Source organism: Synechococcus sp. OH20, from assembly GCF_047502685.1.
Lineage (GTDB): Bacteria > Cyanobacteriota > Cyanobacteriia > Thermostichales > Thermostichaceae > Thermostichus.
This window is the reverse complement of the sequence record NZ_JANSIQ010000011.1, coordinates 206,724-262,892: the sequence shown is the minus strand read 5'-3', so window position 1 is coordinate 262,892 and position 56,169 is coordinate 206,724. Positions and strand designations below refer to the sequence as shown.

General features: G+C 60.5%; 51 protein-coding genes, 2 tRNA genes, 1 other RNA gene and 1 riboswitch (1 of these 55 cut by a window edge). Of the genes, 34 read left to right on the top strand and 20 right to left on the bottom strand.

What is annotated here, in order from left to right:
• Nucleotides 1–80: 80 nt before the first annotated feature.
• The 3 genes from NW826_RS03220 (at nt 81) to NW826_RS03210 (ending at nt 1,384) form a co-directional block, all read left to right on the top strand.
• Entirely contained in the window at nt 81–626 is a 546-nt protein-coding gene (locus NW826_RS03220) for a Photosystem I reaction center subunit III (protein ID WP_414332988.1), read from the top strand.
• Between the two features lie 69 nt (nt 627–695).
• Entirely contained in the window at nt 696–815 is a 120-nt protein-coding gene (locus NW826_RS03215) for a photosystem I reaction center subunit IX (RefSeq protein ID WP_011434365.1), read from the top strand.
• A gap of 98 nt (nt 816–913) precedes the next feature.
• Nucleotides 914–1,384 (top strand): photosystem I reaction center protein subunit XI, encoded by a 471-nt coding sequence (locus NW826_RS03210; protein ID WP_414332986.1) that lies wholly within the window; start codon nt 914–916, stop codon nt 1,382–1,384.
• 12 nt (nt 1,385–1,396) lie between these two features.
• Here NW826_RS03210 and NW826_RS03205 read toward each other — a convergent pair whose 3' ends face one another.
• Nucleotides 1,397–1,576, bottom strand: coding sequence for a hypothetical protein (locus NW826_RS03205; RefSeq protein ID WP_414509415.1), 180 nt, complete (start codon nt 1,574–1,576; stop codon nt 1,397–1,399).
• Between the two features lie 376 nt (nt 1,577–1,952).
• On the opposite strand from NW826_RS03205, the gene NW826_RS03200 reads away from it, so the two are divergent.
• The 9 genes from NW826_RS03200 (at nt 1,953) to NW826_RS03160 (ending at nt 9,688) form a co-directional block, all read left to right on the top strand.
• Complete coding sequence (locus NW826_RS03200) at nt 1,953–2,342, top strand: ribonuclease III domain-containing protein (RefSeq protein ID WP_414332983.1); 390 nt, start codon at nt 1,953–1,955, stop codon at nt 2,340–2,342.
• Between the two features lie 32 nt (nt 2,343–2,374).
• Nucleotides 2,375–3,460: a 23S rRNA (guanosine(2251)-2'-O)-methyltransferase RlmB gene (gene rlmB, locus NW826_RS03195; RefSeq protein WP_414509414.1), complete on the top strand. Its 1,086-nt coding sequence runs from the start codon at nt 2,375–2,377 to the stop codon at nt 3,458–3,460.
• Nucleotides 3,461–3,509: 49 nt separating this feature from the next.
• Nucleotides 3,510–3,767 (top strand): DUF1816 domain-containing protein, encoded by a 258-nt coding sequence (locus NW826_RS03190; RefSeq protein ID WP_414509413.1) that lies wholly within the window; start codon nt 3,510–3,512, stop codon nt 3,765–3,767.
• Nucleotides 3,767–4,084 carry a 2Fe-2S iron-sulfur cluster-binding protein gene (locus NW826_RS03185; RefSeq protein ID WP_414332977.1) on the top strand — a complete coding sequence of 106 codons (318 nt, stop codon included), beginning with the start codon at nt 3,767–3,769 and terminating at the stop codon, nt 4,082–4,084. The genes NW826_RS03190 and NW826_RS03185 overlap by 1 nt, the downstream gene beginning before the upstream one ends.
• 61 nt (nt 4,085–4,145) lie before the next feature.
• Nucleotides 4,146–4,352 carry a hypothetical protein gene (locus NW826_RS03180; protein ID WP_414332976.1) on the top strand — a complete coding sequence of 69 codons (207 nt, stop codon included), beginning with the start codon at nt 4,146–4,148 and terminating at the stop codon, nt 4,350–4,352.
• Nucleotides 4,353–4,703: 351 nt separating this feature from the next.
• Nucleotides 4,704–5,534, top strand: coding sequence for a bifunctional hydroxymethylpyrimidine kinase/phosphomethylpyrimidine kinase (gene thiD, locus NW826_RS03175; protein ID WP_414332974.1), 831 nt, complete (start codon nt 4,704–4,706; stop codon nt 5,532–5,534).
• A gap of 23 nt (nt 5,535–5,557) precedes the next feature.
• A complete protein-coding gene (locus tag NW826_RS03170; protein ID WP_414332972.1) occupies nt 5,558–6,115 on the top strand; it encodes a GDYXXLXY domain-containing protein in 558 nt (185 codons plus the stop codon).
• A 52-nt stretch (nt 6,116–6,167) separates the two neighbouring features.
• Complete coding sequence (locus NW826_RS03165; protein WP_414509412.1) at nt 6,168–7,439, top strand: peptidase C39 family protein; 1,272 nt, start codon at nt 6,168–6,170, stop codon at nt 7,437–7,439.
• A 353-nt stretch (nt 7,440–7,792) separates the two neighbouring features.
• Nucleotides 7,793–9,688 (top strand): hypothetical protein, encoded by a 1,896-nt coding sequence (locus tag NW826_RS03160; RefSeq protein WP_414509411.1) that lies wholly within the window; start codon nt 7,793–7,795, stop codon nt 9,686–9,688.
• Nucleotides 9,689–9,715: 27 nt separating this feature from the next.
• On the opposite strand, the gene NW826_RS03155 is transcribed toward NW826_RS03160, so the two are convergent.
• Complete coding sequence (locus NW826_RS03155; protein WP_414509410.1) at nt 9,716–10,153, bottom strand: hypothetical protein; 438 nt, start codon at nt 10,151–10,153, stop codon at nt 9,716–9,718.
• Nucleotides 10,154–10,332: 179 nt separating this feature from the next.
• On the opposite strand from NW826_RS03155, the gene NW826_RS03150 reads away from it, so the two are divergent.
• Nucleotides 10,333–10,860: an adenine phosphoribosyltransferase gene (locus tag NW826_RS03150; protein WP_414427025.1), complete on the top strand. Its 528-nt coding sequence runs from the start codon at nt 10,333–10,335 to the stop codon at nt 10,858–10,860.
• A 189-nt stretch (nt 10,861–11,049) separates the two neighbouring features.
• Here NW826_RS03150 and NW826_RS03145 read toward each other — a convergent pair whose 3' ends face one another.
• Genes NW826_RS03145 through glyA form a run of 3 tightly spaced genes read right to left on the bottom strand, consistent with a single transcriptional unit; the run spans nt 11,050 to nt 14,134 of the window.
• Nucleotides 11,050–11,673, bottom strand: a complete 624-nt coding sequence (locus NW826_RS03145; RefSeq protein ID WP_414509409.1) for a hypothetical protein — start codon at nt 11,671–11,673, stop codon at nt 11,050–11,052.
• Nucleotides 11,674–11,680: 7 nt separating this feature from the next.
• Complete coding sequence (locus NW826_RS03140) at nt 11,681–12,784, bottom strand: glycosyltransferase family 4 protein (protein WP_414509408.1); 1,104 nt, start codon at nt 12,782–12,784, stop codon at nt 11,681–11,683.
• A 24-nt stretch (nt 12,785–12,808) separates the two neighbouring features.
• Complete coding sequence (gene glyA / locus NW826_RS03135; RefSeq protein ID WP_414509407.1) at nt 12,809–14,134, bottom strand: serine hydroxymethyltransferase; 1,326 nt, start codon at nt 14,132–14,134, stop codon at nt 12,809–12,811.
• Nucleotides 14,135–14,358: 224 nt separating this feature from the next.
• Here glyA and psaM point away from each other — a divergent pair, with 224 nt between their 5' ends.
• The 3 genes from psaM to purL all read left to right on the top strand — a co-directional run bounded on the left by psaM (nt 14,359) and on the right by purL (nt 19,334).
• Entirely contained in the window at nt 14,359–14,451 is a 93-nt protein-coding gene (psaM, locus tag NW826_RS03130; RefSeq protein WP_414332959.1) for a photosystem I reaction center subunit XII, read from the top strand.
• A 162-nt stretch (nt 14,452–14,613) separates the two neighbouring features.
• Nucleotides 14,614–17,037 (top strand): ATP-dependent DNA helicase RecG, encoded by a 2,424-nt coding sequence (gene recG / locus NW826_RS03125; RefSeq protein ID WP_414509436.1) that lies wholly within the window; start codon nt 14,614–14,616, stop codon nt 17,035–17,037.
• An 11-nt stretch (nt 17,038–17,048) separates the two neighbouring features.
• A complete protein-coding gene (gene purL, locus NW826_RS03120) occupies nt 17,049–19,334 on the top strand; it encodes a phosphoribosylformylglycinamidine synthase subunit PurL (protein WP_414509406.1) in 2,286 nt (761 codons plus the stop codon).
• Between the two features lie 132 nt (nt 19,335–19,466).
• On the opposite strand, the gene trxB is transcribed toward purL, so the two are convergent.
• Nucleotides 19,467–20,900: a thioredoxin-disulfide reductase gene (gene trxB, locus NW826_RS03115; RefSeq protein WP_414509405.1), complete on the bottom strand. Its 1,434-nt coding sequence runs from the start codon at nt 20,898–20,900 to the stop codon at nt 19,467–19,469.
• A 409-nt stretch (nt 20,901–21,309) separates the two neighbouring features.
• On the opposite strand from trxB, the gene glnA reads away from it, so the two are divergent.
• From glnA to NW826_RS03095, 4 genes are all read left to right on the top strand, one after another.
• Nucleotides 21,310–22,734: a type I glutamate--ammonia ligase gene (glnA, locus tag NW826_RS03110; protein ID WP_414332953.1), complete on the top strand. Its 1,425-nt coding sequence runs from the start codon at nt 21,310–21,312 to the stop codon at nt 22,732–22,734.
• A 275-nt stretch (nt 22,735–23,009) separates the two neighbouring features.
• A complete protein-coding gene (locus tag NW826_RS03105; protein ID WP_414509404.1) occupies nt 23,010–23,573 on the top strand; it encodes a hypothetical protein in 564 nt (187 codons plus the stop codon).
• Between the two features lie 66 nt (nt 23,574–23,639).
• On the top strand, nt 23,640–24,368 hold the full coding sequence (locus NW826_RS03100; protein ID WP_414509403.1) for an SDR family oxidoreductase: 729 nt from the start codon (nt 23,640–23,642) through the stop codon (nt 24,366–24,368).
• 191 nt (nt 24,369–24,559) lie between these two features.
• Nucleotides 24,560–26,596, top strand: a complete 2,037-nt coding sequence (locus NW826_RS03095; protein ID WP_414509402.1) for a cation:proton antiporter — start codon at nt 24,560–24,562, stop codon at nt 26,594–26,596.
• Between the two features lie 210 nt (nt 26,597–26,806).
• On the opposite strand, the gene NW826_RS03090 is transcribed toward NW826_RS03095, so the two are convergent.
• Nucleotides 26,807–27,250, bottom strand: coding sequence for a DUF4278 domain-containing protein (locus NW826_RS03090; RefSeq protein ID WP_414348340.1), 444 nt, complete (start codon nt 27,248–27,250; stop codon nt 26,807–26,809).
• A gap of 93 nt (nt 27,251–27,343) precedes the next feature.
• Nucleotides 27,344–27,435, bottom strand: a riboswitch (Glutamine riboswitch).
• A gap of 247 nt (nt 27,436–27,682) precedes the next feature.
• On the opposite strand from NW826_RS03090, the gene NW826_RS03085 reads away from it, so the two are divergent.
• Nucleotides 27,683–29,563 carry a cation:proton antiporter gene (locus tag NW826_RS03085; RefSeq protein WP_414509401.1) on the top strand — a complete coding sequence of 627 codons (1,881 nt, stop codon included), beginning with the start codon at nt 27,683–27,685 and terminating at the stop codon, nt 29,561–29,563.
• A gap of 14 nt (nt 29,564–29,577) precedes the next feature.
• Here the strand turns inward: NW826_RS03085 and NW826_RS03080 are convergent, their stop codons facing one another.
• Nucleotides 29,578–30,942, bottom strand: coding sequence for a CRTAC1 family protein (locus NW826_RS03080; RefSeq protein ID WP_414509400.1), 1,365 nt, complete (start codon nt 30,940–30,942; stop codon nt 29,578–29,580).
• A gap of 88 nt (nt 30,943–31,030) precedes the next feature.
• On the opposite strand from NW826_RS03080, the gene rpsT reads away from it, so the two are divergent.
• Nucleotides 31,031–31,333, top strand: a complete 303-nt coding sequence (gene rpsT / locus NW826_RS03075; RefSeq protein WP_414334928.1) for a 30S ribosomal protein S20 — start codon at nt 31,031–31,033, stop codon at nt 31,331–31,333.
• A 184-nt stretch (nt 31,334–31,517) separates the two neighbouring features.
• Here the strand turns inward: rpsT and NW826_RS03070 are convergent, their stop codons facing one another.
• Together NW826_RS03070 and NW826_RS03065 are read right to left on the bottom strand one after the other, a co-directional pair.
• Complete coding sequence (locus NW826_RS03070) at nt 31,518–31,952, bottom strand: hypothetical protein (RefSeq protein ID WP_414509399.1); 435 nt, start codon at nt 31,950–31,952, stop codon at nt 31,518–31,520.
• A gap of 55 nt (nt 31,953–32,007) precedes the next feature.
• Nucleotides 32,008–32,280, bottom strand: a complete 273-nt coding sequence (locus NW826_RS03065) for a hypothetical protein (RefSeq protein ID WP_414338726.1) — start codon at nt 32,278–32,280, stop codon at nt 32,008–32,010.
• Nucleotides 32,281–32,443: 163 nt separating this feature from the next.
• Here NW826_RS03065 and NW826_RS03060 point away from each other — a divergent pair.
• Nucleotides 32,444–32,516, top strand: a tRNA-Arg gene (locus tag NW826_RS03060).
• Here the strand turns inward: NW826_RS03060 and NW826_RS03055 are convergent.
• A complete protein-coding gene (locus tag NW826_RS03055) occupies nt 32,517–34,835 on the bottom strand; it encodes a GAF domain-containing protein (protein ID WP_414509398.1) in 2,319 nt (772 codons plus the stop codon).
• A 649-nt stretch (nt 34,836–35,484) separates the two neighbouring features.
• Here NW826_RS03055 and NW826_RS03050 point away from each other — a divergent pair.
• Nucleotides 35,485–37,599 (top strand): primary-amine oxidase, encoded by a 2,115-nt coding sequence (locus NW826_RS03050; RefSeq protein WP_414509397.1) that lies wholly within the window; start codon nt 35,485–35,487, stop codon nt 37,597–37,599.
• A gap of 104 nt (nt 37,600–37,703) precedes the next feature.
• On the opposite strand, the gene ssrA is transcribed toward NW826_RS03050, so the two are convergent.
• Nucleotides 37,704–38,105: a transfer-messenger RNA gene (ssrA, locus tag NW826_RS03045) on the bottom strand.
• 100 nt (nt 38,106–38,205) lie between these two features.
• Between ssrA and NW826_RS03040 the strand changes: the two genes are divergently transcribed.
• Nucleotides 38,206–38,277, top strand: a tRNA-Lys gene (locus NW826_RS03040).
• A 107-nt stretch (nt 38,278–38,384) separates the two neighbouring features.
• On the opposite strand, the gene NW826_RS03035 is transcribed toward NW826_RS03040, so the two are convergent.
• Complete coding sequence (locus tag NW826_RS03035) at nt 38,385–38,867, bottom strand: pyridoxamine 5'-phosphate oxidase family protein (protein WP_414334924.1); 483 nt, start codon at nt 38,865–38,867, stop codon at nt 38,385–38,387.
• 126 nt (nt 38,868–38,993) lie between these two features.
• Between NW826_RS03035 and ilvA the strand changes: the two genes are divergently transcribed.
• Together ilvA and NW826_RS03025 are read left to right on the top strand one after the other, a co-directional pair.
• Nucleotides 38,994–40,505 (top strand): threonine ammonia-lyase, biosynthetic, encoded by a 1,512-nt coding sequence (gene ilvA / locus NW826_RS03030; RefSeq protein ID WP_414334923.1) that lies wholly within the window; start codon nt 38,994–38,996, stop codon nt 40,503–40,505.
• 113 nt (nt 40,506–40,618) lie between these two features.
• Nucleotides 40,619–40,840 carry a high light inducible protein gene (locus NW826_RS03025; protein ID WP_414334922.1) on the top strand — a complete coding sequence of 74 codons (222 nt, stop codon included), beginning with the start codon at nt 40,619–40,621 and terminating at the stop codon, nt 40,838–40,840.
• A gap of 283 nt (nt 40,841–41,123) precedes the next feature.
• Here NW826_RS03025 and NW826_RS03020 read toward each other — a convergent pair whose 3' ends face one another.
• Nucleotides 41,124–43,142 (bottom strand): CHASE2 domain-containing protein, encoded by a 2,019-nt coding sequence (locus tag NW826_RS03020; protein WP_414509396.1) that lies wholly within the window; start codon nt 43,140–43,142, stop codon nt 41,124–41,126.
• A gap of 171 nt (nt 43,143–43,313) precedes the next feature.
• Nucleotides 43,314–45,452, bottom strand: coding sequence for a polyribonucleotide nucleotidyltransferase (locus NW826_RS03015; RefSeq protein ID WP_414335142.1), 2,139 nt, complete (start codon nt 45,450–45,452; stop codon nt 43,314–43,316).
• Nucleotides 45,453–45,723: 271 nt separating this feature from the next.
• On the opposite strand from NW826_RS03015, the gene NW826_RS03010 reads away from it, so the two are divergent.
• The gene (locus tag NW826_RS03010; protein WP_414509395.1) at nt 45,724–46,653 is read left to right on the top strand and encodes an arylamine N-acetyltransferase family protein; all 930 of its coding nucleotides are present in this window, start codon (nt 45,724–45,726) and stop codon (nt 46,651–46,653) included.
• 45 nt (nt 46,654–46,698) lie between these two features.
• A complete protein-coding gene (locus NW826_RS03005) occupies nt 46,699–48,339 on the top strand; it encodes a 2-isopropylmalate synthase (RefSeq protein WP_414335140.1) in 1,641 nt (546 codons plus the stop codon).
• Nucleotides 48,340–48,424: 85 nt separating this feature from the next.
• On the opposite strand, the gene NW826_RS03000 is transcribed toward NW826_RS03005, so the two are convergent.
• The 4 genes from NW826_RS03000 to NW826_RS02985 form a co-directional block, all read right to left on the bottom strand.
• Nucleotides 48,425–49,453, bottom strand: coding sequence for an ABC transporter ATP-binding protein (locus NW826_RS03000; RefSeq protein ID WP_414335139.1), 1,029 nt, complete (start codon nt 49,451–49,453; stop codon nt 48,425–48,427).
• Nucleotides 49,454–49,582: 129 nt separating this feature from the next.
• The gene (locus NW826_RS02995) at nt 49,583–49,786 is read right to left on the bottom strand and encodes a phycobilisome linker polypeptide (RefSeq protein WP_011433055.1); all 204 of its coding nucleotides are present in this window, start codon (nt 49,784–49,786) and stop codon (nt 49,583–49,585) included.
• A gap of 167 nt (nt 49,787–49,953) precedes the next feature.
• Nucleotides 49,954–50,439 (bottom strand): allophycocyanin subunit beta, encoded by a 486-nt coding sequence (apcB, locus tag NW826_RS02990; RefSeq protein WP_414335138.1) that lies wholly within the window; start codon nt 50,437–50,439, stop codon nt 49,954–49,956.
• Nucleotides 50,440–50,499: 60 nt separating this feature from the next.
• A complete protein-coding gene (locus tag NW826_RS02985) occupies nt 50,500–50,985 on the bottom strand; it encodes an allophycocyanin (RefSeq protein WP_414331342.1) in 486 nt (161 codons plus the stop codon).
• A gap of 336 nt (nt 50,986–51,321) precedes the next feature.
• Here NW826_RS02985 and hslO point away from each other — a divergent pair, with 336 nt between their 5' ends.
• Both hslO and NW826_RS02975 read left to right on the top strand, forming a co-directional pair.
• Nucleotides 51,322–52,212 carry an Hsp33 family molecular chaperone HslO gene (gene hslO, locus NW826_RS02980; protein WP_414335144.1) on the top strand — a complete coding sequence of 297 codons (891 nt, stop codon included), beginning with the start codon at nt 51,322–51,324 and terminating at the stop codon, nt 52,210–52,212.
• Nucleotides 52,213–52,261: 49 nt separating this feature from the next.
• A complete protein-coding gene (locus NW826_RS02975; RefSeq protein ID WP_414509394.1) occupies nt 52,262–53,260 on the top strand; it encodes a glycosyltransferase family 2 protein in 999 nt (332 codons plus the stop codon).
• Here the strand turns inward: NW826_RS02975 and NW826_RS02970 are convergent.
• The gene (locus NW826_RS02970; protein ID WP_414509393.1) at nt 53,253–54,476 is read right to left on the bottom strand and encodes a YcjF family protein; all 1,224 of its coding nucleotides are present in this window, start codon (nt 54,474–54,476) and stop codon (nt 53,253–53,255) included. The genes NW826_RS02975 and NW826_RS02970 overlap by 8 nt on opposite strands.
• Before the next feature lie 240 nt (nt 54,477–54,716).
• On the opposite strand from NW826_RS02970, the gene NW826_RS02965 reads away from it, so the two are divergent.
• The 3 genes from NW826_RS02965 to NW826_RS02955 all read left to right on the top strand — a co-directional run.
• Nucleotides 54,717–55,268, top strand: a complete 552-nt coding sequence (locus tag NW826_RS02965) for a Dps family protein (protein WP_414414841.1) — start codon at nt 54,717–54,719, stop codon at nt 55,266–55,268.
• Nucleotides 55,269–55,407: 139 nt separating this feature from the next.
• Nucleotides 55,408–55,680 carry an Asr1405/Asl0597 family protein gene (locus NW826_RS02960; RefSeq protein ID WP_414335134.1) on the top strand — a complete coding sequence of 91 codons (273 nt, stop codon included), beginning with the start codon at nt 55,408–55,410 and terminating at the stop codon, nt 55,678–55,680.
• On the top strand, nt 55,664–56,169 hold the 5' portion of the coding sequence (locus NW826_RS02955) for a (2Fe-2S) ferredoxin domain-containing protein (protein ID WP_414509392.1). Its footprint extends 100 nt past the window's final position; 506 of the gene's 606 nt are visible here — the first part of the coding sequence; its start codon is at nt 55,664–55,666; the stop codon falls past the right edge of the window. The genes NW826_RS02960 and NW826_RS02955 overlap by 17 nt, the downstream gene beginning before the upstream one ends.

Below are 56,169 nucleotides of genomic sequence, written 5' to 3'. Positions count from 1 at the left end.
GTTTAGTGCCTGTTTCTGCACTTAGCATTCCTGCACATTTAGACAGATCCTAGACCCCTAGCTCAAGGACACATCCTGCTATGCGAACCCTTTTGAGTTTCCTTTTGGCCCTCTGCATCGCGCTTGGCCTTGCCCAATCTGTGCAGGCAGAACCCTTGATCGGTCTGAAGCCTTGCAGCGAAGTTCCCGCTTTTCAGGCCCTGATGAACGAACGCCTGAGCAGCCTCGAAGAGAAGATCCTCAACGCCAGCCCTGACCTGGCTCCTCTCTACCAGCAAAAGCTGGCCCAAACTGAGAAGCGCTTTGAACGCTACAGCAAGCTGCTCTGCGGCGAAGAGGGCCTGCCCCACTTGGTTACAGATGGTCGATTGAATCATGCGGGCGAGTTTCTCATCCCCGGCCTGCTTTTCCTCTACATTGCCGGTTGGTTGGGCTGGGCCGGACGCTCCTACCTGATTGCAGTTCGAGATGAGGAGAGCCCGGAGATGAAAGAAAGCCTAATCGATGTAGCGCTGGCGCTGCGCTGTTTCCTCACGGCTCTGGTTTGGCCCGCGGCTGCTTTGAAGGAAATTGCCAGCGGCGAAATTCAGGAGCCAGAAGCTGCTGTGCCCATCTCGCCCCGCTGAAGAACCTCAGCCCGGCCTTCCTTAACTCGATTATCGGTTCATTATCTGTTCAACTCTTGAGAGGCATCTATGGCTGATTTCACCAAGTTTCTCACCACTGCTCCGGTGGCCTTTATCCTGTTTTCCAGCTTCGTTTTTGCCCTGTTTATCGAGATCAATCGCTTCTTCCCGGACATTTTGACGTTCTGAGTGGAAGCAGGGGATCCCCGCCACGACCCGTGCCCGGCGGGATCCCTGCTTTTTTGAGCTTTTTCCATCTCTTTTGAACCGGACACAGAGTTGCTGAAATGGTCGAACCCAATGCCGATCCCGCTCCGTTGAATATGAATAGGGGATACGTCACCGTCCCCGAAGGAGATCCGCAGATTGGCGATCTCTGGACGCCGATCAACCACGCGTCTGTTGTCCGTCTGTTGATAGACTGGTTGCCCATCAACCGACCGGGATTGAGCTCCATTTGGCGGGGCTTGGAAATCGGCATGGCCCACGGCTATTGGCTGGTCGGCCCCTTTACCAAGCTGGGGCCGCTGCGCAACGAGTCCATCGGTCTGCTGAGCGGCTTTCTGGGAGCCTGTGGCCTGATCTTAATCCTGACGGCAGCCCTCTCTCTCTACGGCACTGTCTCCTCGCAGCGCAACGGGGGATCCCAGTCTTGGAGCGAATTGGCGGCCGGCTTTTTGATAGGGGGGATGGGCGGGGCGATTGTCGCCTATCTGCTTTTGCTCAACGGAGATCTGTTATTCCCCAATTTCGGCTAAGCGGTTTCCTCTCTAGTCCATCCCCTCATCTGCGACGTCTTTGAGGGACTCTTCAGCCGTCTGTTGAGCAGCAGCTTCGGCCAGTTCGGCTTTACTTTCCAGCTTTTCGCGTTGATCGGCGGCCAGCTCGCCCACTGCTTCCTGGATTTGGCTCTTCTTGAGGGGGGGAGTCACTTGCTTGTCAAGGCTCATAGCGTCAGACCCTTGCCGGTACCGCTTGGTTTGTCATGGTTGTTCTAAGCACGATTAAGACACTTTGCCTCTCTCACAAGGGGAGAGGGGAGCTGGAGATCAACGGACAGGCTGTTTCATACCCTTTGCAATGACCATAACCAGCGCTTTTTCTTCCCCAGCTTCGTGATCCAAATCACTTACAGAAGCGGGGGTTCAGGGCGACAGGGAGACTGGCAGCATGGCGGAAACTTGCCCTAGCATGGACTGGATCGGCCCGGATTGAGTCTTGAATTTGTCATGAGCCGACAGCAGCGGTTCTGGATATTTTTTCAACGAATAGTTGTTGTAAGCTGTTGTGAGCGATCTGCTGTCCGACCCCACTGCTGAAAGATCTTTGGCCGAAATCCGTCGCCTATCGCCCGCAGCCTTGGCCTACTTGGGAGATGCCATTTATGAACTGCATGTGCGGCGGCAACGGTTGTTTCCGCCGGATCGGCTGGAGCGCTATCACCAGCAGGTGGTGAGGCGGGTGCGCGGCTCGGCACAGGCCAAGTTGTTGTTGGCGCTGTTGCCCCATCTCAACCCCGAAGAGCAGGAGATCGTCCGCTGGGGTCGCAATGGCTGCGGTCGCCCACCCCGGCATCTGCCTCTGGCCGATTACCAAAACGCCAGCGGCCTGGAAACCGTTCTGGGCTATCTCTACCTGGTCAATCCCGAACGACTTCGCCATGTCCTCGCCCTCACCGATGTTTTGGCTGAGACCCTGGGCGAGGAGGAAGGCTAGGATAGTCTTTCGTCTTTACCTCTTCCACGCCCATGCCCAAGCCTTCTCAGCGCAAACCTGCTCTACGGCTGTCTCGCTCGGGCAAACTGCAACGGCGAGGAGCAGGGCAATCCGTCGGCAAGCGGGGACAGTGGCCCAAACGCCGAGATGGGGGGCCCAAGCTTGTCACTCAAGAGGCTCCCCGCCGCAACGCACAACGGCAGTCGCCTCAAGGCCAGGTGGATTCTCAATTGACAGGCAAACTGGATCCCGGCCTTCCCATTGACGGGACAGGGGTCTTGCCGGAAGAAGCCCAGCCTCAGGCCGAGTTGGAGCAAGAGATTATCTACGGCCGCCAGACGGTACTGGCTGCTCTGAGAAGTCAAGCTACCCTCAACCGAGTTTGGATCCTGCCAAAGTTGCGCTACAGCCCGCCCTTTTTTTCTCTGCTGGAAGCAGCCAAAGGGCGGGGCACCGTTATCGATGAGGTATCTCCACAACGGCTGAACGCCCTCACGGCTGGTGCCAATCACCAGGGTATCGCCGCCCAGGCCACGCCTTATCAGTACATGGATCTAGTGGATTTGGTGGAAAAAAGCCGTCAGGCCGGCCCCCATCCGGTGCTGGTGGTGCTAGACGGGATCCAAGATCCCCACAACCTGGGGGCTATCGCCCGCAGCGTGGAAGCGTTTGGTATGCAGGGGATGGTGATCCCCCAACGGCGGGCGGCAGGGGTAACCGCGACGGTGATGAAGGTGGCGGCAGGAGCCCTCTCCACCTTGCCGGTGGCGCGGGTGGTGAACTTGAATCGCGCTCTAGAATATCTTAAAGAGCAGGGGTTTTGGGTCTACGGCACCACCAGCCAAGGGGCTCCCCCCGTCTACGGCGCCGATTTTCGCCGTCCCATCGCCTTGGTGGTGGGATCGGAAGGGGAAGGGATCAGCCTGCTCACCCAGCGCCACTGCGATCAACTGCTGTCGATCCCCTTGGCGGGCCGCACGGAAAGTTTGAATGCTTCGGTGGCAGCGGGCATCGCCCTCTATGAGATTCACCGGCAGCGCTCCCCCCACCAGCTCAAACGCGCCGAGGTCGAAACATTTCTCAACAAATCGTCAACAAAAGCAGTAGAATCTAGTTGATGATTGCCAAAGATCCCGAACGATCTTTGGCACTTGTGAATAGGGGGGGATGGATCCCGTGAGCAACTCTTTAACCAGTCTGTTGGATAGGCTGCTTGGCTTATCGGTTTGGATCGAGATCACCACCGACGACTGCACCTACTACTACGGCCCCTTTGCCAGCGAGAGAGAGGCAGAGACGCATAAGAGTCACTACATCGCCGACCTGGAGGCGGAGGGGGTCAAAAGGATCGAGGCTCAGGTGAAGAAAATGCGCCAGCCGCAGTCGCTGACGGTGGCCCGCACTCCTTCGCGGGTGGGTTCCTAATGGCGGCTATGGTTTATCAAGTAACTGTCCATCACCGGGGCCAGACCTACCGCTTCCCCGCCGCGGCGGATCAGACGGTTTTACAGGCGGCTCTGGAGCACGGCCTGGAGCTACCTTCCTCTTGTCAGGCGGGAGTTTGCACCACCTGTGCAGGGCGGCTGAAGTCGGGATCCGTGACCCAGGTGGATGCAATGGGGATCGGGCCGGAACTCAGGGCTCAGGGCTTTGTCCTGCTGTGCGTAGCTTACCCTACCTCTGATCTGGAGGTGGAGACCGATCAAGAGGAAGAGGTTTACCGTTTACAATTTGGCTCCTAGCCGTGCCGGATCCCACGCCTGCTTCTACGCCAGTTTATTGTGGGATGGTTTTCGACAGCCTGTGAAGCTGCATTTTCTCCGCCTGTCTTTGCCCCTGAGTTGGCCGGTTTCTGCCTCTCAACTGGAGGGATCCCTTCTCCAGCAAGTGGCCGAGGAGTTGGGGCGGCCAGCCTCCCTATTGCGCTGGAGCCTGACGGCGGTGGAGGGGGAGAGGGCTTGGGTGGAGGTGGTGGCTACCACCGCGGATGGCTCTCCAGATCTAGGCTAGAACAGCCCACTCCTATGGCTATTTCAAACCCGATTCAGACACTCCCTCACCCCCAACCCCTCTCCCAGAGGGAGAGGGGAGTTAGAGCGGCGGGTTCGTGACAGCGTTGCGTAGCAATAACGACGTGACGAACCCATTTGATATTTGAAATGACTATGGTTGGCTTCTTGACGGGCGTCTGGAAGCGTTTTCCCAATACCTCAGCGGTCTCAGACTATCGGGAACCAACAGTTTCACTGCTACGTTGAAAAGATGATCGATATCGATTGATGGAAATGACTATCGGTACCCTCGGCAGTTTTTGTCGTTTGGCCAATGTCTGTCCCCACATCTGAACCAACTCCGGCTCCAATGTTGGCCGAGCAGCATCCCCCTGTCGCCCTCACCATCGCTGGATCCGACAGCGGTGGCGGAGCGGGCATTCAAGCAGATCTGCGTACCTTTGCCTTCCAGCGCGTACACGGCACTTCCGCTCTGACCTGCGTGACCGCCCAGAATACCCTGGGGGTTACCCGGGTGGATCCCCTGCCGCCGGAGGCAGTGGCTGCCCAGATTGAGGCGGTGGTGCAGGACATCGGGGTGCAAGGGATCAAAACCGGCATGTTGCTCAACGCCGAGATCGTGGGGGAGGTGGCCCGGCAGGTGGAGCGCTGGGCGTTGCGGCCGCTGGTGGTGGATCCGGTGATGGTGTCTCGCACGGGAGCTAAGTTATTGGCCGATGAGGCCATTCAGGCCATCTGCGAGCGGCTGATCCCCTTGGCTCAGGTGCTGACCCCCAACCGCTACGAGGCCCAGATTTTGGCAGGGCTGGAGCTGCAGTCGCTGGCAGATATGGAGGCGGCGGCCCGGCGGATCCGCAATTTGGGCTGTGGGGCGGTGCTGGTCAAAGGTGGGGGCATGCCGGGGGAGTTGCAGGGGGTGGATGTGTGGTTCGATGGCGAGCGGCTGGAAGTGCTGAAAACGGAGCGGATCCCCACCCGCCATACCCACGGCACCGGTTGTACCCTCTCGGCGGCCATTGCGGCGCAACTGGCCTGGGGCAAGGATCCCTTGGCGGCTACGCTGGCGGCCAAAGCCTATGTAACAGAAGCGCTGCGGCATCCCTTGGCCATTGGCGCGGGGCAGGGGCCGGTGGGACACTTCTACCCGCTTTTGTCCGAGGTCGACAAACCTGTGCCATAAGAGAGAAGTCGCTCCCTCTGGCTATGTCGAATCTTTTTAAGAAGGGATCCCTGCCCCAATGGCGGTTTTGGCTGGCCCTGCTGCTGCAACTGGGCATTGTTCTGCTGATACCGGCTCGGCAGGCGCTGACCCTCGCCACCGGAACTACGATCTACTTGCAAACGGCCCCTCTGGATCCCTATGACCTCTTGCGGGGCCGGTACGTGACCCTGGGTTACGTCGTCGATCGCCGCTCCACCCTGGAACAACTGCCGGGTTGGTCATCTGAATTGGACAGACCAGGGATCCTGTATCTGCGCTTAGCTCCCTCCGGCGGGGATCCAACTCAACCTTGGCAAGCCATCGGTGTCAGCCGGGACATGCCCAAAGACGTGAAGCCTGAAGAGAAAGTGCTGCGAGGCCGGTTTGACGGGTGGCGGCTCAAGTTTGGCATCGAAGAATTTTTTATTCCCGAAGCGGTGGGAGATGTCCTGGAAGAGGATATTCGGCGTTATCCCGAAGCCACGCGGGCAGAAGTGAAAGTGGATCCCTGGGGCAAGGCAGCGTTGATTGGCCTCTGGGTAAGAGAGCGCCGCTACTAAATGCCCTTTTGCAGAGTCATTGTGTCCGGCTTTTAATGGGGGCAAGCCGACCATGCGGGTTGCAGAAGGCCAGAGCGGTTGGCAAGGGCTGTTTGGGCTGGTCAGCGCGGCTGTACTGCTCCTGCCCGCGTTGGCCCAGCCGGCTCCAATTTCTCCAGGACTCTTGCTGATGCAAACCCAGACCCACTCCACCTATCGCACCGGATTGCAGCGCTGGCAGGCCCCCCAAGGTTTTCAGGACTGGTCAGCCCGCGGGATCCGGCTGAACCCCCAAGGGCAATTGTTCTTGGATCCAGAGGGCTGGCGGCAAGCAGTCAGCTCTGAAGCACCTGAGTCGGCGTTTCAGGGCCGGCCTTTTTATCCCCCCGGCAGCTATTGGGTGGGAGAAGCCGTCAGCCCGGAAGTTCCCGCCAGCTTTCCTCTGGTGGAGGCGATCGTCTCCTGGAATGCCACTACGCCCCCCGGCACCTGGTTGGAAGTGGGGATCCGCGCCAAGCTGCAGAGCCGCTGGAGCCGGTGGTATCACGCCGGCGTGTGGGCCGCCGATCCGGCCACCCTGGCCAGCCACTCCGTGCGCGGGCAGGCAGATGAGGACGGCAACCTAAACACGGATTTGTTGGTGCTCAAGGATACCCACAACGGGGCAGAGGCTTTTCAGGTCAGGGTGCGCCTATTCACACAAGAGGCGGGCCGCTCTCCCCTGGTGGATCAGGTGGCGGTTGCCTTTTCCAACCAGCCGGCCCAGCCCAGCCACCTCTCCCCTGGGGATCCCAGCCGCTGGGGCCAGGTCTTGGATCTGCCCTTGTGTTCCCAGATGGTGTACCCCGACGGGGGAGCAGCTTGGTGCAGCCCCACCGCTTTGGCCATGGTGATGGCCTACTGGCAGCGGGATCCCCGCCCCTGTGAGCCGTTGGTGCGCGCCGCGGTGGCCGGGGTGTACGACCGGGTTTACCAGGGCCACGGCAACTGGGCTTTCAATGTGGCTCATGCGGCCGAGCGAGGTTTGGCCGGCGTGGTGGCGCGGCTGCAGAGCCTGGCCCAGGCAGAAGCCTGGATCGCAGCAGGAGTGCCGGCTATCCTCAGCTATGCCTGGGGTGAGGGAGAGCTGGAGGGGGCGCCGCTCCCCCGCAGCAACGGCCATCTGGCAGTCCTGGTGGGGTTCGATAGCCAAGGGGATCCCATCCTCCAAGATCCGGCGGCCAAGACCAATGAAGAAGTTCGCCGCACCTACCGCCGCGACCAGCTGGAGTCTTTGTGGTTGGCACACTCCGGGGGTACTGTCTATTTGATTTATCCGCGAGGGTGGCCAATTCCAGATCCATAGGTTAGCGACAGTCTCCCACCGTGCCGGATGCTTCTGCTTGAAGAGGCTGGGATCCCGTCTCTGGCCATCGAGCGAACAAACGCAGACACAACTTGGCAAGCACCCAACTGCCATCTGGCTTTTCGGCGGGGATTTGAGTAAGGATGTAAAGAGTGAGGAGTGTAACTCACCTGTGGGTGAGGGCAGTTGGTTATGAATAGAAATGCAGTTCAGGGCCTGAGGCATTGGCCGGGCTGGCTCCTGCAGCAGGGAAGGTGCTGGGCAGTTTTCGCCAGCTCGTACGCTGAGGAAGACAGATATGGAGGTTTGGGTTCCCGCCATTTCCCAGTTTGGGGGAGAGGATAAGCTGCATCATGCCACGACGGGTTTCCCCTGCACCGCTATCTCTGCCGGCGCTGAGTGCCCTGGTGCTGGCCCTCTCGGCCTGCGGCGAGCTTTCTTCCTCTAATTTGTCTCCCAGCGTCGTTCCCCCTTCTGCCCTGCAGCCGGTTTCCACTCCAACTCCCCTCACCCCCTCCGCCTTTGCCCTCACGCTCGAACAGGCCCGCCAAGCGGGTCTGGCGGTGCCCAACAATCGCATCGTTTTGCTGCTCCAGGAACAGGGATCCGATCTGGTGGCCCAGCTCCCGGCTTCAGAGGTGGATCGCTGGCTGGCCCGCACCCCCACCTGGCCAGGAGTGGAAGGGATCGACTTGAGCATTACCCTGGGCAGCTATCGCCAGACCGCCACCGCGCCCCTGCGCCCAGGGCAACCGGCCACCTTCACCTTTACCAACCCGCCCGCCGGCGAAGCGGAGCTCAGCGCCGTCGCCTACCGGGGATCCACCACCTTGGCGCAAGGAAAGGGATCCCTGACCCTTTCTGCCCGCTCTGGGGGCTCTGGCGGGGCCAATCGCCGCCTGGCCATGTTGGTGCTCTCCGAGGTGGGGGTGCCGCTGCTGCACACGGGCTCGGGGGTGCCGGCGCCTGGCCAGCCGCTGCTGTTGTCGGGAGAAAATCTGGAGCGGGCAGAAACGGTTTTGTTTGCTTCAGCCGCCAATCCCGAGCGCCTCCTGAGGGGGGAGATCCGCTCCCGCAGCGGTGACCGTCTGGCGGTGATGCCGCCTTCTTCTCTTTCCGGCTCCGTTTGGGTCGCTGTTGCCGATGCTGCAGGGCAGGGGCTGGGTACACTGGTCTATGATTGGCCTGTGGCGACTCCCGCCCCCACTCCCACTGCTCCGGCAGCGTCGGCTTGGGTGGTGGAAACCTTGTTGGATGGCCGCACGGCGCCTGCAGCAGATCCGTCAGGCAACACCGGCAGCGAGTCCAGAATCTACCTACAGCAGATCGGGGGCATTGCCGTGGATCCAGAGGGATCCCTCTACTTAGCCGACCCAGCTCAGCACCGGATTTTCCGGCTTTCTCCAGAGGGGGAATTGGAAGTTTGGGCCGGCACAGGCCAAGCAGGCCGCCGCGACGGAGCAGCCGACCAAGCTGAGTTCGACTCCCCACAGGGGCTGCTCTGGGATCCCAAAGGGGGATTGTGGGTGGCCGACAGCGGCAACCACTGCCTACGCCACATCAGCCCTCAGCGGCAGGTAACCACCTTTGCCGGCACTTGTGTAGCCGGCTACCGCGATGGGGAGCGTGACCAGGCGCAGTTTCGCGAGCCCTTTGGCCTGGCCTTGGGTTCAGATGGTAGCGTTTACGTGGCCGACCGTGCCGACCGCCGCATCCGCCGCATCACCCCTGCAGGTGAGGTGGCCACGGTTGCCGGCACCGGCCAGCCGGGATCCGCCGATGGCCCGGCAGAGCGGGCCCAGCTCCTGCAGCCCACGGCCCTGGCGGTGGACAGGGAAGGGAATCTCTGGATTGCCGATCAGCATCGCCTGCGCCTGTTGTCTGTTGCCGGACAACTGACCACCCAATCGGATCCAGAGGCGGGCTACCGCGATGGCCCCCTGGCGGAATCCCGTTTTCGCTCTCTCGCCGGGCTGGCCTTCGATAGTTCAGGCGTCCTCTGGCTGGCCGACCGAGATAACCAGCGCATTCGGCGGCTTCAGCCTGGGGGACAAGTTTCCACCCTGGCCGGACAGAATGAGCCTGGTTGGCAGGACGGCCCCACCTCGGCGGCCCGCTTCCAGCAGCCTGCCGGCTTGGTGGTCTTACCGGATGGCAGTGTGGTGGTGGTGGACCCTGGCTTGCCGGGCTTGCGTCGCATAAGCCGTGTCGCCTCTGGGCCCGCTACCCCAACTCCTGTAGGCCCTTGACCCGTCGCCGTCTGGGGGATCCCTTACTCACTCAATCACCAGATTTTTCGGGCCGGCGTTCACCTCGGGGCGACCCTGATTGAAGTTGGCCAGGAACGTGTTTGGATCCTTGAGGCTGAAGACCAGCTTTTTGCAGGGTACTTGCAGACCCAGCGGCCCCAGCAGAGGGATGAAGAGGGTCTTTTCCTGCAGCAGCGGGATGGCAACCACCCCCTGGGTGCTGGTTACCGCGCCCACCAGCCCCTGGAAATCGGTACGCACGCCCAGGCCGTAGAACCAGGGCCAAGAGAAGCGCTCCCCTTGTCCCAACTCACTCAGGGAGAAGGTTTCGTTGAACAGGTTGCCCGCCCGGACAGTTAACTTGTCCTGCAGCAGATCGACGTAAGCCGACTCACTGCCCACCCCAAACAGAGCCAGCGGCAAACTTGCCAGGGGATTGGAGTCGATGGCCATGTAATAGCGCATGAGAAGTCTCCGAGGTCAGGAACAGAAAGACCAGGTAAGCCGCGGCTCCCAGCCCTGCCAATTATAAAAAATCTTCCCCGCTGCCGAACGGACAAAAAGGGATCCCATCTGCCCTTAAGCTAAGTGGGTATGATGGGTTGCGTGCTTTCTGCAAGCCGCTGGCCAACGAGGAAAACAGGATGGATTTGCGCGCCTTCATCCGCTTGGTGCCCGATTTTCCCAAACCCGGGATCCTCTTTCGGGATATGACACCCCTGCTGCAGGATCCAGCAGGCTTCCGGGCTGCTATTGAACAATTGGCCGCCGGCACCGCTGCCATGGGATCCCTGGACTATGTGGTGGGCATCGAGTCGCGCGGCTTTATTTTAGGAGCTGCCTTGGCTCAGCATCTGGGTTTGGGATTTGTCCCGGTTCGCAAGCCGGGCAAGTTGCCGCCGCCGGTGCTCAGCCAAATCTACAGCCTGGAATACGGCCAAGACCAGCTGCAACTCCATGCCCACGCCCTGCGCCCCGGCAACCGAGTGGTGATCGTAGATGATGTCATCGCCACCGGGGGCACCGCCGCCGCCACCGCCCAATTGGTGGCCCAGAGCGGGGCTGAGGTGGGGGGGTTTGCCTTCTTGATCGAGCTGGCTTTCTTGTCGGGCCGCAAGCTCCTGCCCCCTGAGATCCCCACCCATGTGGTGATGGTGGACGAATCCAACTGAACTCCCAAACAGAACGAGGAAATTCTTCTGGATCCCTGTGGGCAGGAAGTTGGGCCTGGATGCGCGGTTCTACACCCCTCATCTTGGGCTGCAGATAGCAGGGCGACGGCCTTGCTATGCTTCCCATCTCCCCTCTCCCTTTGGGAGAGGGGCTGGGGATGAGGGCACCAGAGCGCTTTGTAGGCAACCTCACCGCAGGTGTAGCGGCTGGCGGACGCCCACCTCTGGTGCTTTGGCTTTGGGCAGAGGTTGGGTCAGGTGGCTGAGCTGAGCTTGCGCCTGCAGTTGTTCCTCAATCCAGTCGGCTAGCTCCCGCATGTAGAGGGCCACATGAATTGCCTGGTCGCGCCGCAGCGGCTCCACCCCTTTTGCAGCCAGGCGGGCCAAGATAACCGGATCGCTCAGCTCTTCCAGGGCGGCAAAGTCCTCTGGCTGGTCAAACCCCAGCTCTGCCATTTTTTCGAACACATATCCCAGCCGCAGGCCCGTGGCCTCACACTGGGCTTCCCAGGGATCCCTCAGGACAAGGGCAGCAGTGCGGTAGGCCGTTTGGGCAATGGAGCGCCAGGTGCCGCGGTGGATGCGCAGGCTAAGCTGCTGCTGATTCCAGCCCAGGGCTTCCCGCACCAGCAGGCCGCAATTGCAGCGAGTACTATCCCGCCAGCAGTACTCGCGATCCCAAAAGCCCCAGTGCTGGGCCTGTAGGCGATCAGCGGTGCGGCGCAAAAGGGCCGCCAGCTCCGGTGTAGGACGCATCATCAAGGCGGCAGAGGAGATCTCTTCCAGTCTAGGCAGGCGGGCGGCTGGGAACAACCCAGGCTTAATCCTTTTTTGAATTAACTGAATCTGTTGCTTGAACCTCGGTATCTTCAGCAGCCAAAGACCGTTGCCGCTGACGCTGGCGTTGCCAGGCCCCCCAGCTTACTCCCGCCAACAGCAGCGAGGCGCCGCCCAGGTAGGTGCCCCCTGCCGGCAGGCCGGCCAAGGCCAAGGCCAGGGATCCCCCCCAGAGGGTCATGGCGTAGATCAAGAGCACTGAATGCCGCTGTGACAGGCCGGCTTTGAGCAGGCGATGGTGCAAGTGGCCCTTGTCGGGATGAAAGGGGGACTTGCCCCTGGCCAGCCGCTTGAGGATGACGGCAGACATATCCAGGATTGGCACGGCGAGGATAAAAAACGGCAGGGCCACCGCCAGCGTGGTCACCCCCTTGGCCACCCCAATGACCCCGATCCCGGCCAGGGTAAAGCCCAAAAAGTAGGCTCCCCCATCTCCCATGAAGATCTGAGCCGGGTTGAAGTTGTAGCGCAAAAAGCCCAGGCAGGCCCCTGCCAAGGCTGCCGCCAGCATCGCCGCCGCCGGCCGATCCAGCAGCAGCGTTACCATCAGCATCACGACTGCCGCGATCCCTGACACCCCTGCCGCCAGCCCATCCAGGCCGTCCATGAAGTTGATGGCGTTGGCCATCCCCACCAGCCACAGCAGGGTAACCAGCAGGCTCAACCACACCGGGAAGGGCCAGAGGCCAAGGCGCGGTAGGTTGATGAACTCAATGCGCACCCCCACTCCCCAAGCGGCGGCAGCCACCCCAAACTGCATCGCCAGGCGGGAAAAGGGCGACAACTGAAACAGATCGTCGGCCAGGCCAATCAAAAAAAACAAAACGCCGCCGATCGTCACCCCCCAGATCTCGTACTCTTGCTCGGTGCGCAAGCCGGCGAACGCCCCTGCTCCCCAGAGCAAGAGCAGCGCCACCAGGTTGCCGAAAAAGATGGAAACTCCCCCCAGGCGCACCATCGGCTGCCGGTGGATCTTACGCTCATCGGGAAAATCCAACTGGCCGCTGCGGATCCCGACCGCCTTCACCATTGGGGTTGCCCACAGAACCACACAGGCAGCAGCCAAAAAGGCAACCAAGTAGGGCATGGCAAGCCGCGGAGAGGACTGCGGTTATCCCAACTGGGGGTAGAGCGGAAAACGGCGGCAGAGCTGGGCCACTCGCCGGCGACAGTCTTCGAGCACAGCCAGATCCCCCGGTTGAAACAGGCAATCGGCAATAATTTCCCCAATTTCCTCAAATTCTGCTGCGCCCAGGCCGCGGGTGGTCAAGGCCGGGGATCCCAGGCGCAGGCCGCTGGCCACAAAGGGCGGCTGCGGGTCAAAGGGGATGGTGTTTTTGTTGGCGGTAATGTGGATCTCCTCCATCAGGCGATCCGCCCGCTTGCCCGTCATCACCGAATCCGCCGCTCCGTTTTTCTCCAGCACTGCCGAGACCGAGCGCAGATCCAGCAACATCAGGTGGTTGTCGGTGCCCCCGGAAACCAACCGGATGCCCCGTCGTTGCAGCGTTGCTGCCAGTGCCTGAGCATTGGCAATGACCTGGGCTGAGTACTGGGCAAAGCTGGGCTGCAGGGCTTCTCCAAAGGCCACTGCCTTGCCGGCAATGACATGCTCCAAAGGCCCCCCTTGGCTGCCGGGGAACACCGCCTTGTCCAGCTTTTTGCCCAATTCCGGGTCGCGGGTGAGGATCAGCCCCCCGCGCGGCCCCCGCAGGGTCTTGTGGGTGGTGGTGGTTACCACATCGCAGAGGGGCACGGGGTTGGGGTGGTGCCCAGTGGCCACCAGGCCAGCGATGTGGGCAATGTCTGCCATCAGATAGGCCCCCACCTCATCGGCAATGGCGCGGAAGGCAGCAAAATCAATTGTCCGCGGGTAGGCGGAGTAGCCGCAGATAATCAGCTTAGGCCGGTGCTGCAGGGCCAGATCCCGCACCTGGTCAAAATCAATCCGCTCCGTCTGCGGATCCACACCATAGTGCACCACGCGGAACCACTTGCCAGAGACATTGACTGGCGAGCCATGGGTAAGGTGGCCGCCGTGGGCCAGATCCATGCCCATGATCGTGTCCCCTGGCTGCAGCAGAGCCAGGAAAACCGCGAAATTGGCCTGGGCGCCGGAGTGGGGCTGGACATTGGCGTGGGCCGCCCCAAACAGTTGCTTGGCGCGGTCGATGGCCAGTTGTTCGATCTCGTCGATAAATTCGCAGCCGCCGTAGTAGCGCTTGCCGGGTAGACCCTCCGCATACTTGTTGGTAAGCACCGAGCCCTGGGCCGCCAGGACAGCCGGCGAGGTGAAGTTCTCGCTGGCAATCATCTCCAGGTGATCCCGCTGGCGCTTAAGCTCTTGCTGGATGAGGCGGTAAACGATGGGATCCGTTTCGGCCAAAATGGCCAGGTTGTCCCGGGGAGTGGTTAGGCTGTGGGGGGCGGCTACCATGGTGACGCCAAGAGCAAACGTTGCAAAGAAAAAAAAGGCCAGAATTACCCTGCGGTCGCAACAGCGTTGCGAAGCAACATCGTAACACAGGCCAGGGGATCCCGCAGCGGCTAAGCGCAGAACCAAAGGCCGCTTTGTAAAGAATGTTTTTGGGCCCCAGGTCTGGTCACCAGCCGGGGTAAAGTGAGGGGCAGGTTTACAGCACTGGGTTTTAGGAGTTGGCTATGACCGACGCGCAAGTTTTCACCATCCTGGCCATTGCCCTGGTGCCGGCAGTGATGGCCGTGCTGCTGGGATCCGCCCTGGCCCGCAGCTAGTTTCCATCTGGAAGAATAAGGTTGCTCTGGATCCGGGGGCCTGTCCTATAGAGCAGGCCCTTTTGAGTTGAGGCCCAGGGGCTGCGCCTGGGACGCTTTGCCATTGGCTAAAGTTGGATAAAGGATACTACCGGCAGCCAACCCAGAAGCAACTTGAGCCAGGTGGATCTACAGCGGGTTCAGCGCGCCCTTTCTCTGGAAGCGGAGGTGGGGTTTACCGACCTGCGGGGGCGAGAGCAGACCTTCTCCCAATTTTTGCAGAGCGTGTTTGGCCAGGATCCCCCCGCTGGCTGGATCCTGGATGGGGAAGAGCGACGGCGGTGGAAAGAACTGGGATCCCGCTATCGCCTCTACCCCCAGCTAGAGCTGGCGGAGCGGCAGCACCTGGTGGCGGAAACCCGCCGCTGGCTGGAGCGGCTGCGGCGCCAGCAAGAACAAGCCCACTCTGCCCCCCCTAGCCCTGCTTTGCCCCTGCCCAAGGGCCTTAGCTTGGAGCAGCCGCTGCAATTTCTCAAGGGCATTGGCCCCAAGTCGGCGGAGAAACTGGCGCAACTGGGCCTGCACACTGTGCGCGATGCCCTCTACTACTTCCCACGGGATCACCTGGACTATTCCCGCCGCGTGCTCATCCGCCAGGCCAAGGTGGGGGAGACGGTTACCCTGGTGGGGACGGTGAAAAGCTGCAGTTGCTTTACCAGCCCCAAAAACCCCTTGCTGACCATCTTCAACCTCAAGCTTGCCGACAAAAGCGGCGTAGTCACCCTCAGCCGCTTCTACAGCGGGCGGCAATTTGCCCAGCGCAGTTGGCAGGCAGCCCTGGAGCGGCAGTACCCCAAGGGGGCAGTGGTGGCGGCCAGCGGTCTGGTGAAAAAGGGCCGCTTGGGCTTGACACTGGAGAACCCGCAACTGGAGGTGCTGGGGGGAGAGGGCGAGGATCTGGAGAGGTTGGGCAAGATCCTACCCGTTTACCCCCTCTCAGAAGGGATCCCCGCCGATCTGGTGCGCAAAGCCGTCCAGCTCGCCCTGCCGGCAGCTGCCTTGGTGGAGGATCCCTTGCCGGAGCCCCTGAAGCGGCAGTTGCAGCTGTTGGACTTGCCCCTTGCCCTGCAGCAGATCCACTTTCCCAAGACGCAAGAGCTGCTGGCCCAGGCCCGGCGGCGGCTGGTGTTCGACGAGTTTTTCTACCTGCAACTTAGCCTCTTGCAGCGGCGGCAGCGCTACCGCGCCCAGGCCCAGGCTGTCCCCCGCTACCAGCCAGCTAGAGGAGAGCTCTTGGACCGCTTCTACCAAATCCTGCCCTTCCAGCTGACCGCTGCCCAGCAGCGGGCCATCGACGAGATCCTGGCGGATCTGCGGGATCCCTTGCCCATGAACCGCCTGCTGCAGGGGGATGTGGGATCCGGCAAAACTGTGGTGGCGGTGGCGGCTTTGCTGGCGGCCATCCAGTCGGGCTGGCAGACGGCCCTCATGGCTCCCACGGAGGTCTTGGCCGAGCAGCACTACCGCAAGCTGGTGGAGTGGCTCAGCCAACTGCAAGTGCCTGTGGAACTCTTGACCGGCTCCACACCCCCCGCCAAGCGGCGCGAGATCCTGCGGCAGTTGCAGACCGGGGAGCTGCCCCTAGTGGTTGGCACCCATGCCCTCATCCAGCCGGCGGTGCAGTTTCGCAACCTGGGCTTGGTGGTTATCGACGAGCAGCACCGCTTTGGCGTCGAACAGCGGGCTGCCCTGCAGCAGAAAGGGGATCACCCCGATGTCCTGACCATGACGGCCACCCCCATCCCCCGCACCCTTACCCTGGCCCTGCACGGGGATCTGGATGTTACCCAAATTGACGAGTTGCCCCCGGGGCGCAAGCCAGTGCACACGGTGGTGGCTCGACCGGGGGATCGCCTGCAGGTGGTGCGGCTGATGGAGCGGGAGATTGCCCAGGGGCGGCAGGCCTACGTAGTGCTGCCTTTGATTGAAGAGTCCGAGAAGCTGGATCTCAAGTCCGCCATTGAAGAGCACCAGCGCCTGCAGGAGAAGGTCTTCCCCCAGTTCCGGGTGGGCCTGCTGCACGGGCGTCTGACCAGCAGCGAGAAGGACGCCGTCATAGAAGCTTTCCGCCGGCGGGAGCTGGATATCCTCGTCTCCACCACAGTGGTGGAAGTGGGGGTGGATGTGCCCAACGCCTCGGTGATGCTGGTGGAGCATGCCGAGCGCTTTGGCCTCTCCCAGCTCCACCAACTGCGGGGGCGGGTGGGGCGGGGATCCGACCAGGCCTACTGCATCTTAATGACGGGATCCCAAAGCGAAGAGGCCCTGCGCCGGCTAAAAGTCCTGGAGCAGTCCCACGATGGCTTTTTCATTGCCGAGATGGATCTGCGCTTCCGCGGCCCTGGGGAGGTGATGGGCACCCGCCAGTCGGGGCTGCCCGATTTTGCTCTGGCCAGCCTCATGGATGACCAAGAGGTGCTGCAGTTGGCCCGTCAGGCAGCAGAGCAGCTCATTGCCCAAGACCCACGGCTGCAGCAGTGGCCCCGCCTGCGTCGCATACTGGAAGAACGCCAGGCCCGTCTTTTGGGGCCGGCTTTGTTGACTTAACCTTGGTGCCTATGCCCCCTACCCCTGAAGAGCTGACGCTCCACAGCCTCTCCCCCCAGGAATATCACCAGATCCAGCAGCAACTGGGCCGGGATCCCAACCCCACCGAGCTGGCCATGTTTGGGGTGATGTGGTCGGAGCACTGCTGCTACAAGAACTCTCGCCCTCTGTTGAAAAACTTTCCCACCACAGGCGAGCGGGTGGTGGTGGGGCCGGGGGAAAATGCCGGCGTCGTGGATTTGGGGGATGGGGACTGGCTGGCCTTTAAGATTGAATCCCACAACCATCCTTCAGCGGTTGAGCCCTTCCAGGGAGCGGCCACCGGCGTGGGAGGCATCCTGCGCGATATCTTCACCCTGGGCGCCCGTCCCATTGCCCTGCTCAACTCCCTGCGCTTTGGGCCGCTGACGGATCCCCGCAACCGCCGCCTCATGGCCAGGGTGGTGGAGGGGATCGCCCACTACGGCAACTGCGTGGGGGTGCCCACGGTGGGGGGGGAAGTGGCCGTGGATCCCTGCTACAGTGGCAACCCCCTGGTCAACGTCATGGCTCTGGGGCTGCTGGAGACGCCGGCGGTGGTGAAATCGGCAGCTCGGGGGGTGGGGAATCCGGTCTTGTACGTGGGCGCCCCCACGGGGCGGGACGGGATCCGCGGGGCCAGCTTTGCCAGCGCCGAGCTCAAGGAGGACTCCCAGCAGGATCGGCCGGCGGTGCAGGTGGGGGATCCCTTTCTGGGCAAATGTCTCATCGAGGCTTGCCTGGAGGCCTTTGCCACGGGAGCCGTGGTGGCCGCCCAGGACATGGGAGCGGCCGGGATCACCTGCTCCACGGCGGAGATGGCCGCCAAAGGCGGCGTAGGGATCCGCTTTGATCTCGACCGGGTGCCGGCGCGGGAAAGCGGCATGGCCGCCTGGGAGTACCTGCTTTCGGAGTCCCAGGAGCGGATGCTGCTGGTGGTGCAAAAAGGTCGCGAAGCGGAGGTGATGGAGATCTTCCACCGCTGGGGCCTGCAGGCCAGCGTGGCCGGAGAAGTCATTGCCGAGCCGCTGGTGGAGATCTGGCACCGCGGAACCTGCGTGGTGCAAGTGCCGGCGCGGGCCTTGGCCGAAGAGACCCCCGTCTACGTCCGCCCGCTGCTGCCAGAGCCACCGGAGTACGTCCAGGCAGCGTGGCAGTGGGATCCCGCCACCCTACCCCCCTGCAGTCGCGAAGGGATCCACCTCGATCAGGCAACCCTGACGTGGCAAGAGGCGCTGCTGCGGCTTTTGGCCCGCCCCACCCTGGCCAGCAAAGCCTGGATCTATCGCCAATATGACCACCAGGTGCAAAACAACACTGTCCTTTGGCCGGGGCAGGGAGATGCAGCGGTTATCCGCATCCGCTCGCAAAAGTTTGGCGTGGGCGAGGTGCCCCCCCTGCAGGCTGCCCGCAAGGCCATTGCTGCCACCCTCGATGGTAATGGCCGCTGGGTATATTTGGATCCCTACGAGGGGGCCAAAGCCGCGGTGGCCGAAGCCGCCCGCAACCTCTCCTGCGTGGGGGCGGAGCCCTTGGCTGTAACCGACAACCTCAACTTCGGCAACCCGGAAAACCCGGTGGTGTACTGGCAGTTGGCCCTGGCCTGTCGGGGGATTGGGGAGGCCTGCCGTGCCCTAGGGACACCGGTAACAGGGGGGAACGTTTCCCTCTACAACGAGAAGGGATCCCAGGCCATCTACCCGACCCCCGTTATCGGCATGGTCGGTCTCCTTCCAGACTTGAAGTTGGTCTGTGGCCAGGGGTGGCAGCAAGAAAGGGATCTCATCTACCTCTTGGGAGCCCAGGCTGTTACCAGTCTGGGCGGCAGCGAGTATTTGGCGGCAATCTACAACAAGGTCACGGGTCGGCCTGCCCCCGTGGATCTGGAGCTGGAAAAGCGCGTGCAAGCCGCCTGCCGCCACGGCATCCGGCAGGGGTGGGTGCGCTCCGCCCACGACTGCAGCGAGGGAGGACTGGCCGTGGCTCTGGCGGAAGCCTGCCTCAGCGGGAGCCGCGGTGCCAGTGTCTCTCTGGCTCCCGGATCCCTGCGCTGGGATCAGGCCCTGTTTGGCGAGGGATCCAGCCGCATCCTCGTTTCTGTCGCTCCAGCCCAGCGCTCTCCTTGGGAAGCCTACTTAGAGTCACAGCTCCCCGGCCAGTGGCAACTGCTGGGACAAGTGGGATCCCCTGCCGATCCCTTGGCCTTGACGACGGCAGAAGGGGATCCCCTGTTGTCGGTCTCTTTGGCCGCCCTGCAGGCCGCCTACCACAACACCTAGCTCCCCTCTCCCTTGGGGAGAGGGGCTGGGGGTGAGGGTGCCTCGGAGAGAGGGGCTGGGGGTGGTCGCGTGAGCGGCGCGTAGCGCTTGGGCGTCCCTTGGGGAGAGGGGCTGGGGGTGAGGGGGACTACCTCAAGCTGATCTTGCTTCAGACAAATTGGCCTGGATCACCTCCCGATAGTGGGACTTGGGCTTAACACCCACCACCTGCGCCACCAGCTCCTTGTTTTTGAAAAACTGCACCGTCGGCGTGCAGGTGACCCCGCCAGCTTCAGCAATCTCCGGATCCTTCTCGATGTCGATCTCCACCACGTGCAGCTTGTCGGCAAACTCTTCGATGACCTTGTTCAAGATCGGCCTGAGGGCATGACAAGGGGCACAGGTGGGAGCGGTGTACTTGACCATCAGCAGGCGATTGCTTTCGTGGTAGAGCCGCCGCAGGGCATAGCTCCCTTCATGGCAGGTCTTACTGAAGTCCAGATCCTCGTGGCCGTTCTCCGCAAAGCTGGCTTCCGCCACCGCAGCTTCCCCCGGCGACTCCGCCTCGGGAGGAGCCGTGGCAGGGCTGGGCTCAGGATGGCTCTGAGGGACGACGTGATACTCTTGGGCTAAGCCGTGTTCCGAGAGCCAGCGCTCCGCTAACATGGCCGCCATACAGCCGGTGCCGGCAGCGGTGATGGCCTGGCGAAACTCGTGATCCTGCACATCCCCGGCGGCAAACACGCCCTCTACACTGGTGGCTACCGATCCTGGGCGGGTGACAATGTAGCCCACTTCATCCAGCTCCAGTTGCCCCGTGAACAAGTCAGTGTTGGGCTTGTGGCCGATGGCGTAGAACAGTCCGCCCACCGCCATCTCCCGGATCTCGCCCGTCTGGTTGTTGCGCACCTTCACCCCGGTCAGGCGCTGGCCGTCGCCCAGGACTTCCACCGCCTCGGTGTGCCAGTGCACCGTAATCTTGGGGTGGTTGAGCACCCGGTCTTGCATGGCCTTGCTGGCCCGCATCTTGCCACTGCGCACCAGCATGTGGATATGGGATCCAAACTTGGTCAGGTAGGTGGCCTCCTCACAGGCGGTATCGCCACCGCCGATCACCACCAACTCCACCCCCTTGAACATGGGCATGGCCCCATCGCAGACGGCGCAGGCGGACATGCCGCGGTTCCAGTAGGTCTCCTCCCCGGGCAGGTGCAGGCGCTTGGCCGTGGCCCCGGTGGCGATGATCAAGCTGTGGGTGCGCACTTCCCGCTCGTCAGAACGGACGACAAAAGGCCGCTGGCTCAGATCCACAAAGGTGACATCCTCGGGGTAGAGCTCCGCCCCCCACCGCTGTGCCTGGGCCCGCATGTTTTTCATCAGTTGGGGGCCGCTGATGCCCTCGGGAAAGCCCGGAAAGTTCTCCACCTCGGTGGTGGTCATCAGTTGCCCACCCGGGATCCCGCCCGCCTGGAAGCCCTCAAACACAACTGGCTTCAGGTTGGCGCGCCCGGCGTAAATGGCCGCCGTAAACCCAGCAGGGCCAGAACCGATAATCACCACATTCTCAATCCGACTTTGCTCTGTCATCCGCTCTCTCTCCTTCTGCAACAGGGATATTACATCAAACTCATAATGACTACGCTTTAGCCTAACACGATTCGGCGAACTGGGCGAGGCTGGGGCTCGTCAGTCCTATTTTCGCTCCCTTGGGGCAGCCGAGGCATTGGCCTATCTAGAACGCAGGTGTGGACTGCTGGCGGGCCTAATCCTGAGCTGGCGGCAAGAGGTCTTGCCCAGGTTGTCTCATCAGTTGGGCAGAAGGCCAGAGCCGGGCCAGTTTTGTATCAGAAGCTACAAAATGCCGGTGTTGGCCTTTCTAGGATGGGTGAGCGCTTTTGGCCCATCCAAGTCGAGGCGCGGGGATCATCCGCTGGGATCCCATTTGTTTCAGCCACAATTTCCCCAGTCTTAACTGCAACCCAATCAGGAGAGAGCGATGGCATCCACGCCCCAAGAAGTGCTTCAGATGATCCAGGACAACAATGTCCAGATGGTGGATCTCAAGTTTGTCGATATCTTCGGCACCTGGCAGCATGTCTCCTTCCACACCTCGATGATTAAGGAAGAAACCTTCACCGAGGGGCTCCCCTTCGATGGATCCAGCATCCGGGGCTGGAAAGCAATCAACGAGTCGGACATGTACATGGTGCCGGATCCCAAGACGGCCTGGATCGATCCCTTTCTCGAGGTGCCCACCCTCAGCATGACTTGCAGCATCGTTGAGCCGCGCACTGGCCAGCCTTACAGCCGCTGTCCCCGCAGCCTTGCTGCCCGTGCCGTCGCCTATCTGCGATCGACAGGCATTGCCGATACCGCCTACTTCGGGCCGGAGGCGGAATTTTTCATTTTTGAGGATATTCGTTTCGACCAAACTCAAAACTCGGCCTACTACTTTGTAGATTCCATTGAAGGTCGCTGGAACTCAGGCCGGGAGGAGAAAGGTGGCAACCTCGGCTACAAGCCTCGCTACAAGGAGGGCTATTTCCCCGTTCCGCCCACCGATGCGCACCAAAATATCCGCACAGAGATGCTGCTGACCATGGGCAAATTGGGGGTGCCCATCGAGAAGCATCACCACGAGGTGGCGACCGGCGGGCAAGGGGAGTTGGGCTATCGCTTCGCCGATCTGGTCACCGCTGCCGACTACATGATGGTCTACAAATATGTGATCCGGAACGTGGCCCGCAAGCACGGCAAGACGGTGACGTTTATGCCCAAGCCCCTGTTTAACGACAACGGCACCGGCATGCACACCCACCAGTCCCTCTGGAAGGATGGTCAGCCCTTGTTCTACAGCGAAGGCACCTACGCCAACCTGAGCGAGACAGCTCTCTACTACATCGGCGGCCTGCTCAAGCATGCTCCGGCGATCTTGGCTTTCACCAACCCCACCACCAACTCCTACAAACGCTTGGTGCCCGGGTTTGAGGCGCCAGTCAACTTGGCCTACTCGCAGGGCAACCGCTCGGCTTCCATTCGCATTCCGGTGACCGGCAACAATCCCAAGGCCAAGCGGCTGGAGTTCCGCTGCCCAGATGCCACCTGCAACCCCTACATCGCCTTCTCGGCCATGTTGATGGCCGGCTTGGACGGGATCAAAAACAAGATCCACCCCGGCGAGCCCCTCGACAAGGATATCTACGATCTGGAGCCAGACGAGCTGGCCAAGATCCCCTCCACACCTGGATCCCTGCTGGATGCTCTGGAAAACCTGCAGAAGGATCATGCTTTCTTGTTGGAGGGAGGCGTCTTTACCGAAGATCTCATCCAGACCTACATCGAGTACAAGATCGACAACGAGATCAACCCCATCAATCTGCGGCCTCACCCCTACGAGTTCGCGCTCTATTTCGACGCCTGATCGAGGTTTTCATCCAAAACATTCGTTCTCGAATGAGGTTTTGGAACGGGATCCCTTCTTTTGCCGTGGGGATCCCCTTTTTTTGCGCCTGCCCAGGTATTCTGGGTGTGAGCGCCGAAGTCTAGAGGTTGGAGGGAGGGTTTACAATGGAATGGCTTATTTTTGTTCTGTTCTCGTTTTTTCTTATCGGCCTTCTGGCGCTTGTTGTCTATCTAGCTGACTATCTAGAGAAGAAGCGTCGGGAAGCTTTGGATCAGGTAGCCAGGAGCCTGGGCATGTCGTTTTCAGCGGAGCTACCCGAAGGGATCCGCTCCCGCTTGCTTCAGGCAGGCTTTGAACTATTTGAACAAGGCTACGATCGACGTTTCTACAACTCAATGTCCAAGCGGCTAATCGATGGAAGTGAGATCGGTGCCTTTGACTATCAGTACACCTATAAGTACCACAGCGGCAGGGGCAAGAGTCGCGGCACTCATTTCCAGTCTGTTTTCTGGGCCTATTGCGAAGATCTACGGCTACCTCATTTTCGGCTACATCCGGAAGTTCCCCTGTTTCATGACATTGCCAAGGCCTTTGGCATGCAAGATATCAACTTCGAGAGCCACCCTCAGTTTTCCCGCAAATACCTCTTGCGCGGAGAAGATGAGGCCAAGGTTCGCCTGCGCTTCGATCCTAGTTTTCTTAGCTTTTTGGAGCAACATGCTCCTTGTTGTGCCGAGGGATCCGGGCCGCAGCTTATCGTTTGGCGGGATGACCAACAGGTGAGTCCAGAAAAAATGCCAGACTGGCTGCGCTTTGGGGAAGAATGGGTGCAAAGACTGCGGCTGCGTCGCGTTTAGCCCTCCGGATCGCCCCTCAAGGCCACTCCCTGGGTATGATGAGGGGAAGAGTTTAAAAAACGTAACGTGTCTTCCTCATTGTCCCAGGCGGTTGTTCTGATTACAGGGGCCACAGGGGGTATTGGCAGCGCCCTGGTGCCTATGTTGGCCCAAGCCGGAGCCCATCTGGTGCTGGCGGCGCGGCGAGAGGATCCCTTGCGCGCGCTGGCGGAGAAAGCGGTGTCGCTGGGGGCTGCCTCCGGGCTGGGGATCCCTGCCGATGTGACGGACTACAGCCAGGTCGAGGCCCTTGTCAACCAAACCCTACAAAGGCACGGGCGGATCGACGTGTTGATCAACCTGGCGGGGGCTGGGATCCTCAAGCCTGCCCCGCAAATTACCCCTGCCGACCTGGAGCAGATGCTGGCGGTCAACCTCAAGGGCAGCTTCTACACCAGCCAACTGGCGGCCAACGCCATGCGGGAGCAAAAATCCGGCCACATCCTCAACTTCCCCGGCATTTTGGGCCGTCACCCTATGGCCATGGCTGCAGCTTACTGTGCCGCCAAATTTGGCGTGGTCGGCTTTAGCAAGTGCATGGCCGATGAGCTGAAGCGCTTTGGGGTGCGCTTTACCCTGTTTTACTTTGGCGGCATTGACTCGCCCTTCTGGGATCCCATCAGCCTCAAGGTGCAGCGGGACAAAATGCTCAGCCCTGCCACGGCTGCCGAGGCCATTCGCTTTATCCTCACGCTGCCCGCCAATGCCGTGCCCAACGAGGTGGTGTTGCAGCCGGAAAGCCACCAGTTTCTCTAAGGCTCGCCCAGTTCTGGGAATGGGGGGGATCCCAAGCTGCTGAAGTCGGGATCGCCAGCAGGGACTTTCCCAGCCTGGAAAGGGAGGGTTGAGGCGGGCGAGGTCTCCCCGTGGCTAGTTGGGAGGATTGCTTCCATAATTAGGGAGACGTCCAGCCAGGGGCCTGGCCGATGGAGGCCATACGCTCACTTTTGCAAGAGGAGCCTATCCTCTCGTTTGCTCTACTGCTGGGGGTGATCCTGGTGGTGCCGCTGCTCTTTGAGCGGCTGCGCCTGCCGGGGCTGGTGGGCCTTTTGGCGGCGGGGATCGCCCTGGGGCCGCAGGGGCTGAACCTGCTGAGCTCAAAGCTGCCGACGGTGCAGTTGCTCTCGGATATCGGCGTGGTCTACCTGCTGTTTGTGGCCGGGCTGGAGATCGACCTGGAGCAATTTCGGCAGACCCGCAACCGCTCCGCCACCTTTGGCTTGTTGACCTTTGCCATCCCTCTAACCGTGGGCACTGCCATTGGGCGGCTATTTGGCTTCGGCTGGAACGCCGCCATCCTGCTGGGATCCCTGTTTGCCTCTCACACTCCCCTGGGCTACCCCATCGTCAGCCGCTATGGCCTGGTGAAAAACGAGGCGGTGCTGGTCACCATCGGCGGCACCATCTTCACCGACATTGCCGCGCTGCTGGTCTTGGCGGTCTGCGTCGGCATCCACGGCGGCGAGTTTTCCCTCTGGAGCGTGATGCGGCTGCTGGGATCCCTGCTGCTCTATGCGGCTGCGGTGCTGTTTGGGGTGGACTGGCTGGGGCAGCGGTTTTTTCGTGTAACCGGCAGCGAAGAGGGCAACCAATTTTTGTTTGTGCTGCTGGCTCTGTTTGTGGCAGCTCTGGGGGCGCAATGGATTGGGGTAGAGAAGATCATCGGCGCCTTTCTGGCGGGGCTAGCCGTGAACGATGTGCTGCGGGAGGGCTCTGTCAAAGAAAAGATCGTCTTTGTCGGCAGCATCTTGTTCATCCCCGTCTTTTTTGTGGATATAGGGCTGTTGCTCGACCTGCGCGCCTTTCTACAAACCCTCAGCTCCCTTTGGCTGATGTTGAGTATCCTGCTGGGGTTGACCCTGAGCAAATACACTGCCGCCCAACTCTGTCAGTGGCTCTACCACTACACCCCGGCGCAAAAGCTGATGATGTGGTCGCTTTCCTTACCCCAGGTGGCGGCCACCTTGGCGGCAACCCTGGTGGGGTACCGCGTGGGGTTGCTCAATGCAGAGGTGCTCAACAGCGTGGTGGTGTTGATGTTGGTTACGGCCACCCTGGGCCCAATTTTGACCAGTCGGGCGGCCACGCAAATGGCTATGGAGGAGGAACAGGGTCGGCTTCCATCTGCCGCAGGGGTCGCTCCCGCCTCTGCAGCGCCGCCTTCCCCGCCCTACGTGGTCGTGGTGCCGCTGGCCAATCCCGAAACCGAGGAAAACCTGCTGGAGATGGCCTGCCTCCTGGCCAAGCACGAGGGCGGGCGGGTGGTTCCCCTCGCGGTGGCGACCGGCCACCTGCACATGGACTCTCCCTTGCTGCAGGACTCTCTAGAACACGGCGAGGATCTGCTGCGGCGGGCAGTGGAGTTTTGTCAGGCCTCGGGAGTAGAAGTTACCCCCCTCAGCCGCATCGACAGTCACGTTGCCCAAGGGATCAACCACGCCAGCCGTGAGCAGAACGCCAGCCTCATCGTCATGGGCTGGAGCGATCCCACCCGCTTGCGGGCCCGCCTCTTCGGCAGTGTCATCAATAGCGTCCTCTGGGCCGCCCATTGCCCGGTTGCCGTGGCGCGCCTGCTCCAGCCCTCTCACAAGCTGCGGCGGATCCTGGTGGCGCTGGAAAACTTTCGCTCGCAGGCGGCTCGGGCAGTGCGCTTAGCCGAGATCTTGGCTGCCGCCAACCAGGGAGAGGTTACCTTGCTCCACATCTGCCTCGCCAGCACCCCCGAAAGCGATCGCCAGTGGCTGGAGGCGCAGCTTTTGTCCCTGGCCCAACAGCCGGACTTGAGCTGCCCTGTCCAGGTAAAGGTCTTGGCCAGCGACGATGTCGTCGAAGCCCTCTTGCAGGAGGCCCAAGGGTTTGACCTGGTGGTGTTGCCCTCTTTTCGGCGGCGCAACCCCAGCGGGAGCCTATCCTTCAGCGACACGACCACCCGCATCCTGGAACGCCTCACCAGCTCTTTGATCATGGTCGGGGAGCCCCTCTAAACGACAGCGGGGGTCGGATCCCCCCGGCGGGCCTAGCAGCCATCCCACCCACCACGAGCCGCTCGACCCAAGGGTGGCTGCCCCCTGCAGCCTACTGGGATCCCTGTTTCCACACTCCCCTGGGCTACCCCATCGTCAACAGCACCCAAAAAAAAGGATCCCGGCCGGGATCCTTAGGCTTGTGCCAGAGCATCAACAGCTACAAGTGAGTCAGCTCATGCTGACTCGGCTGCGGTCATAGGTGAGACGGAAGGTGGGATGCACCTTTCCTTGGATGCGGTTCCAGAAGTTGCGCACATTGACGTGCAGCCCAACCTGCTCCGTGCCGCGCACCAACATGGCTTGCTGCCGAATCCGAATCGCGCGTTGATGACCCATCATCAGGCGGCGAGCCAACTCGTCCAGAATATGGGAACGGCCCGCCTCCGGAGCAGCTGCCATCACCGGAGCGGCTGGAGCCGGCGCTGCCGCAGCCTCGGTACGATAGGCCACGCCTCGATAGAGCAGGTTCAGGTTAGTGGGCAAAACCACCGGCTTGCTCAGGTGGCGGAACCGCCAGTCCAGCCCCCGGTACCGACCTCCCACTTTGCCAGGAGAAACTGCCGCTGTGGCAGAAGGGCGGGTGTAATCAACGCCACGGTAAGAGAGTTCCATGATTTTCGCCTCCAAATGTAATGGTCTGTATCCACTTCACTTCCTGAGTTGAGAAGTGACCTGGGATGTCCCCTGGACAGTCACAAGGTTTGAGGCGCGTTCCTTCGGGATAATTCCCTACTTCCGTCCTCTGGCCGCCATCTCGCCCCACGATGAGCCAAACGGCAGGCGAAAGGATGAACGATTTCTGTCTACATTCTGTATTATAAGCTACGGTTTTGGGGTGTTGTCAGCAACTTTTAACAAAAATTTCTCCTGATTCCCCCTCTAGCTATCCAACAACCCAGGCTGAATGACGCGGCATCCTCTTTGGGAGCCGGTTTGCAGCGCTTTGGGTTGGGCCCAGTCTGTCCGCAAGGCCGAAGAAAGCAGTATCGTGGAAGAATCCTCAGGATCGGCTACAAAAGTTCATACTCCTGGTGGGGTGTCTCGGTGCAGGAAGACTTTCGCCTGATTTTGGACATTGTGACGGTGTTGGCGGCAGCGGCGGCGGGCGGATTTTTGGCCTCCCTGTTGAGGCAGCCGGTGTTACTGGGGTATTTGCTGGCCGGGATCCTGGTGGGGCCGGCGGGGCTGGGGTGGATCAAGGAGTTGGTGCAGGTGGAAACCCTGGCCCAGTTTGGGGTGACCTTTTTGCTATTTACTTTGGGGGTGGAGTTTTCCCTCAAAGAATTGCGCCAGGTGCGGGGGATCGCCATTGGCGGCGGTGCCTTGCAGATCGGCCTGACCATCGCGATCACAGCGGTGCTGGCGGTGGCCAGCGGCTGGCTGACGCCGGTGCAGGGGATCTTCCTGGGGGCGGTGCTCTCTCTGTCTTCCACGGCGGTGGTGCTCAAAAGCCTCATCGAGACCAACCAGATGGGCACGCCCCAAGCTCAGGCCATGCTGGGGATCTTGATTGTGCAGGATCTGGCGGTAGGGCTGATGCTGGCGGTGTTGCCGGCTTTGGATTGTCCTTTGCCGGAGCTGGCGGGATCCCTGGCCAAGGCGCTGGCAGAAATCGGCCTGGTGGGGCTGGGGGCGGTGGTGGGCGGGATGTGGCTGGTGCCCGCTTTCCTGCGGCTTTTGGCGCAGCAGGAGAGCAAAGAAGTGTTTTTGCTGGGGGTGATCAGCCTCTGCGTAGGGATTGCCCTGTTGACGGAGCGGCTGGGCATTTCCAGTGAGATCGGGGCTTTTATCGCCGGGCTGATGATCTCAGAAGTGGAATACGCCGACCAGACCCTGGCTTACGTAGAGCCCTTGCGGGATGTGTTTGCCGCCCTCTTTTTTGCTGCCATTGGCATGCTCATCGATCCCAGCTTTATCGCCGCCCACCTGCCCTTGATCCTAGGGTTAGTGGGGCTGGTGATGGTGGGCAAGTTTTGCCTGGTGGCCCCTTTGGCCGGTCTGTTCGGCTACCCGCTCCCCTCAGCGGTGTTGGTGGGGCTGGGCCTCTCGCAGATCGGCGAGTTCTCCTTTGTCTTGGCCAGTGAAGGGCAGGCGCTGGGGCTGGTGTCGCGGCAACTCTATTTGCTCATCGTCAGCACCACCGCTGTTACCCTGCTCGTCACTCCCTTTCTGCTCAGGGGCGCGCCGCGACTGCTGGCAAACTTACAAGGGATCCCCTTCTGGGCCCGTTGGCTGGAAGGGAGCGAGCAGCCCCGCGCTCTGGCTCCCGACGCTCCCCAAGAGGGGCACGTGGTGGTGTGCGGCTATGGACAGGTGGGGCAAGACATCGTGCGCATCCTGGAAGCCCGTCGCCATCCCGTTTTGGTGATCGACCAGTCGGAACGGGTCATCCAACACCTGCGCTCGCGCGGGATCCCCTATCTCTACGGCAATGCCGCCAGCGCCCCGGTGCTGGAGAAAGCTTGTCTGTCCCAAGCTCGCGCCCTGGTGATCGCCCTGCCGGATCGCCTGAGCATGCGCCTCTGCTTGAAACGGGCGCTGGAACTGGCGCCCCACCTGGATGTGGTGGTGCGGGCCACCCATGAAGAGGACATCGAGCAGCTCTATCAGTTGGGAGCCCGAGAAGTCGTCCACCCGGAATTTGAGGCCAGCCTGGGGTTGTGCAGCCATGTGCTGCTGAAGCTGGGCGAGCCCCTGGAGGTCATCCAGCAGGAGATTCTGGCCATCCGCAGCAGCCACTACCGCGATTTGCGCCCTCTCCACCCCAGTTGCCTGATCCCCACGCCTGTCAGTTGGCTGACACCCCCTTCTCCCCCCCTCCCCGCTCCTGCCAACGGCAGCTCACCTGAGGTGCTGGCCTGGTGGGAACACTGGCAGCGCCCCGTGCAGCCGGAATGGGCAGGGATCTCGGGCTCGGCTGAGTAGATCTCTCAGGGGAGCTAGCCAGGATAGGGGATCCGCAGGAGCTGGTTGACCGGCGGGCGAGCCACCTGCAACTGTTTTCCGTCCGGCCACTGGATCTGGATTTCCTTGACCAGCGTTTCGGATCCCAGGCCAAAGTGGGCCACCGGCTCCATCTGACAGAGGTAGCCGCTGCCGGCATCGATGGGGCGGATCTGCGTGCGAGTGGGGGTGATCAGCCGCACCAGGGCGCCGCGGGCCGGGGATCCTTGGCGAGTCAGGGGCAAGACCCTTAGCCAGTTGTTGCCATTAGCCAGGGGGCGGTAGAAGCTCAGGGGCTGGGCGCCCGACTCGCCGTGGGCAATGAGCAGCTCCAGGCGACCGTCCCCATCCACATCGGCGACTGCCGCTCCTGTTCCCAATCCCTGCGGCTCAGCAGCCTCTCCAATGTCAATGGCCTGCCAGCAGCCAGAGCGCCAGCCAAACAGGCGGTTGAGCTCGCCGATGTTGTTAAAAAACAGCTCCGGGTAGCCGTCGTTGTCGAAGTCGGCAGCAATCACGGTGCGAATCCGGGAGGGCCTGGCCAGATCTGGGGGGGCCACGTTCTTGAAGATGCCGCCGGGGGTTTGGATCCAGAGGCGATGCGGCCCTTCCCAGTTGCCGTAGACCAAGTCCAGCCGCCCGTCCCCATCCAGATCCACCGCTGCCACCCCCCGCCCATGCTCGCCGGGATCCGCCAGCCCCACTTCGGCGGCAATTTCTTCAAAGGTGCCATCCCCGCGGTTGCGAAACAAAAAGTTGGGCCCCTGCTCGTTGACGGCAAACATGTCCATCCGCTGCGAGACCAAGGGCAGGGCCACCAGCCCCCGCCCGCCCGTTACCCGGTTCACCCCCGCCTCCGGTGCCACATCGGCAATCATCTGGTTGGAGCCCAGCTCGTAAAGGCGCATGGGGCCGCCGTAGTTGGCCACGAAAAACCCGTACCGCCCCTGGCCAAAGCGATCCACGCAGGCCACCGAGCGACCGGCCGTCAAGTTGAGGGCATCTTGGTTGTGGGGTAGAGAGAACAGATCCACCCAACGGGATCCCTGCCAGTCGAAGAGGCGATCCCCAAAGCGCTTGCGCCCGCCGAAGGTATCGGTATTCAAAACATAGAGTTCTTCTTGCCCGTCGCCGTCGAAGTCGCCGGCAGCCACCCCAATGGCCATGCGCCCTGCATCGGCCAGAGTATCGTCCACCAGATCCACCAGCGCCTGGCCGTTCCACTTCAAAACCCGATTCGGGCCGCGGAAGCCGCACACAAACAGCTCAAAAGCCCCGTCCCGATCCACATCGCAAACGGCAACCCCATAGAAAAGGGCAGGCGGGTTGAACTGGAGGAGGGAGCTGCAATCTCGAAACATGGGGATCCCGTCGTAGGAGAGGCAGGAACTGGTGGAGCTCCAAACTCTAATGGTATGCTAGATCTCCGCCGTAGCTTCCCTCTCGACCATGCCACGCATTAAATCTGCCATCAAGCGCGTCAAGATTGCCGAGCGAAATCGGCTACGCAACAAAGCTACCAAAGCCATGGTGCGCGCGCTGATGAAAAAAGTGATCTCCCTCTCCTCTACTTACGCCGCCAACCCCCAACCGGAAACCCTGCAGGAGATTCAAGCGGCGATGAGCGCTGCCTTTAGCCGCATCGACAAAGCGGCCAAAACAGGGGTTCTCCACAAAAACACAGCCGCCCGTCGGAAGGCTCGTCTATCTCGGATTGTGCAACGATCCCTAGCCGCCACAAGTGCCTCCTAAGACAGGGTCTTGGACGGGTGGGGCCCAAAGGTCTCTACTGCTGCCCCGGAAGCAAGCTTGAGCATTTGCCTACCGAGCTTTTGTGTGTGTTGCAACCTTCTCCAAACCAGCGCTGACAGCCGGCCAACAGCAGCAATGGCAAGTCAGGAATCTGAGCAGGGATCCCAACTCTCGGCCAGGCCCACTAGCGGGAATCCAAGGTGCGCACCAGCCAGCGCCGCAGCGGGTGCCAGGCGGGCAAAGACAGGATCCAGCGGGATTGCCGCTCCAGCATGAGACGCTCAAGCGGATACAGCCCGAACAATTCATAGCGGCTTTGGGCGATCAGGATCCCCACGGTGAAGCTGACGCACAGCAAAAGGCCGAAGGTGGGCCAGCCGGGCCGGTAAAACAGGGCATAGCGCAGGCCTGTCCAGGTGAAATGGTTCCACAGGCGGATGAGATCTGCCCGCAAAGCCCAGAGGCTGGGGATCCCGACCAGCAGCCACAGCAGGCCCAGAAAGATAAAGCTGCCGCCATGGTAGAGCCGCAGCAGGCGCCTGGCCGCCGGAGAGAGGGATCCCAGGCCGGGAGGGCTCTGCTTGTCCTCAACTGAACCAGGATCAGGGAGCGGTGGCATAGGGATCCCGATTTTCAACACCCATTTTGGCCGGGTCTTCCCCAAGATGGCTTGGTTACAGGGGATCCCTGAATGGGTACTCTTTTGTTCTCTGCTCGTCAATTTTAAGGGGAAAGGCGGCGAAGTCTGGCATCGATGCACAGGGATCCCAGTTGTGGCTCTCCCGTTGCACAGCGCCATCCAAAAGGGCATTGATCAAAGCATCTGCCGCCCGCAGGTCTTCCTCATCTGGACAGTTGGTTTCAAACAGCTCGTACAGGCAAGTTTCCTGAAAGAGGCTTAGGCGCCCCGTTTTGAGAGCCTGGCGGACGATCTCTTTGACGTTCATATCCTAAGCAAAATCCAGAATCGCCAACATTCTCATGGTGAAGGGATCCGGACCCGGCTCCTTAAGTCAAATCGCGCAACTTGCCCAAGCCAAAATACGGAAGTCCAAGGCAGAGGCAGGCCAGTCGGGGTACTGGGTCGGGGATATAATGGCTCTGCGTCTGGCCTTGCTAGCTCAATGGATAGAGCACCGACCTTCTAAGTCGATGGTTGCAGGTTCGAGTCCTGCGCAAGGCGCTAGGCTCTGTTTTGAGTTGCCGACAAGCTGCCCTGATGGGGGCACCACACCTGGAAAATCACCTGCCGGGAACGGCTTTCCACCGTCAGGGATCCCTTTAACATCTCCATAGCCTTTTTGGCTAGCGGCAGGCCTAGGCCTGTCCCTCCGGCCTTGCGGCGATCCAACTGTGGGATGCGGTAGAACTTTTCAAACACATGGGGCAGCGCCTCTGAAGGAATTTCCACTCCCGTATTGCGCACCTCGATCAGCCAGCCGAGACGGTTCTGTTGATGGGTCTGGCTAAAGCGCAAACAGATGCTTTCCCCAGCCGGCGTGTACTTGCAGGCGTTGTTCAAAAGTTCGCCCACCACCCGCGACAGCAGTCTCTCATCCGTGCAGAGGGGCAAAAGGTCGGGATCCCATTCCAACTGAAACTGTTGGTTCTGCTGGGCAGCTCGCAGCCGGAAGGGCTCGGAAAGATCGGGGATCCACTCCTGAGGAGATAACCAGGTTAGATTGAGATCCCTATTTCCGGCTTCAATAGCTTGCAATTCCAACAGCTCGTTGATCAAGTCCAGCTCGCGGTTGGTCTCCATCTCCAAAATCTGCAAGTAGCGCTGCTCCCGCTCCGTCAGGTTGGCCTTGGAGAGAAAAGCAATTGCCAGCTTCGTGTTGGTTAGAGGCGTGCGCATCTCGTGGGAGACCATGTGCAGAAACTCATCCTTGAGGTGGTTGAGCTCCTGCAACTGCTGCACCTGCTGCTGCACGGTTTGGAAAAGCCGGGCCTGGCGAATGGCAATCGCACACTGGCTGGCCACCCGCCGCATCAAGCGCTGTTCCCGCTCGCCAAACACCTGCCCCGGCGGACGCGAGCCGCAAATATTTCCCAGCAGGAGAGATTCGCCTTCCTGAGCATCGCAAATGGGAAGTACCAGCAGCGTGTGGCGGTCGTAGCTGGGCCAGCAGGGGTGGCCAAGGTTGCTGAAATAGCAGAACTGCCCACCCTGAAGCTGCTGGAGCACCTCGGCAAAATCGGCAAAGGGGATCTCCAGGGGAAAACGGCGGATCCCTTCTCCAGGTCGATAATCCAAGGCCAAAACGCCAACCTGTCGTTCTGAGTCATGGAGGGCAATCATGCAGCCGGAAAGGCCAAGGCTGAGGGCCAGTTCCTGCGCCACGCTTTCCAAAATCTTGTGCTCGTCTAGGCTGGAGCGAATTTCTTCCGTGATCAGTTGCAGCAGGGCCTCGTCTTCGTAGGCTTGCTGCAGTTGGCCGTTGCGCACCCGCACTTGGTAATCCAGTTCGACGTTGGCTTGCTGCAGCCTTTGATAAAGTTCCGCCTGTCGAATGGCGACTGCCAGGTGATTGCCAATTGCCCTGGCCAACTCGATCTCTTCCTCTTGCCAATCGGGTTCAGAGATCAGGCGTCTCAGGGCTAGAGCGCCCCAAAGTTTCCCTTGACAGGCCACCGGGATCCCTAGCCAAGGGCCGAGCTGGCAGTCTTGCCTTTCCTGCAACGCAAAGGGATCGGAAACTTGCTTGGGATCCGCCACGTGAAAAACTTGCAGCTGCTGCAACTGCTGAATGGTTGGGATCTGCGGATCATCCGGTATGCGCATTTGGAGAGCACTGGGCACATCGGGGGAGCGAACATGGGCGGTAATGCCCACCCACACCTTCTCGGCAGGCAGATATTGGTAAAGGGTAACCCGCGCTGCCTGCAAAACCTGGCCTACTTCCTGCACCGCTACCTCAAAGAGGGCGGGTAGATCCAAAGAGGTGCTGATGGCCTGAATGAGCCGGTTAAACAGTTTTTCCCGCTGCACCTGTTGCTGCAGCTTTAGCTCGGCCTGCTTGCGCTTGGTGATGTCCAGGGTTACCCCGACCACATGGCTGGGATCCCCTTCCGGCCCCAGGAGCACAATCCCCTGAGAGAGGTGCCAGCGCACCTGCCCGTCTGCGAGATGGGCACGGTACTCGACTGCCAAGTTGGGATCCCCCTCCAATGCTCTAGGCCCCGCCAACTGGAAAGCTTCCTTCACCCTTTGGCGATCTTCGGGGTGAACGCTCTCGAAAAACATCTCCAGAGTGAACTCCTCGCCGGGATCCCGTCCGTACTTGGCCTTGCACTGAGGGGAAGTGCTCAGCTCCCCGCTGCGCAGATCCAGTTGCCAATAGCCCAGTTGGATGGCCTCCAGAGCCAAAAAGAGATGCTCTGGATAAAAGCCGCCGTCTTCTGGCCGCACCGGCACCAGGCGGTGTTGAGCTGAAGCCATCTCCCCCACCAAAACGGTTGGTTGTTCCACCAGCGCTACCTCATTGTGGACGATCCTCATACAGATCTGAGAGATCCTCTTGCCAGAAATCCTTAGCTTTAAGCATGATTTCAGTACTCTGCTCAAAGATGTGTTAGCCAATACAAGATCTTTACTTCACGCTAAACTTCAGATCCGGAGAGCCGACTCTTGACCGCAGCTTGTGGCCGAGGGGGGAGCCTCTGCTATAGTAATGGGCAGTTGCGCCTTGGATCCCAACACTGGGGATCCCCCTAGCAGGTGGGGTTAGGGCAAGCCGAAATGAGTTCGCGTTGAGAAGAGAGCAGTGCTGCATCAAGCTTCTTCCTTGCGGCTGCGCCCTCAGCCTGCGTGAAGCGTTGATTCTTTTTTATGCTGCCCTATGCCACGTTTGGCCTAAAGAAATTGCTGCTGATTTTGAGCTGGGATCTTTTCCCTCGGAAGCCTATAGTTAGTTTCTGGCGATTGTTCGATATTTTTCGGTTTGCGGTAACGCGGCTGCTCAAGGTGCCGCTGCCCTCTTCCTTTGGTTAGCGGGCAGAGACAACCCAACGGATGGGGATAACCTCAGGTTGGGCTAGCTGGCGAAGGTAAGGTTGTCCCCAAGAACGGATTCTTTGAGCCTATCCTCTTGCCGGCCAAGGTTGCCAAAGTTGCTTGTGGCAACGGCCAGGTTGTCCTGTACGGGCTGATGGCTAGCTTAAAGCGCCTGGGGTGGCAGGCAAGGGGATCCCTGCGGCATTTTTCAACGGATCGTCACCCAGCCAATTCACTTTCTGTAGAATTCAAGGTTATTTCTGTGATTTGTGAACTTCCTCGCAGTCCTCAGCCTGCTCTGCAGGAGCAGGAGCGATCGCTTTCTGCCACAACCGCGGCTGTCCGGCCCGAATGGCCAAGCCACCCCCTGGATCCCCTAAATGGCGAAGAAATCCGGCAAGTGGTCAAAATCCTGCGTCAGGAGCGCCCTCTTGCTTCCCGCTGCCGCTTTGTCACCATCCAACTGCAGGAGCCGGAGCGGCCCTGGATGGAAGCTTGGCAACCGGGCCAACCCTGGGATCGGCAGGCGTTTGTGGTGCTGTTGGATCCCACCGAGGGCAGCACCTACGAGGCGGTGGTCTCCCTCTCCCGGCAGCAGGTGTGCTCTTGGCAGCTCGTCCCCGGCGTGCAGCCGCCCCTTTTGGACGATGAGGTCTACGCCTGTGACCGCTTGCTCAAGGAGGATCCCCAATTTCTGGCCGCCCTGCAGCGGCGGGGCATTGCCGATGTGGAGCGGGTGATGGTGGACTACTGGACGGTGGGCTACTTTGGGATCCCGGAAGAAAAGGGGCGGCGGCTGGTGCGGGGTCTGTGTTTCCTGCGCACTTCCCCTTACGACAATGGCTATGCCCGTCCCCTCGAAGGCCTCTACCCCTGGATTGACCTCAACCAAATGCAGGTGATCAAGGTGGAGGATCGCGGCCCCTGGCCTCTGCCCCCGGAAGATGGCAATTTTGACGAGATCTTCTTCAAAGAGTTTCGCCGAGATTTGAAGCCTTTGGAAATTACTCAGCCCCAAGGGGTGAGCTTCCAAGTAGAAGGCCACCACATCCGCTGGCAGAAGTGGGATCTGCGCATCAGCTTTAACCCCCGCGAGGGGCTGGTGCTGCATCAGGTGAGCTATGAGGATCAGGGCCGCCTTCGCCCCATCCTCTATCGGGCTTCGGTAGCCGAGATGGTGGTGCCCTACGGGGATCCACGGGATCCCCACTGTCGCAAGAACGCCTTTGACGTGGGGGAATACGGCATCGGCATGCAGGCCAATTCCCTGCGCCTGGGCTGCGACTGCCTGGGGGAGATCTACTACTTCGATGCCTGGCTGCCCAGCAACAGCGGTGAGCCCATGCTCCTCAAAAACGCCATCTGCATGCACGAGGAGGACTTTGGCGTGCTCTGGAAGCACACCGACTGGCGCACGGAGCGAGCTCAGGTGCGGCGCTCGCGGCGGCTGGTGCTCTCTTTCTTTACCACCATCGGCAACTACGACTACGGCTTTTTCTGGTACTTCTACCAGGATGGCACACTGGAGTTCGAGGCCAAGCTCACCGGCATCATCAACACCTGCGCCACCCTGCCGGGGGAGGAACCGGAGTTTGGCGTCTTGGTAGCGCCCCAATTGTCTGGCCTCAACCACCAGCACTTTTTTACCGTGCGCCTGGACATGGCGGTGGATGGGCCGGGCAACTCCCTCTACGAAGCCCATGCCGAGCCGCTGCCCTTGGGGCCGGATAACCCCTACGGCAACGCCTTCCGCGCCCGCTCCACCTTGTTGAGCACTGAGCAGGAAGCCAAGCAAACGGTGGATCCCTTGCGGGGGCGCTACTGGAAGATTGTCAACCCCAACCGCCACAACCGCCTGGGGCAGCCGGTGGCCTACAAGTTGCTCCCAGGAGAGAATGTCCGGTTCCTGGCCCACCCCGACTCCTGGCTGTATCGACGGGCAGGGTATTTGGCCCACCACCTCTGGGCCACGCCCTATCATCCTGGCGAGAAGTTCCCGGCGGGGGACTACCCCAACCAACACCCCGGTGGGGAAGGGCTGGTGAAATGGACACAAGCCAACCGCTCCCTAGAAAATACCCGCCTGGTGCTCTGGTACAGCTTTGGCTGTAACCACTTCCCCCGCACCGAAGACTGGCCGGTGATGCCGGTTAGCTACATTGGCTTTCTGCTCAAGCCGTTGGGCTTCTTTGAGTGCAACCCGGCTTTGGATGTGCCCCCTCCGCCGCCGAAAACCAAAAGCTGCTGCAGCACCAGCCATTCCCATTAGCTGCGGTGAGCGCCAGGCCCCACCTTGGCATGGCATTGGATCTTGCCGGACTTTCATGGACGCCCAAAAGCCCTCCAGCAACCTTCTGGGCCTAGGGCACCTGAGGATGGAGCTGACGGGAGTCGAACCCGTGTCCGAGATGGGTACTAAGGGATCACTCATTCACAGGCTTAGCCTCTTTGACCCTCGAGGCGGGGATCGCCGTTTGGATCCCGGCGATGGGATTTCTCCGCCTAATCTTGGTCTCTCCCTCGACGGAGCCAGAGCAGAGAGCTGCACCCGTTGGGGTTGTGATCCGCCCACTTAACGGGGTCGTGAGCAGATCCTCGAGCTCAGAGTTAGTTTTCGGTTACTGAGCCTTAGGCAGCCAGAGCAGCTGCTTTACGAGCAAAGGGTACGACGTTGTTCGCACGTACTGGTTTGAGCCTGGTGATAACGGGATAAGCTCAATCCCGACCTGTATCATGAACCCATGTTCGCCACCCCGTCGAAACCGTTACAGCCCCAGGGTTGGTCTAAGTTCAGCATAGCAAGATTTTTAGGGATACGGCCAGAACCTTTGCTAGTGTGACAGAAGTTTTGCTAGCATGACAAAGCTGCAAACTTGGGTCGGTAGCTCAGCGGTAGAGCACTCGGCTTTTAACCGATTGGCCCAGGGTTCGAATCCCTGCCGACCCATGTCTTCGGTCACTTGCAAATAGCAGCGCGACCTGGAAACTGGCGCGGCAACGGTTTATCCGCCCTCCCTGTCGTCGGTTGCCGGTCGGAAGGCCATGTTCTTGCGCCTAGGTGCGGCCGAGATGCTCCAGTTGATCCAGGTTGGGGCCGCTCAGCCGGAAGGCTTGGCCAAACCCCTGAATAAAGCTGCCGCCGGTGGGGGTGATCTGGCAGAAGTGAAAATCCGCCAGGCCCAGGATCATCTCGGCAATCTCGTACTTGGCACGATAAAGGGCCTCAAACCCCCAGGCTTGGGCCTCCGCGCGGCTGAGGAACCGGGCTTCTCCGCTCACCATCACCCGCGGCAAAGCGTGGTTGCTGCGGGGATCCACCGGCGTGGGCGGCTCGTGGATGAGCAAGCTGGCGCGGGGATCCGCCCGCAAAGCCTGGGTGTGGGAAGAAAGATCGCTAATGACAATGGCAAAACGCAAGGGATCCCGTTGCACCACAAAGGGCACCAGCGACACTGCCGGGGATCCCTGCTCCAGCACCCCCAAGCAGGCCACCGGCTGGCTCTCCAACAGCGCCTTCAACTTTTCCTGCGCCGACATCGCTTCTTCTCCCATGGCCTTTGTTATTATGCCCAAGCCCCCCTTGCTGGAGAAGGGATGGATCCCTGGGATAATAGCTCTTAGCCCGCCGGGAGCGACCGTTTTCGACCCTATCGATACATCCCGATGGATTGTGATTATCTCGTTCAGATCCTTACAGCTCGCGTTTACGACGTGGCCCAAGAAACCCCCCTGGAGCCGGCTTTTAACCTCTCCCGCCGCCTGAACAACCCGGTCTGGCTGAAACGGGAAGACATGCAGCCGGTTTTCTCCTTCAAGCTGCGCGGGGCTTACAACAAGATGGCCCACTTGCCCCCGGAGCAACTGGCGCAAGGGGTGATCGCGGCCTCCGCAGGCAACCACGCCCAAGGAGTGGCCCTGGCAGCACAGCGGCTGGGCACTCGGGCCATCATCGTCATGCCCGTCACCACCCCTCAAGTGAAGGTGGATGCCGTGCGGGCGCGGGGCGCAGAAGTGGTCTTGTACGGAGATACCTTTGACGATGCCTACGCTCACGCGCGGCAACTGGAAGCCGAGAAAGGTTTGACCTTCATCCATCCATTCGACGATCCCCTGGTGATCGCCGGCCAGGGTACCATCGGCATGGAAATCCTGCGCCAGTACCAACAGCCCATCCACGCCATCTTCGTCGCTGTTGGCGGGGGCGGCCTGATCGCGGGCATTGCCGCCTACGTTAAGCGCTTGCGCCCCGAAATCAAGATCATCGGTGTAGAACCGGTGGACTCCGATGCCATGTACCGGTCTCTCCAGGCAGGCCGGCGGGTGCGCCTATCCCAAGTAGGTCTGTTTGCCGATGGAGTGGCAGTGCGGGAAGTGGGGGAAGAGACCTTCCGCCTCTGTCAGCAGTACGTGGACGAGATCCTCCTGGTAACTACCGACGACACCTGTGCCGCCATCAAGGATGTCTTTGAAGATACCCGCTCCATTTTGGAGCCTGCCGGAGCTCTGGCCATTGCCGGCCTCAAAGCCTATGTGAGCCGCACCGGCATCCAAGGACAGACTTTGCTGGCGGTCGCTTGTGGGGCGAACATGAACTTCGACCGCCTGCGCTTTGTGGCCGAACGGGCCGAAATCGGCGAACAGCGGGAAGCCATTTTTGCCGTCACCATTCCGGAACGACGCGGCAGCCTGCGCCGGTTCTGTGCCCACATTGGCCAGCGCAACCTCACCGAGTTTAACTACCGCATCGCCGACGAGCAAGAAGCCCATATCTTTGTCGGGCTGCAGGTGCGGGATCGGGCCGATGCCCAAGCGGTGGCTCTGGATCTGGAGCGGGCCGGCTTCAAGACCTTGGATCTCACCGACGATGAGCTGGCCAAGTTGCACCTGCGCCACATGGTGGGCGGGCGCTCTCTGCTGGCGGAAAATGAGCTGCTCTACCGCTTCGAGTTCCCCGAACGGCCCGGAGCTTTGCTGAAGTTCTTGTCTTGCATGAGCCCCAATTGGAACATCAGCCTGTTTCACTACCGCAACAACGGCGCCGACTACGGTCGCGTTCTCATCGGCATGCAGGTGCCCACCTGCGAAATGCCCGAGTGGCAGCGTTTTCTGGATACGTTGAGCTATCGCTACTGGGACGAGAGCCACAACCCCGCCTACAAGTTGTTCCTCGCCTAGTCGGCCTTTGTCGGGAAGCTCAGGGTGCCGGGCATCCACAAAGTCGTAAACAAAACTTTACAATCCTATGCAAAACGAGCTAAACTAGGTAAGGAAGAAACAAGGAGAACCCTATGAGCCGATATCGCTCCGTCGTTGTTGAAGAAGGCGGCCGCCTAAACAATTATGCTATCGAGCCGGAAATGTATGTGGACACCACTCCGCGGGTGGGCTTTACCGAGTATGCAGAGCGACTGAACGGGCGTTTGGCGATGATCGGCTTTGTTGCCCTGATCCTGTTTGAATCTCTGTCCGGCTCTACCCTGATCGGCTGGTTGCAATCCCTAGGGCAGTAGGGCAGGAGAGCTATTCTTTGCCTGAACAAGCCCCTTGCTAGTTGAGTCTAGCGCTGAGCTGGCCTAGCAACCCTGGCCCCTGGCCAGGGTCTTTTTTTCTACTTGCAGGCGAGATCTCTGAGGTTGCAGTCATTGTCAAATAGCAATGAAACGTTTCTCTACGTCGTTATTGTTCCGCAACGCTGTCGCGCAGGTACCGCTCTAACTCCCCTCTCCCTCTGGGAGAGGGGCTGGGGGTGGTCGCGTGAGCGGCGCGGAGCGCTTGGGCTGGCGGCAAAGTGTCTTAATCTTGTTTAAAACGACTATAAAGGCTGGGCATTTCCCAGTGCAGCTCGACGTGGGTATGGCCTTCTGGGGTCTGGGTGCGGTGCCAGGATCCCTTGGGTAGATAGCGGGCGATGGTATTCATGGCCTTGCTGCCGTAGCCACCACCAGGGCTGGGAGCGTATTCAACGCCGTCATTGACTACCGATAGGCAACAATGTCGCTCCGTTTGTGCCAGCGACACCCTGACGAAAGAAGCACTGCCTTTGGGGGGCTGTACGTGGGCGATGACATTGCCGATGGCCTCGCGCAAAAAACGCAAGATGTCCTCCCGTTGGTCGAACCACTCGCTGGTGTTGGGCTCCTGCAGAGGTTGCAGGTGGCGCTCTACGGACAAGGTCAGGCTGCCCGTCTGAATCAGCTCGTCCAGATAGGTGTCGATGCCCCGGTGCAAGCCTTCCCGCAAGCTGGGGGAGATATGCAGCTTGGTGGCCAGGGTGCGCACGTCGTTGAGCTGCTCGCGAATGCCCCGCCCGATCCTCTCCAGTTGTTCCAGCAGGCGATCGTAGATGGCGGGGTCAGAGTCTTTCCCCTGCTGCTGTTGCCATTGCAGGCTCTCCAGGTCGTCCATCACCACCTTCAGCTCCTGCAGCTCGCGATCGTGAATGTCGGTGGCTACTCGGTAGAGCAGCTTGCGAGCCTGGTCGACGGCGGCCTCCTGTTCGGCTCGGCGCAAGCACTCCAATTCTTGTTGTTGAGCCAAAAGCCGCTCCTGGTTCTCCACAATGACCAGAGTGAGCAGCAGGCTCACCCCTGTTAACCCACTGGCCAAAGCCGGCAAAACGAAAGGCCAAACCCAACGCCACAGCAGAAACTGGGCCACAGCCCACCCTTCGTAAACGGCCAGCCCCACCAGGGGCCGCAGGAGAAACCCCTGTTGTTGCCAGTCCCAATGGTTCAGTCGCAGGGAGGGGCGATAAAGTACCAAGAGCAGTCCCGTCCCTGCTCCCAGCAGCAAGACCACCCCGCCTGCCAGCCCTGACGGCAGGGAGTGGTACACGTCTCCGGTGAGCAGGCTGGACAAGATTTGCGCCTGCAGCTCCACTGCCGCAATCTGGGATCCATCCGCCGTTCGCACCGGGAAGGTCTCTGGGTAGCCGCCCACAAAGCCCACCAGGACAATTTTGTCCCGCAATTGGTCGGCAACTTTGGGGTTGAGGGGAGGGATCCCTTCCTGGCCGCGGCAGGCTTGGCCGGGGCTGAGCGTCGGGGAGCCGGATCCCGTCTGGGGGATCACCGGCGGACAGATCTGCTCGATGGGAATGATGGGGATGCTGTGCTGGGATCCGAGGGGGTTGAATTGAACTGGCTGCAAACCCCGCTGGCGAAACCAGCGGCTGGCCCGCTCCGGGTCGTACTTGGCAAAAGCCAGCGCTTCCACAGAGGCAAACATCTGCTCCTCTTGGCTGTCGCGGCGCAGGTAGAGCCCTCGCAACTGGGCCTGGCGCAGGATCCCGGCCCCATCGACTTGGTATTGCACCACCCCTTGCACGTGCTCTGGCGGCACCAAATACTCCAGTCGCAAGGACGAAAAGGGCAAGAAGTGGTTGTAGATGTTGATCTCGGCCCGGCCAAAGCTCTCGCTGCTGCGGGTGGCCAAAACCAAGCGATCCGGGTAGCGCTGCACCACCTGCCGCAAGGGGGCATCCAGGTTTTCGTTGCCCAGGTTTTGGGGCACCACAAAGCTGCTGGGCAGGTTCAGCACCACCACCCTGGCCTCGGCCTCTTCCAGCAGGCGCAAGGTCAGGCCGGCGTAGTTCGCCCGTTCCAGGAGAAAGTCAACATTGTGCTGGCCATCACCATTTTCTCCCTGCCCATCGATGCGGCCATCGATGCCGACGATCACCACTTTTGGAGAAGGTTGCTGAGGGCCGCGGTGGGCGTAGAGCCATTCCTGGGAGTCGCTCTCCAGCCGCAGCAACAACGGATGCTGGGCAGAAAGGTTGAGCAGGGTGGCCCACCCCAAGCCCCAAGCCAAGGCCCAACCCAGCCTCCGCCGCGAGGGCGACGGCCGAGCTTGGGAAACAGGAGCTTGAGCCGTGAGAAAGTCAGGAGCGAACGGCACTGCAGACGCGGGCAAGCAAGAGGGAGCTTTCTCTGCCATTCTGGCTGTCGAGGGGATCCCAGTTGCTGGGGGGAAACCGCAGCTTCAGGGGTGATGGTTGCGCACCCGCGCGGCTTCCTCAGGGCTGATGCCAAGACGGGTGAGGTTGATGCGGCCTTTGTGATCGATGCTGCGCACCTTGACCACCACCTCATCCTCCACAGCAACCTCATCTTCTACCCGGGTGACGCGGTACTCCGCCAGTTGCGAAATGTGGATCATGCCTTCTTTGCCCGGCAAGAACTCCACAAAGGCGCCGATGGGGATGATGCGGGTCACCTTGCCCAGGTACACCTGCCCCTCTTCCACCCGCCGCACCAGGTTTTCGATCATCGCCCGCGCCGCTTCCGCCTGGCTGCCCACCGAGGAGGACACGGTGATCGTGCCATCGTCGCTGATGTCCACCTTGGCACCTGTCGCTTCCGTGATGCCGCGCACCGTCTTGCCACCAGGGCCGATGATCTTGCCGATATCCTCGGGATCCACCTTGAACGTGAGCAGACGGGGGGCTGTTTTGGCCAACTGGGGTCGAGGGGCAGGGATGACCTCCAGCATCTTGTCGAGGATAAACTCCCGCCCGGCCTTGGCCTGCTGGATGGCTTTCTCCACCACATCCACGGTGATGCCGGTGATTTTCATGTCCATCTGCAAAGCGGTGATCCCGGCCCGTGTGCCGGCCACCTTGAAGTCCATGTCGCCCAGAAAGTCCTCGATGCCCTGGATGTCGGTGAGGATGCGCACCTCATCCCCCTCCTTGATCAGGCCCATGGCTACCCCGCTGACTGGCGCTTTGATCGGCACCCCCGCGTCCATCAGGGACAGAGTAGAGCCGCAGACGGATCCCATTGAGGTAGAGCCGTTGGAAGAAAGCACCTCCGACACCACCCGCACCACATAGGGAAACTCCTCTTCCCTGGGCAGCACCGGCACCAAGGCCCGCTCGGCCAGCGCCCCATGGCCGATCTCCCGTCGTCCCGGCGAGCGCGAGGGCCGCGTTTCCCCCACCGAAAAGCCCGGAAAATTGTAGTGGTGCATATAGCGCTTTTCATCCACCGGGTGCAAGTCGTCCAGCTCCTGGGCATCGCCGGGAGTGCCGAGGGTGGTGATGGAAAGGACTTGGGTGAGGCCGCGGTTGAACAGAGCGCTGCCGTGCACCCGCGGGATCAAACCCACCCGGCAAGAGACCGGTCGCACCTCGTCCAGCTTGCGCCCATCCACCCGCACCCCCTCCCGCAGGATCTGCTGGCGCATCAGCTTCTTGGTGAGGGCCTTAAACTGATTGTCCAATTCTTTGGGGTTTTCCAGCAGATAAAGCCGCAAGGGATCCCCCTCTGGCCGCGCTTGGATTTGGGCCTCTAGCTTGGCCTTGATCGCCTCCAGTTGCTGCTCGCGGCTGGTCTTGTCCAGGAACTGCCTGAGGATAGAGCGAATGCCCTCCTGAGCCTGCTCTGCCACAAAGGCAACCAGCTCCTCATTGACAGGGGGAGGGGGCAGCTCTACAGGAGTGATGTTGAGATCTGCGAAGACTTGCTGTTGGGCCTTGAGCAGCTCTTGAATGGCCTCAAAACCAAACTCGATGGCCTCCACTATGTCCTTCTCCGGCAGTTGGTTGGCCCCCGCTTCCACCATGATCACGCCATCGGCACAGCCGGCCACCACCAGATCCAGGTCGCCGGCCTCAATTTCGGCATAGGTGGGGTTAAGGATAAATTCATCCTTGACCAAGCCCACCCGCACTGCCGCCACCGGTCCGTTGAAGGGGATGCGAGCGCCGTGAATCGCCAACGAGGCTCCCAAAATGCAGAGCACATCGGGCGGCACTGCATCGTCCACCGAGAGGGTGGTGGCCACCACCTGCACGTCGTCCCGCAGCCATTCCGGGAACAACGGACGAATGGGTCGGTCTATGAGACGAGAGATCAGAGTGGCCCGTTCCGGTGGCCGACCTTCCCGCCGCAAGTATCCCCCCGGGATCCGTCCGGCGGCGTAGAGGCGCTCTTCATAATCGACCAACAGGGGCATGAAATCGACACCAGGCCGCCCCGCCTGCCGGGTGGCTGTGACCAGAATCGAAGTTTCGCCCGAAGTCAGCCAGACCCCACACCCTGCCTGGGGAGCCATCAGCCCGATATTGATGTCAATTTCCCGCCCGTAAAAGGAAATCGACCGAGTGTATTCTGCCATGTAACGCTTCGCCTTCTTTTTTTCTTGACGTTATCGTAGCATTCTCCCTTTATTCTTCCTGTTCAGCCCCTGCTGACCGGCGGTATCAATACGACTTCATCTTCTGCCGATAGGGGGGTGTCGGCGGCTACAAAATCGAGGCTGAGAGCGAAAAAATTGCCCGTCTTGCAGCAGGGGTAAAACTGTTCTTCTGGCTCTGGTCGGGGAGCTGCGGTAAGGCTAGGGTAGGCCAGATGCTCGCTTGCCGCCAACCCAACGGGTTCCCGTGCTGATGCTAGAGCCGCTGACGCCTGCCCAAATCAGGGCCTACCTGGAGCGCATTGGCTACGTCGGCCCCACCCAGCCCACCCCGCAAACCCTACGCCAAATCCACCTGGCCCACCTGCTGCGGGTGCCGTTTGAAAATCTGGATATTCACTGGGGTCGCCCCATTCGCCTGGAGCGGGATTTCTTGTTCCAAAAAATCGTCCGCGAGCGGCGGGGCGGCTTTTGCTTTGAACTGAACAGCCTGCTGGCCGCTGCTCTGCAGGGGATGGGGTTTTCGGTCCATCTGCTCTCGGGACAGGTGAGCCGGGCCGTTCACGCTACTCGGACGGAGCCTGATGGCTGCTTTGGCCCCGAATGCGACCATCTGGCCCTGCAGGTGAGCTGCGGCGATGAAACATGGCTGGCAGATGTGGGCTATGGAGATGCCTTTCGGGAGCCGTTGCGGTTGGGGGATCCCAGCATCCAAGCCCAGGCGGAAGGGCGCTACCGCCTCACCCCCTGGCCCGCAGCTCCCGCACGCTACTGGCTGGTTCAACAGGAACGACCGGATCGCACCTGGAAAACCCTCTTCCTGCTGGATCGGATCCCGCGCCAACTGCAGGAGTTCGAGCCCATGTGCCGCTTCCACCAAACGTCGCCGGCATCCAGGTTTACCCGCCTGCGCCTGTGCAGCCTGGCCACCCCCAGCGGACGGATCACCCTCACCGCCCGCGCCGATGGCTCCCTCTTTAAATGGATCGAGACCACCCCAGAAGGCCGCCGGGAACGCCTGCTCAAGGACGAGAAAGAATACGAACACCTGCTGGCTTGCGCCTTCGGGATCCGCCTGCCGCCGGGGATCCCAGGAGAAAAATTGCAAGACCCAAGCCAACCGGCATTCCAACAGAGACCACCCCAATCTCCCCCCAGCAGGGTCAGAACCCCTGCCAACTAATGTCAGAATAAAGGTTGGCAATGTTTCGTTATCCCAGTAACCGTTATGGATGCTGCCGCGGTCGCTGCATTTGATGGCCAAGCCCTCGATCACGTGCTCATTTTCGACACCACCCTGCGCGACGGGGAGCAGTGCCCCGGCGCCACCCTCAACACCGAAGAAAAGCTGGCCATTGCCCGGCAACTGGCCCGGCTGGGAGTGGACATCATCGAAGCGGGGTTTGCCTATGCCAGCCCTGGCGATTTCGAGGCGGTGCAGAAGGTGGCCGAACAGGTGGGCACCCCCGATGGCCCTGTGATTTGCAGCCTGGCCCGCGCCCTCAAGCCGGATATTGAGGCAGCCGCCGAAGCCCTCAAGCCTGCTGCCAAGCCGCGCATTCACACCTTCATCTCCACCTCCGACATTCACCTCAAGTACCAGTTGCGCAAGACCCGCGCCGAAGTGCTGCAAATTGCCGAAGAGATGGTGGCTTATGCCAAGTCCTTCGTGGAGGATGTGGAGTTTTCCATGATGGACGCCACCCGCTCCGATCCGGAGTTTCTGTACCAGGTGATCGAGGCAGCCATTCGGGCGGGAGCCAAAACCATCAACATCCCCGACACCGTCGGCTACGTCATGCCGGAGGAGTTCGGCCAACTGATCAAGGGCATCCGCGAGAACGTGCCCAACATCAAGCAAGCGATCCTTTCTGTGCACGGGCACGACGACTTGGGCGTCTCGGTGGCCAACTTCCTGGAAGCGATTAAGCAAGGCGCACGTCAGGTGGAAGTGACGGTCAACGGCATTGGCGAGCGGGCCGGCAACACGGCGCTGGAAGAATTGGTGATGGCCCTGCACGTGCGGCGCAGCTACTTCAACCCCTACTTCGGCCTGCCCGTAGACTCCGAGAAGCCCCTCACCCACATCAAAACGCAGGAGATCTACCGCACCTCCCGTCTGGTCTCCAACCTCACCGGCCTGCTGGTGCAGCCCAACAAGGCCATCGTCGGCTCCAACGCCTTTGCCCACGAATCGGGCATCCACCAGGACGGCATGCTCAAAAACCGCCAGACCTACGAGATCATGGACGCCCAGACCATCGGCCTGCAATCGAGCACCTTGGTGTTGGGCAAGCACTCGGGCCGTAATGCCTTCCGCACTCGCTTGAAAGAACTGGGGTTCGAGCTGTCGGAGCAGGATTTGAACAAAGCCTTCTTGCGCTTCAAAGAGCTGGCCGACAAGAAAAAAGAAATCTCCGATCTGGATCTGGAAGCAATTGTTAACGACGAAACTCGCTCGGTGCCCGAACTCTACCGTCTAGAGCATGTGCAAGTGGTGTGCGGCAACCGCGAGGCTCCCACCGCCACGGTGCGCCTGATCACTCCTGAGGGGGAAGAGCGGGTAGATGCGGCCGTAGGCACAGGCCCGGTGGATGCGGTGTACAAGGCCATCAACCGCATTGTCAACATCCCCAACAGGCTGATCGAGTTTTCCGTCCAATCGGTTACCGCCGGCATCGACGCCATCGGGGAAGTGACCATCCGCCTGCGCCACGAAGACCGCATCTTCTCCGGCCATGCCGCCAACACCGACATCATTGTCGCTTCGGCCCAAGCCTACATGAATGCCCTCAATAAGCTCTACTTTGCCCTGCACGCGGCGCGCTCTACCCCTGAACAGCGGGAGGCCGCTACTCAAAAAATCTGATGGGAGGGTGGCAATCCCGTATCCAGCCAAGCGGTTTGCGCGGCGAGACGGGATCCTTTATGGCCATCCAAGCAACTCAACACTGTTATGGGCTGGCCAAAGGGATCCCATCCGCAAACACCCGCCCGATCACTTCCTCGATGGGCGGATCTGTTATTGTTAGATCCAACACCTCCAGCTCCGCCAACAACTGGGCCACCGTCTGGGTAAGCTGCTCCCGCTGCACCCACAGCCGCGCCTCGCAGCCGTCGGGATCCCCCTCGCTGCGCACCTCCCCATAACGCTGCAGTTGGGCAACAGAGCAAGGACGGGCCAATTCCAACTTGACTTCTCGGTAGGGGGCAAAGCGCTCCAGCAGCGCCTCCAGGTCACCATCGTAGATGAGCCGCCCCGCGTTGATGACCAACACCCGTTGGCACAGCGCGGTGATATCGGCCATATAATGGCTGGTCAACAATACCGTCGCCCCGTAGCGGCGGTTGTAATCCCGCAAAAATTGCCGCACACTGACCTGGGCGTTGACATCCAACCCCAAGGTGGGCTCATCCAAAAACAAGATCTGCGGGCGGTGCACCAGGGCCGCCAACAGCTCCGCCTTCATCCGCTCCCCTAGGGAAAGCTTGCGCACCGGCTGCTTCAGCTTGCCTGCCAAGTTGAGCAGCTCCGCCAGCTCCCCCACCCGTTCGCGAAACTCCTTCTCCGGGATCTCGTAAACGGCGGCGTTAATCCGCAGAGAGTCTATCGCCGGCAGATCCCAGATGAGCTGCTGCTTCTGCCCCATCACCAGGGTGATCTGCCGCAAAAAAGATGGCTCGCGCCGGTAGGGCACGTGGCCGACCACCTGCAGCGTGCCCCCAGAAGGATAGATCAAGCCGGTCAACATCTTGAGGGTGGTGGTCTTGCCTGCTCCGTTCGGCCCCAAGAACCCCACCACCTCCCCCGGCTGAACCTGAAAGCTGATGGACTGCACTGCCGGGATGTAGCGGTAGGTGCGGCGAAAGAAGTGGCGCAGGGTGCCCACCACTCCCGGCTCCTTGATGGCCACCGGGTAAACCTTGCTCAGGTTGTAAGCAGCGATGATCGGTTCCAGCCGGGCCGGCACATGAGGCAACATCTATCCCTCCCATGAAACAACCAGATCCGCCACCCCAGCCCCAAGGGCACATCTTTTGGAGCTGGGCATACCGGATCTGGAGAGGGCTATTCTCAGTATCTGAGGGAAAGAAACAAAGGGATAGGGAAACTACAGCAGTCCTACGTCCATCCCAGGCTTGCCCGTGGCCAGCTCTACCTTCAGGATACGGCCACCCGATTTCTGGATGCGCTGCTGCTCCCGAAACCAGTTTTCGTAGGGCACCAGCTTTGTGAAGTAGGTGTTTTGCAGCTCCCGCTGGGTGCGAATCCGGGTTTGGCTGGGCACACAGGCCGTGATCTTAAACATGCGCATGATATGGGATCCCCGCTCAACAACGAAATGGGCCGTCTTGACCAGCAAAACAGGCGACCTACCTCAGAAAGCTCGCGTACCCCCATCAGCACACCAGATCCCTGCGGCAAGTCGCCCGTCGTGCTCGTTGGACAATGAACCTTACGCCGAAGCAATGGCGCTGGTAGCTAGCTCAGACCAGAGCAGATGTAATCGAAATACACACCCATTTCCTTGCCGGCATCAGCACCCACCAGAGCGGCCGTCACCTCTTTCATGGCTTGGATGGCCTGGATGGTGGCCCCAATGGGCACTCCCAGCGAATTGTAGGTCTCCTTGAGCCCGTTCAGCACCCGCTCATCGAGAATGGAGGGATCCCCGGCCAGCATGGCGTAGGTGGCGTAGCGCAGGTAGTAGTCCATGTCGCGAATGCAAGCGGCATAGCGACGGGTGGTGTACATGTTGCCACCGGGACGGGTGAGATCAGAGTACAGCAAGGCCTTGGCAGCCGCATCCTTGACGATGGTGGAGGCATTGGCCGCGATGGTGGCAGCCGCCCGCACCCGCAACTCGCCCGTGGCGAAGAAAGCTTTCAGCTTCTCCATAGCCGAGTTGTCCAGATACTTGCCTTGGACATCGTAGCTGTTGATCACAGCGGTAATCGCGTCTTGCATGATGAGCTTCCTATCAAGTCGGTGAACAGCAAACGGTTGTGCAGCAAAAACAATGAGGGACTAGCTCATTGCCCCCACCACAAAGTCGAAGTAGTAGCCGGCTTCAGCCGCATCGTCGGGAGAGAGCAGACCCATGGCCACCTGCTTCATTTGACGAATGCTCTCGGCCACCGCCGGAATGGGTGTGCCCAAAGAGTTGTACATCTCGCGGACACCCACCAGACCGATCTCTTCGATGGGGGTGACGTCGCCGGCAATGACACCGTAGGTGATCAGGCGCAGGTAGTAGTCCATATCCCGCAGGCAAGTCGCCGTCATCTCCTCTCCGTAAGCATTGCCACCTGGGGAGACGATGTCAGGGCGCTTCTGGAAGAGTTGGTCGGCAGCTTGTTTGACGATGCGCTCACGAGACTCGGTTAAGACTTGAGCAATGCGCAACCGCTTCTCACCCGAGGCAACAAAGGACTTGATTCGATCCAGTTCCCCCGGGCTGAGGTAGCGGGCCTCCGCGTCCGCGTTCACAATCGATTTCGTAACAACACTCATGGATATCCATCCTCAAGTCGATTTTTTAAAGAGTATGACGAGCATACCCGCAAGCTATTTTCCGATATGCTTGCCGTCTACCATCTCAGATCTTCACACTTCTTAAAGTCTCTCCCAGAAAAGGGACGGTCTCATGCCCACCCCAACAGGAGAGTGCTCTCCCCCAAGTCCGGCAAGAGAGGGGTTACAATCGAGGGTGAAAGTTAAGTCGCCAGGGGATCCCTGCAGGCTTGCTTTAGGACATGCGTTGAGGTTGCGATGACGGATGCCTCTGGGTCAGAACGATTGAAGCGAGCGAAAGGTTCTCAGGATCCTTCTGAGGCTGCTCCCTCATCTCTGCCGGATCACCTGATCCGGGCCACGGCGGCGGAGGGCAAGATTCGGGTGGTGGGCTTGGTGTCTACCCAGGCGGTGCAAGAGGCCCGGGAGCGGCACAAGCTTTCCTATGTGGCGACGGTGGCCCTGGGGCGGGCCATGAACGCAGCCCTGTTGCTGGCGGCCAACCTAAAGCGACGCCAGGCGCGGATTAACCTGCAACTGAAAGGGAATGGCCCCTTGGGCAACATCTGGGTGGATGCCGGCTTGGACGGCACGGTACGCGGCTATGTGAGCAACCCGGCCATCGAGCTTCCCCTCACCCCTGAGAGCAAGTTGGATGTGGGCCAAGCCGTTGGGCGCTATGGCTACCTCCATGTGCTGCGGGACTTGGGGTACGGCCAGCCTTACACCAGCGCGGTGGAGCTGGTTTCGGGAGAGGTGGGAGACGATATCAGCTACTACCTCTCCTCCTCAGAGCAGATCCCTTCGGCAGTCCTTTTGGGGGTCAACCTCGATTCGCAGCGGGTGCGGGCTGCCGGTGGAGTGTTGTTGCAACTGATGCCAGGGGCGCCGGCCAGCCTGATCCCGGAAATGGAGGCCCGTTTGGCCAAGGTGGAGGAATTTAGCCCGATGCTGGCTTGTGGTGGCGGTTTGCGGGAGCTGTTGCAAATTTGCTTGGGCGACTTGGATCTCAAGATCGCGCCGGAAATGCGCGCCATCCGCTTCTATTGCAAGTGCAATTCTGACCGGGTGAAGGGGGCGCTGCGCATGTTGGGGCGGGACGAGCTCATCGACATGATCCGTACCGACAAGGGAGCAGAGGCGGTTTGCCAGTTCTGCAACGAGGTCTACCGCATCTCGGAGGATGAGCTGCGCTCAATTGTGGCGGAGATGTCGGCAAACCCATAGCACCCCGTGATGGCAGAATAATCGCCAGGTACGGGATCCCTGCTCTTCTATGTCCTCTGAGACTGCTGCCCCTGAGCTCTCGGTTGTCATCCCCTGCAAAAATGAGGCGGAGAACCTGGATCACCTGTTCGAGCGCCTGCGCCTAACCTTGGATCCATTGGGGATCCCCTACGAGATCATCTGTGTCAACGACGGCAGCCAGGACGACACGCTGGAAAAGCTTATTGCCTTCCATCGCCAGGATCCCCGCATCAAGGTGGTGAACCTCTCCCGCTGTTTTGGCAAGGAAATTGCCCTTACCGCCGGCTTGGACTACGCTGCGGGCAGAGCCGTTGTCCCCATCGACGCCGACCTGCAGGATCCCCCAGAGCTGATCCCGGAAATGCTGCAGCAGTGGCGGCAGGGCTACCAGGTGGTGTACGCTGTGCGCCGCAGCCGCCAAGGGGAAAGCTGGCTAAAACGCTTCACCGCCAATGGGTTTTATTGGGTCATTGACCAGCTCAGCCAGGTGCGGATCCCGCGCAATACAGGAGATTTTCGGCTGTTGGATCGGCAGGTGGTAGACGCCATCAAGCAACTGCGGGAGCGCACTCGCTTTATGAAAGGGATCTTTGCCTGGGTAGGCTACCGGCAGGTGGCCATTTTTTACGACCGTGCCCCCCGTTTTCGCGGCAAAACCCAGTGGAACTACTGGCGGCTGTGGAACCTAGCCATAGAAGGCATCACCTCTTTTAGCTCTTGGCCCTTGCGGGTGTGGAGCTATCTGGGCTTGGCGATCTCGCTGGCGGCTCTGCTGTATGGCCTTTTCCTCGTCATTCGTACTTTGCTGTTTGGCTCCGACGTGCCCGGCTACGCCTCTTTGGCGGTGATGACCTTGTTTTTGGGCGGGATCCAGTTGATTAGCCTGGGCGTGATTGGAGAGTATCTGGGCCGCGTTTTTGAAGAAGTGAAAGGCCGCCCCTTGTACCTAGTCAATGGCTCCTTTGGGTTCGAGACCCTGCAGCCTTCCCCTGCTCCAGAATCAGATCCAATGTCCACTCCTATTTGAGGGTTTTGTGTCCCGAAGCAGCATATTCTCGGTACTCGCGCACAAAGATCTCCTGCATCTGGGCCTGGGATAGCTGGATCCCTTGGATTTCGGCGCGGGCGATGGCCTTCATCAGCTCGATATAGGCCAGGCCAAGGGAAAGGGTCAGGGTAGCCGCTGTGGTGGACTGGATGATGCCGCCTGCCAGGGATCCCACGCCGGGGATCAACTTCAGCAGGTTTGAGACAATGGCCCGCCCAGTGACTACTGCGCCCCCAATTCCCGCCAAAGCCGCCATCAAAGAGTAGTAAAAAGAAGGGGAGGCTTTATAGCCAAAGATAAAGCTGATATTGGCAATCATGCCCACTTGTGCTGCTGCCAGTAGAGGGGCATCGGCAAAAGGAAGAGGTGCGGCGCCGATGAACGCTGCGCTGGCCACATAGCCCGATACATACTTAAAAGCAGCATCGGCCTTGAGATCCACCCGCAGCAATTGCTGGCGGATAAAGGCAAGGCGGGCTACCTCTGGCAGCAGCTCCGAGGTGCAGCCGATTAGGTGCTCTAGCCCGTGGGCGGGGATGGTGAGTTGCCGGTTAATGACCTTGTCCTTAGCCAAAAGAGGAACAATGTAGCGAACAGGGAGATTTTGGCGCTGCAAGTACTGAAAAAACTCGCTCTCTTCGGGATTGGGATATTCCAGGCATTGGGTCAAGACTAAGATGACCGGCACATCTTTGAGTTCTAACTCTCTCAGCCACTCACGCTCGGTTTCCTCCAGCCGCTTCAGTTCGTGGTGGATGCAATACCAGACAATGTGGATGTGATGTTCGGGATCCTTGAGGCGCAGCTCGTCGATCAGTTGGGACACCTCGAGGCGGATCTGGATATTCTGGTCTCCCGCCAATTCCATGCCAGGTGTATCGTAGATGGTGATTGGGCAGCCTTGCTTTGAGTATTGGCGAATGTGGCGGGTAACAGGGCTGCCAACACCAGTGCGGGCCAGCTCATCTTTAAACACCGCGTTGACCAAGGTGCTTTTGCCCACCCCACTTTTGCCAATCACCAGGACATTACAGTGGCCCATTTCTGCCTCTGCTTCCAGCAGGCTCTCTTTGAACAGGTGGCTGGCCCAATCCCAAGGTTCCTGCGGTTTTCCCCCAGCCCGCGCAACTGTTTGATGGGTTAGGCGAATCAGTTTTTCTATCCAGGAGTGGCTTTCTGGCTCCGTTTGCGACATGCTCCATCTCCAGGTACGGGATCAACTGGGCTAACGCTCCCAGTCCAGTGTAAATCGGGAAGATGCGGCTACTCTCTGACCAGCCCACCGGTTCTGCTGCAACAAGCACTTTGTTGAGAGCTATTCACAAGAACTGTTGAGTTAGACTATGCTGGGGTGAGGATAGCCCCAAGAAACCCTGGATCTGTCCACTCGAGTAGGCTGGACAATTAGCTCTCTTACTTCGGAGAACCTTGCCCTATGTCTGAAACCTCAACCTTGCGCCAGTCCTTCAACAGCGTGCGCAACAACCCTGTCTCCCTCGGCCTGGAGGTGACCCAGCCGATCTGCGAGGGGATGAACGCCCTTCTGGCCAGCTTCCAAGGGCTGTACTTGCAGTACCAGAAGCATCACTTCGTAGTAGAGGGCACCGAGTTCTACCCGCTACACCAATTGTTCAAGGATCACTACGAGCAGGTGAGGGAACATGTCCACGACCTGGGAGAACGCCTCGAAGGTCTGGGGAGTGTGCCGGTAGCCACCTTCGCCACCTTGGCCCGCCTCTGCTGCTTTACCCCTGAGCCGGATGGCGCTTTTGAGGCGCGGCAAATGTTGCAAAATGACCTGGCGGCAGAGCAGGCCATCATCGATTTGCTGCGGCGCCAAGCCGCCCAAGCGGAAAGCCTAGGGGATCGCGCCACCCGCTACCTCTACGAGCAGATTCTGCTCAAGACAGAGGATCGCGCCTTCCACCTCAACCACTTCCTGGCCAACGACAGCCTAGTGTTTGGCTTGATGGACGGCAGAGCCTAGTCAGGATCTGGGGCAGGTTCGCCGGCCAGGTGGCCTGTCCTTAAACCTGAGGGCTTATTTTTGTAAGCATTTGTTGAAAATTCATATCATTACTGCCCGATTGGGTTTAGATTTATTTGCTGAGGTTTTGCTCCTAGCCATGAACCCTGTATCTTTTGAGGGCAGCTATTGTTTGCAGATCCCCTTAGGGGAACGCTGGCGCATTGGGCGGCGGCTGCTGGAGTTGGGGATCCCGGCAGTTTGTACGGGAGATGGCCATTTGCAGGTGCAGGTGGACACGCCTCTGGCCCTGTTGCAGGTGCGCAGCGTGATCCGCCAATACACGGCGCGGCGGCGGGAGTTATTGGACAGCCTAGAGACGTGTTGGCAGCTCAACACCGAGCCTGGGGGACAAGATGAGCAAGTTGGCTAAGCAAAGGATCCCGTTCGAGTCAGAAGGTCAGTTCCTGGGATTTCTTCCCGATAAGGATGGCAAGCTCAAGTACTTGCGCTGGCAGGCCGGCTCGGAAGTGTTTGCCGGCAAGATCCCCAAGCCGCTGCGCTCTGAGCTCTACCGCAGCCTCAAACCTGGAGATAGGGTGCAGATTGCGGGGGAGCGGGAAGTGAATTTGCTGAAGGGGCGGGAGAAATGGGTGCTCTGCCACGTGGTTCCTGTCCAGGCTTCCCCGGTAGCAGCCATGTCTTCCCCGAAGGCCGCTCCCGGATCGGAGGAAGCGAGGAAAGGGGTCGTCTTGGTCTGTCAGAAGTCTGATTGCTGTCGGCGGGGGGCGATGGCGGTGATACAGGCTCTGCAGGCACACTTGGCAGCCTACCCGGAGACCATTCGGGTGCAGGGAGTGGGCTGCATGAAGGACTGCAAACGGGGGCCGAACGTGGTGTTCATGCCCGACAAGGCTCGCTA

Excerpts from the sequence above, each read along its gene's own strand:
- NW826_RS03220 (WP_414332988.1), top strand. The coding sequence starts at position 81 with ATGCGAACCCTTTTGAGTTTCCTTTTGGCCCTCTGCATCGCGCTTGGC.
- NW826_RS03215 (WP_011434365.1), top strand. The coding sequence starts at position 696 with ATGGCTGATTTCACCAAGTTTCTCACCACTGCTCCGGTGGCCTTTATC.
- NW826_RS03210 (WP_414332986.1), top strand. The coding sequence starts at position 914 with ATGGTCGAACCCAATGCCGATCCCGCTCCGTTGAATATGAATAGGGGA.
- NW826_RS03205 (WP_414509415.1), bottom strand. The coding sequence starts at position 1,576 with ATGAGCCTTGACAAGCAAGTGACTCCCCCCCTCAAGAAGAGCCAAATC.
- rlmB (WP_414509414.1), top strand. The coding sequence starts at position 2,375 with ATGCCCAAGCCTTCTCAGCGCAAACCTGCTCTACGGCTGTCTCGCTCG.
- NW826_RS03190 (WP_414509413.1), top strand. The coding sequence starts at position 3,510 with ATGGATCCCGTGAGCAACTCTTTAACCAGTCTGTTGGATAGGCTGCTT.
- NW826_RS03185 (WP_414332977.1), top strand. The coding sequence starts at position 3,767 with ATGGCGGCTATGGTTTATCAAGTAACTGTCCATCACCGGGGCCAGACC.
- thiD (WP_414332974.1), top strand. The coding sequence starts at position 4,704 with ATGTTGGCCGAGCAGCATCCCCCTGTCGCCCTCACCATCGCTGGATCC.
- NW826_RS03170 (WP_414332972.1), top strand. The coding sequence starts at position 5,558 with ATGTCGAATCTTTTTAAGAAGGGATCCCTGCCCCAATGGCGGTTTTGG.
- NW826_RS03165 (WP_414509412.1), top strand. The coding sequence starts at position 6,168 with ATGCGGGTTGCAGAAGGCCAGAGCGGTTGGCAAGGGCTGTTTGGGCTG.
- NW826_RS03160 (WP_414509411.1), top strand. The coding sequence starts at position 7,793 with ATGCCACGACGGGTTTCCCCTGCACCGCTATCTCTGCCGGCGCTGAGT.
- NW826_RS03155 (WP_414509410.1), bottom strand. The coding sequence starts at position 10,153 with ATGCGCTATTACATGGCCATCGACTCCAATCCCCTGGCAAGTTTGCCG.
- NW826_RS03150 (WP_414427025.1), top strand. The coding sequence starts at position 10,333 with ATGGATTTGCGCGCCTTCATCCGCTTGGTGCCCGATTTTCCCAAACCC.
- NW826_RS03140 (WP_414509408.1), bottom strand. The coding sequence starts at position 12,784 with ATGCCCTACTTGGTTGCCTTTTTGGCTGCTGCCTGTGTGGTTCTGTGG.
- glyA (WP_414509407.1), bottom strand. The coding sequence starts at position 14,134 with ATGGTAGCCGCCCCCCACAGCCTAACCACTCCCCGGGACAACCTGGCC.
- psaM (WP_414332959.1), top strand. The coding sequence starts at position 14,359 with ATGACCGACGCGCAAGTTTTCACCATCCTGGCCATTGCCCTGGTGCCG.
- purL (WP_414509406.1), top strand. The coding sequence starts at position 17,049 with ATGCCCCCTACCCCTGAAGAGCTGACGCTCCACAGCCTCTCCCCCCAG.
- trxB (WP_414509405.1), bottom strand. The coding sequence starts at position 20,900 with ATGACAGAGCAAAGTCGGATTGAGAATGTGGTGATTATCGGTTCTGGC.
- glnA (WP_414332953.1), top strand. The coding sequence starts at position 21,310 with ATGGCATCCACGCCCCAAGAAGTGCTTCAGATGATCCAGGACAACAAT.
- NW826_RS03105 (WP_414509404.1), top strand. The coding sequence starts at position 23,010 with ATGTCGTTTTCAGCGGAGCTACCCGAAGGGATCCGCTCCCGCTTGCTT.
- NW826_RS03090 (WP_414348340.1), bottom strand. The coding sequence starts at position 27,250 with ATGGAACTCTCTTACCGTGGCGTTGATTACACCCGCCCTTCTGCCACA.
- NW826_RS03080 (WP_414509400.1), bottom strand. The coding sequence starts at position 30,942 with ATGTTTCGAGATTGCAGCTCCCTCCTCCAGTTCAACCCGCCTGCCCTT.
- rpsT (WP_414334928.1), top strand. The coding sequence starts at position 31,031 with ATGCCACGCATTAAATCTGCCATCAAGCGCGTCAAGATTGCCGAGCGA.
- NW826_RS03070 (WP_414509399.1), bottom strand. The coding sequence starts at position 31,952 with ATGCCACCGCTCCCTGATCCTGGTTCAGTTGAGGACAAGCAGAGCCCT.
- NW826_RS03065 (WP_414338726.1), bottom strand. The coding sequence starts at position 32,280 with ATGAACGTCAAAGAGATCGTCCGCCAGGCTCTCAAAACGGGGCGCCTA.
- NW826_RS03055 (WP_414509398.1), bottom strand. The coding sequence starts at position 34,835 with ATGAGGATCGTCCACAATGAGGTAGCGCTGGTGGAACAACCAACCGTT.
- NW826_RS03050 (WP_414509397.1), top strand. The coding sequence starts at position 35,485 with ATGGCTAGCTTAAAGCGCCTGGGGTGGCAGGCAAGGGGATCCCTGCGG.
- NW826_RS03035 (WP_414334924.1), bottom strand. The coding sequence starts at position 38,867 with ATGTCGGCGCAGGAAAAGTTGAAGGCGCTGTTGGAGAGCCAGCCGGTG.
- ilvA (WP_414334923.1), top strand. The coding sequence starts at position 38,994 with ATGGATTGTGATTATCTCGTTCAGATCCTTACAGCTCGCGTTTACGAC.
- NW826_RS03025 (WP_414334922.1), top strand. The coding sequence starts at position 40,619 with ATGAGCCGATATCGCTCCGTCGTTGTTGAAGAAGGCGGCCGCCTAAAC.
- NW826_RS03015 (WP_414335142.1), bottom strand. The coding sequence starts at position 45,452 with ATGGCAGAATACACTCGGTCGATTTCCTTTTACGGGCGGGAAATTGAC.
- NW826_RS03010 (WP_414509395.1), top strand. The coding sequence starts at position 45,724 with ATGCTAGAGCCGCTGACGCCTGCCCAAATCAGGGCCTACCTGGAGCGC.
- NW826_RS03005 (WP_414335140.1), top strand. The coding sequence starts at position 46,699 with ATGGATGCTGCCGCGGTCGCTGCATTTGATGGCCAAGCCCTCGATCAC.
- NW826_RS03000 (WP_414335139.1), bottom strand. The coding sequence starts at position 49,453 with ATGTTGCCTCATGTGCCGGCCCGGCTGGAACCGATCATCGCTGCTTAC.
- NW826_RS02995 (WP_011433055.1), bottom strand. The coding sequence starts at position 49,786 with ATGCGCATGTTTAAGATCACGGCCTGTGTGCCCAGCCAAACCCGGATT.
- apcB (WP_414335138.1), bottom strand. The coding sequence starts at position 50,439 with ATGCAAGACGCGATTACCGCTGTGATCAACAGCTACGATGTCCAAGGC.
- NW826_RS02985 (WP_414331342.1), bottom strand. The coding sequence starts at position 50,985 with ATGAGTGTTGTTACGAAATCGATTGTGAACGCGGACGCGGAGGCCCGC.
- NW826_RS02975 (WP_414509394.1), top strand. The coding sequence starts at position 52,262 with ATGTCCTCTGAGACTGCTGCCCCTGAGCTCTCGGTTGTCATCCCCTGC.
- NW826_RS02970 (WP_414509393.1), bottom strand. The coding sequence starts at position 54,476 with ATGTCGCAAACGGAGCCAGAAAGCCACTCCTGGATAGAAAAACTGATT.
- NW826_RS02965 (WP_414414841.1), top strand. The coding sequence starts at position 54,717 with ATGTCTGAAACCTCAACCTTGCGCCAGTCCTTCAACAGCGTGCGCAAC.
- NW826_RS02960 (WP_414335134.1), top strand. The coding sequence starts at position 55,408 with ATGAACCCTGTATCTTTTGAGGGCAGCTATTGTTTGCAGATCCCCTTA.